Source organism: Dysosmobacter sp. HCP28S3_G4 (genome assembly GCF_052065175.1).
Classification (GTDB): domain Bacteria; phylum Bacillota; class Clostridia; order Oscillospirales; family Oscillospiraceae; genus Oscillibacter.
Genome location: NZ_JBQHUP010000009.1, coordinates 1 through 55,308, shown reverse-complemented (window position 1 = coordinate 55,308; position 55,308 = coordinate 1). Strand labels below are relative to the sequence as shown.

Below are 55,308 nucleotides of genomic sequence, written 5' to 3'. Positions count from 1 at the left end.
GCTGCCGCAGCAGCTTCAGGATCTGGGCCTGAATGGTGACGTCCAGGGCGCTGACCGGCTCGTCGGCAATGAGGAACCGGGGCCGCTGGATCAGGGCCACGGCGATGCTGACCCGCTGGCGCTGTCCGCCGGACAGCTCCGAGGGCTTCGCCGCCAGACACTCCTCCGGCAACTCCACCCGGTCCAGGATCTCCCGCACCCGGCGCTTCCGCTCCGCCGCGTCATATTTGCCGTAGATCCGCAGGGGCTCCTCCAGGATCCAGGATACAGGATAGGCGGGGTTCAGGGAGCTGTAGGGGTCCTGGAAGATCATCTGGGGCCGCTTCGTATAGTGGACGACCTCTCCCCGGTCCGGCTTCACCATGCCCAGGATGGTCTTCGCCAGAGTGGATTTTCCGGTGCCGGACTCGCCCACCAGGCCCAAAATCTCCCCGTGGCGGACGTCGAAGGTGACGTCGTGGAGGACCTGATGGAAGGTCTTCTTCTCAAACAGTCCCCCCTCCCGGTAGCCGCTGGTGACGTGCCGGACGGAGAGGACCAGTTCCTCATTGGCCATGGCCGGTGTCCTCCTTCCGGTCCCGGGTGGGGATGGCGGCGATGAGCCGCTTGGTGTAATCGTGGGTGGGATGGGTCCAGACCTGTTCCGTGGGCCCCTCCTCCACCAGACGGCCCCGCTGCATCACCGCCACCCGTCCGCACAGCTTCCGCACCACGTTCAGGTTGTGGGAGATGAACAGCATGGACATTCCGTACTCCCGGTTCAGCTTCTTCAGCAGCTCCAGGATCTGGGCCTGAATAGTGACGTCCAGGGCGGTGGTGGGCTCGTCCAGCAGCAGCAGGCCGGGACGGCTGACGATGGCTGCGGCGATCATGGCCCGCTGGAGCATGCCGCCGGACAGCTCGTAGGGGTACTTGCCGTACACCGTCTCCGGCTCCGGCAATTCCACGTCCCGCAGGGCCTCCAGGGCCGCGGCGCGGCGGGCGGACTTGTCCAGCTTCGTGTGGAGCAGCAGCGTCTCCTCCACCTGGGCGCCCACCTTCATCAGCGGGTCCATGCAGCTCATGGGCTCCTGGAACACCACGCCGATGCGCCTGCCCTGCACCGTCCGCAGCAGGGACCGGTCCGCGTGGAGCAGCTCCGTGCCGTCCAGCAGGATCTCCCCGGAGTAGCTGCACTGGCGCCGGGGCAGCAGGCCCGCCACGCTCATGGCGGTGACGGATTTTCCGGAGCCGGACTCTCCCACCAGACCCACGATCTCGCCATCATGGATGGTCAGGGACACACCCTGCACCGCCTCCCGGTCCCGGTTGTGGAACTTCACATGGAGGTCTCTGATCTCAAGCATACCGCTGCCCTCCGTTCCGCCGCTGCAATCCCTCGCCGATAAGGCCCACGCCGAAGATCATCAGCACAATCACTCCGCCGGTGCCTAAGGCGTACCATGGGGCGGAGTACAGCATGCTCTGGGCCTCGGAGAGCATATACCCCAGGGACGACATGCTGCCGATGCCCAGATAGCTCATGGACGCCTCCGCCAGCACGGCGTTGTTGAAGCCGATGGTGACGGCGGGCAGCAGTACATTCAATGTATTGGGCAGAATGTGGACGTACAGGATGCGGGTTTTGGAGGCCCCCATCAGCCGTGCGCTTTTCACGTAGTTCACGTCCCGGCAGGCGGCGTAGGCCGGCCGGGCCATCCGGGTGAAGCTGGGGATGAACACGATGCCCAGAGCCAGGATCACGTTGTAGGTCCCAGGCCCCAGGACACTGACGAACACCAGACCCAGCAGGATGCTGGGAAAGGCGGTCATGGCATCGTTGAACCGCATGAGGACGGCGTCCACCCGTCCGCCGAAGTAGCCGGTGAGGGAACCGGCGATGAGACCGCAGCCGCCGCCGATGGCCACGGTACACAGAGCGATGACCAGCGTGGTGCCCGCGCCCTTCATGACCCGGCTGAAGATGTCCCGGCCGAAGTTGTCCGTGCCCATCCAATGGGCCAGGGACGGGGGCAGCAGCTTCTCCGCCCCGGACATGGCGGAGGGATCGTAGGGCGTCCAGAAGGCGCTGAGGAGGATCATGGCGAACAGCACCGCCGTGATAATGCAGCCGGCGGTGAGATATCCGTTGCTCTTTTTCACTCTCCGTCACCTCCCAGCCGCAGACGCGGGTCAATGCGCTGGGCGATGAGATCTCCCACGGTGTTGGACAGCACCACCCACAGCGCCAGAATGACGATGATGGCCTCCACCACCGTCCAGTCCCGGTAGCCGATGCTGCCCAGCAGCAGGCGGCCCAGTCCCGGCACGCCGAAGACCTGCTCCACCACAATGGAACCGGCGATGACCTCCGCCATGGTCTGGGCCAGGAAGGCCACCACCGGCGCCATGGCGTTTTTCAGCACGTGGCGGCGGAGGACGCCCTTCCGGTCATTGCCCCGGGAGATGGCGGTGCGGACGTAGTCCCGGTTCATCTCCCCCAGCAGGGTGCTGCGGAGCATCCGGACAGTCATGGCCACCCGGGGGATGGCGATGGACACCGCTGGAAACAGCAGATACCAGAAAAACCCGCCGGGGTCCTCCGAAAAGGCGGGAAAGTTTCCCTGGGGCTGGAACCAGTGCAGCAGGATGCCGAACACCCAGGAGATGAGGATGCTGGAGAAGAAGGGCGGGAATGCCATGAACAGCTGGTTCAGCACCGTCCGCAGGGCAGCGAAGGCCCGGCTCCCCCGCCCCGTGCGGCCCTCATACCGGATGGACCGGACGCCCATGGGGATGGACACCGCCGCGATGATCAGAAAGCTCATGAGGGACAGGCACAGCGTCACCGGCAGCCGTGGGGCCAGCAGGGACGACACCGGCACCTGATAGTGGGCGGAGACGCCGAAGTCCCCGGTGACGGCGCCGGAGAGCCACTCGCCGTACCGCACCAGCAGAGGACGGTCCAGTCCCAGCTCCGCCCGGAGGGCCGCCACCCGCTCCGGCGTGGCCTCGGTGCCCAGCTGGGCGATGGCCGCGTCTCCGGACACCAGGGAGAAGGCGAAAAACGCCAGAAAGGAGACGATGAGCATGGTAACCAGCAGCGTCAAGAGTTTTTTCGCCGCGTACTTCATACTCGTCATCTCCTTGATTGGGTCTGCCCGGGGCGGATGCGCTCCGCCCCGGACGGATCAGTTGTTCTCATTACTTGAACCGGACAGTGGACAGATCCATGACATAGATGGGATAGAAGGCATAGCCCTCCAGATCAGACCGGATGGCCACCAGGTCCGCCAGATCCTGGATGTAGACGTTGGCGGCGTGCTCCGTCAGGTTCCGCTCCATGGCCTTGTAGATGTCCGTGCGGCTGGCGTCGTCCTTCTCGTTGAGGGCCTGCTGGAACAGGGCGTCGTAGTCCGCGTTGTTGTAGTTGATGAAGTTCTTGCTGTAGTCGGAGGTGAACCGCTCCAGCAGGGCACGGGCGGTCATGTTGGAGGCGTCCACGCCCACCACCGTGGTCTGGAAGTTCCGGCCCACGTACACGTCGCTGACCCAGGTGTTCCAGTCCACCAGATTGATGGTGGCGTTGACGCCGATGCCCTTCAGCTGCTCCACCAGCACCTCGGCGGTGTCGATGTGGGGCTGATAGTTGGAGGGAACGGTGATGGTCAGATCAAAGCCGTCGGGATAACCGGCCTGGGCCAGAAGCTCCTTGCCTTTTTCCACATCCCGGGTGTAGTAGTCGGTAAGGCTGTCATCAAAATACTTGCCGAAGGTGGGGTACATGCTGGAGCCGATGGCCTTGCCGTGGCCGTCGCCGATGAAGTCCAGGATCTCCTGCTTGTCCACGGCGTAGCACAGGGCCTGCCGCACCAGCTCATTGTCCAGGGGGGCCACGGCGTTGTTCAGATACAGAGCCTGCACCAGATTCATGGTGCCCTCCAGAATGGTGTATCTGTCACCCAGCTGGGCCACCTGGGTGGAGGTCAGGTGGGCGCAGAAGTCCACGGCGCCGCTCTGGAGCGCCTGGACCAGGGCGTCAGCGTTCTCGATGATCTTGAAGGTCACCTTGTCCAGATACGCGGGGGTGCCCCAGTACTCGTCAAATTTCTCCAGTACGATGGACTCCTGGGGCGTCCGGGACACGAACTTGAACGGTCCGGTGCCCACGGGGGCGTCGTCCTGTCCGTCATAGTCCCTGGGCAGGATGGCGGTGGTCAGATAGGAAAGGAACTCATTGTCCGCTTCCTTCAGTGTGATGACGACGGTGCTGTCGTCCGCGGCCTCTACCGCCTGGATATTGGAAAACGCCTCCACCAGGGGCTTCTCTCTCCCCGTGGTGTCGGCGCAGCGTTCAATGGAATATACCACATCGTCCGCAGTCACCGACGCTCCGTTGTGGAACTTCACGCCCTCACGCAGAGTGAAGGTGTAGGTGGTCCCATCCTCGGACTCCTCATACTTTTCAGCGACCGCGGGAATCAGATCTCCGTCTGAAGTGGGCTTCATCAGGCCCTCAAAGACATTAAATAAGACCTCTTTGGTTCCTGCCGCCACCGCCAGGTGAGGGTCAAGACTGTTGTCCAGGTCCTGCGCGATGGCCACCGTGATCTCATTGCTGACCGGTGCCGCCGTGCTGGCAGAGCCGCTGCTCTGGTTCGCTCCCTGAGACCCCGCCGCCTGGCTGCTGTCTCCGCATCCGCTGAGTACAGTGCTCAGGAGGGCCGTCAGAAGCAGGAGTGCTAAAATACGCTTCTTCATGGTTCTTTCTCCTTACATTTCGTAGCCGCCGCCCATAGGCGGTCGGCCCGACAGAATTCGGCTCTATTCACTTGTAAAGCAACTGTTCGGGTGTCACTTTCACCCGTGAACAAGCCGTTTGCGGCAAAATGCCGCCTTACGGGACGCCACTGTCCCGCAAGACGGCATTGTACACGAATCCTTTGAAAATTACAAGCCCCTGGCAGAAAAAACAGAACTTTCCGCTCCTCATTCCTCCCGCTCCTGCTGAGGCACGTCGGTGCGGTAGGCCGCGGTGTTCTCCGGCATCCCCCGTTCCCGCAGGCGGGTCCGGGTGAGGAAGGACACGAAGGCGTACAGGCAGGCGAACACCGGCACGCCGAAGAACATCCCCGGCAGGCCGAAGAAGCTGCCGCCCACCAGAATGGCGATGATGACCCACAGGCTGGAGAGGCCCGTCTTGTCCCCCAGGATCTTGGGGCCGATGACGTTGCCGTCCACCTGCTGAAGGATGATGATGAAGATCAGGAAGTACACCGCCCGGATGGGATTGGCCAGCAGGATCAGGAAGATGCTGGGAACGGCGCCCAGAAACGGTCCGAAGAAGGGAATGATATTGGTAACGCCCACGATCACCGACACCAGCGGCGTATAGGGGATCTGCAGGAACCGGCAGACAAAGAAGCAGATGACGCCGATGATGAGGGAGTCCAGCAGCTTGCCCCGGACGAAGCCGGAGAAGATCCGGTCTACCTTGTGGATGCCCCGGAACAGCCAGTAGGTCTTCTCCAGGGGGACGAAGCCGTAGACCAGCTTCCGGGCATGGGCTGCGCACCGCTCCTTGGTGGACAGCAGGTACACTGACACGATGACGCCCACCACCAGATCGCTGACGAAGCCCACCGCCTGGAAGATGCCGCCGGATACGGCGGTCATCAGCATCTGGGCCTGGGGCAGGACCTCCTTGGTGAGCCAGTTGGTCATCTCCTTGTAGTAGGTGTTCATCTGGGTGGCCACCCAGGCCTCCACCGCCGGATTCTGCTCCAGCAGATGGGCGATCCAGCCGCTGATGATGTTATAGTAGTTCTCCAGATTGCTGAACAGCTGGAAGATGCTCTTGTACAGCTCCGGCAGCAGGAAGGACAGCAGCAGCCACGCCGCCGCGCAGATCATGGCCCAGGTCAGCAGCAGGCTCACTGCCCGGGGGATCGGGGCGCACATCCGGCCCTCCGCCCTGGCCCGGTCCACGCTTCTGTGGAAGAATGCCTCCTCCCAGAAATTGACGGTAGGGGCCAGCAGATAGGCGATGAGGGCGCCGTAAAAAATTGGCTGCATCGCCCCGGACAGAATGCGGAAAAAGGACACTGCCGCCCGGCTCCCGAACAGGGTATCATAGAACAGCAGGATGGCCGCCACCGTGGCGAATACAGTGATCCCCGCCTGCCAGTCGAATAGTTTGTGTTTCAAGGCCGTGCCCCCTTATGCCGCAAAAGTGTTACGAATCCGTTAATTTCTTCGTTTTTCATTGTACACGCCGGCGGATGGAATTGCAATCCCGTATTTCCCGTGCTATACTACAGGCGAAGCCTATTTAACACTATTTTAACATTTTTTCGGAAATTTTTAGGGAGTTTTATCATGTCGAAAAAGCTTCTTTTTATCGTGAATCCCACCTCCGGGAAAAAACAGTCCCGCAGTCCCCTGTTTGACGCGGTCTCCATCTTCTCCGATGCCGGTTATCTGGTGAAGGTCCACCTCACCACCGCCCCGGGCGACGCCACCCGGACCGTCCTCAGCGAGGGAAAGCGGTATGACATCATCGTCTCCTCCGGCGGCGACGGTACTCTCAACGAGACCATTGCCGGATTGATGCAGCTGGACAAGCGCCCCCTGCTGGGCTATCTCCCCCGTGGCAGCACCAACGACTTCGCCGCCAGCCTCCATCTGTCCTCCAACCCCGTGAAGGCCGCCCAGGCCGTCATGGAACAGCGTCTCCAGATGCTGGACATCGGCCACTGGAATGAACGGTACTTCGTGTACGTGGCGTCCTTCGGTGCCTTCACCCGCAGCTCCTATGCCGCCCCCCAGGCCGCCAAGAACGCCTTGGGGCACTTCGCCTATATTCTGGAGGGCATGAAAGATCTGAACACCCTCCGGCCCTACAAAGTCCGTCTGACGGCGGACGGAGAGGTGCTGGACGGAGAGTATCTGTTCGGTGCCGTGTGCAATTCCACTTCCATCGGCGGACTGATGAAGCTGAACCCCGAGCGGGTGGTACTGGACGACGGCAAGTTCGAGATGCTGCTGATCCCCTCCCCCAAGACGGCTATGGATCTGCAGAACCTGATTCTGGCTCTGCTGAACCAGCAGTACGACTCCGAGGGTCTCATCTTCCGCCATGTCTCCTCCGTCACCGTAGAGCCGGGGGAGGACCTGCCCTGGTCTCTGGACGGCGAATACGCCCCCAGCGCCCAGCGGGTGGAGATCACCAACCAGCAGGCGGCGCTGAAGTTCCTGCTGTGACGGCGGCGGAGTTCGCCGCCCGTTGGGGCGGCCACGTGCCGGGTCCCATGGGGGTCCGCCGCCGGTTTGCGGTGCTCATCCCCCTGGTGGAAGCGCCGGACGGACTGCGTCTTCTGTTCGAGGTCCGGGCCGCCGGACTGCGGCAGGGCGGCGAGGTCTGTTTCCCCGGCGGACGGGCGGAACAGGACGAATCCGCCTTGGACTGCGCCCTGCGGGAGACCCGGGAGGAGCTGTCCATTCCCCGGGAGGAGATCCGCGTGCTGGGGATGACGGACTATCTGCTCCACCAGCGGGGCTTTCTCCTCCAGCCGGTGGTGGGACTGGTGTCCCCCGCCGGGATGGCCGCCCTGTCCCCCTCCCCCGCCGAGGTGGCAGAGGTCTTCACCGTGCCCGCGGACTTCTTCCGGGACACGGAACCGTCCCTGTACCGCTACGGCTTGACCCCCAACATCCCGCCGGATTTCCCCTACGATGCCATCGGCATCGGGCCGGACTATCACTGGGGTGCCGGTGAGGTGGAGGTGCCGGTGTGGCGCTATGAGGAGCATGTCATCTGGGGCATGACCGCCCGCATCCTGCGGGACATGCTGGGGCAGATGGAATGATCCCCCATATCGATCCTTCTATTCCGGAAGAAGGCCGCACATGAAAACAACACGCCCGCCGGTCCCCCGGCGGGCGTGTCTCTGTTCAGTTCCCAAATTCCAGACGCCGCAGGCCGTCCAGATCCGACGGCTCCATGGGGGCGTAGTCCGCCGCGCCGATTGCCGCCCGCGCCGTCTCCGGACTGTCGAAAGCATTCTCCAACGCCGATGCCAGGGCGGTCCGGAATCGCGCCGTTTGCAGTTCCGTCCGCTCCGGCGTCACCGCCGCCACCCAGGTGAACAGCGGCTCCGTCTCCCCGATGCTCTGTCCATCCGCCGCCATCTCCTCCGGCAGGGGAAACAGGTCGATCTCCTCCTCTGACGCGGCCCACAGCAGCGTCTCCCAATCATCGTAAATGGTGACGTCGGACAGATCCGCCACGCCGTCTCCCTCGTACCGGTCCTCCAGCCACAGCTCCAGGCACCGGTATCCCCCATCGGAGTCCTCCGCCAGCACGCCCCACCGTGCCCGGTCCAGCTCCGTCCAGGTGAGGTCCCGTCGCTCCGCCTGCTTGGCCAGCTGTGCGCCGTAGTCCGACGGTCCGGCGCAGATCTCCACCCGGAGGGACTCCCCCAGAACAGGCACGGCGTCCCGGCTGAGACGGACGAAGTCCGATGCCGGCAGGAACGCCAGATCCACGCCGCCGTCCTCCAGAGCCTGAATGGTGGCGGCGTGGGAGGTTCCGAAGGTGACGGACAGTTCCTCTACCTCCACCCCCTCCGGCGCCAGCAGCTCCGGCAGGGCCGCCATGGCCTTCCGGGCGGCGGCGGTGTCCAGATCCCTGGGCAGCTCCACCGCCAGGGTGTCCAGTTTCAGGATCGTCTCCTCCTGTGAGGAAGACACAGCCGGTTCCGGCGTCTTCCGCCGTCCGCAGGCGGACAGCAGGCACAGCGTCAGGACGAGGACTGCGGCGAGGGTGCGTTTGTTCATAGAACTCCTCTTTTCTCTCAAAAACGCCATTGGCGGTGGACAGGTCCGGTATCTTCTGCTAAAATAAGGGTGCGGTTTTCCATGCCGGGACAGCGCCGTCCTTTTCCGGAGGGCTGTCCGGCAGGCATTATTTTATCACCTGTCCCGGTCCGGCACAAGGCCGGGCGGAAAAGGAGCGAGAAGGTCATGTATACACTGTCTGAAAACTGTCCCATCAATGAGGTCTGCGTCCAGGGCGGCAAGGGTCTCACCAAGCTGAAGGAACTGGCCACGCCGGAGCAGATGTACAACCACGTCCGGCTGTTCAAGCACATCACGCTGAATCCCGGCTGCTCCATCGGCTATCACACCCATGAGCACGAGACGGAGTTCTACTACATCCTCAAGGGCGAGGCCCTGTTCAGCGACAACGGCAAGGAGGTCATCCTCCACGCCGGCGATGTCGCCGCCACCGGCTACGGTGAGGGCCACAGCCTGGAGAACCAGTCCCAGGAGTCCCTGGAGCTCATCGCCCTCATCGTCACGGAGTAAGCTGCCGCTGAGGAACCGCGCGCCATCCGCCGTTTGCAAAAACGGCGGATTTTTTCTATTCTTTCGAAAGATTTTTCGTTCCCCATTCGTATCCCTTATGAGAGCGACAGAGCGGGAGGCGCCGAACATGGCCCGGCCCCTCTCCTTCGGCCATGGCTCTCGAAGGAGCTGATGATTTTGTACGAAAATGAGCGAGCCCGGGAGTTGGTGAACCGGTATGCCGACACCATCCTCCGTCTGAGCTATACCTATCTGAAAAACACCCACGACGCCCAGGACATCTGTCAGGACGTGCTGGTGAAGCTGCTGACGGAGCCCCGGACCTTTGAAAGCCCCGACCATGAGCGGGCCTGGGTCCTTCGGGTCACCGCCAACGCCTGCAAGGACCTGCTGAAAAGTGCCTGGCGGAAGCGCACCTGCGGTCTGGACGAGTCTCTGGAGGTCCCCGCCCCGGAGGCGGAGGACGGAACCGTCCTGGCGGCGGTGAACGCCCTTCCGCCCCGGTACCGGGCGGTGATCTACCTCTATTACTATGAGGGCTACCAAGCGGCAGAGATTGGGCAGATCCTGGGCATCCCCACCGCCACCGTCCACACCCGGCTGGCCCGTGGCCGGGAGCGGCTGAAACTGGAATTGGGAGGAACGGAATATGGACAGCAGACAGTTTGAATACCGGCAGGACCTGGACGCCCTGCATTTTACGGAAGAACAGAAATCCCTGCTGGCGGAGCGGGTCTCCGCCGCGGTGAAACAGGCCGTCCCCCGGCGGCGCCATCCTGTCCGGCGGATCGTCGTTCTGGCCGCGGCGGCGGCCATGGCGCTGATGGTAGGTGCCGGAGCCGCCGGAGGGCTGGGCACTGTGTCGGAGATCTTCGCCCCCATCTTCGGCGGCTCCGTGGCCCAGACGGAGGTCATCAACAAGATCGGACGGCCCGTCGGCGCGTCCGATACGGACAACGGCGTCACTATCACCGCCGACGCCATCATCGGCGACAAGTACAACGCCTGCGTCGTCTTCACCATCCGCCGGGACGACGGCACGACCCTGCTGCCGGAGGGCGTTGACGCCCGGAATCTGCTGATGGGCGGCTTCGGCGGCGTGACGGTGAACACCCCGGGCGGAAGCCACGGCAGCGCCTGGTTCCTGACAGACCCCGCCGATCCCGCCGCCGTACAGCTGGTGGAGGCCCTCTCCTCTGACCGGCCGATGACCGGCAGCACAGCCGCCGCGGAGTTTGAGGACCTGTTCCGCTGGGATGACGTCAGCGGCGAGGCTGTCCCTGTGGCGGAGGGACACTGGAAATTCCGGTTCCGCATGGACTACGAAGATTCCTCCGTCACCCTGGGCGGCGGTGAAACCTTTGAACAGGGCAGCATGACCTTCACCATTGACGAGATCACCGTCTCCCCTGTGGCGGTGCAGGTATCCTATATCGTGGACAGTGAAGTTCAGTGGAGCAACGCCCCCAGTGGCCGGGAGGACCCGGCGGACGCCCGCCAGGTGGAGCGGTATCTGGAGAATGTGGAGATCCTGCTGACCAAAACCGACGGTACAGTCATCGACCTGTCCTCCTCCGGCGGCAGTATCAAACCGGAGAACGGCGTCACTGTCTGCACCAAGGGCAGCGTGATGGAGGAAATTATCCCCCTGGAGGAGCTGGACAGCATCTCCGTAGGCGGCGTGGTGTACGATATCCCGCAGACATAGGGGATACATGTATGACAGGAGGTCCGGCCAATGGCCGGGCCTCCTGTGTTTTATTCCGCGCTCACTGTTTCCGCCCCGGCAGGCGTGAAAGCCGGGCCATGCTGCCACGCCGGGAGATGGGCCTCCCGCAGCGGCGACAGTGCCGCGCCGATGAGCGCCATATGCACCATCGTGTTGAGATTTCCCACCAGCAGCGGAAATGTGGCGGACCACAGCACAAATCCCAGATTCGTCGCCGCCGCCATAGCCGCCTCCAGCCCCACGGACGCCGCCACCGCCAGAACCATGGCGCGGCCCATGGGGTCCTTCAGCCGCATACCCCGGCGGAGCAGCCAGACTACCAGCAGGGCTGTGGCGGCCATCAGCAGCAGGAAGGGCAGCCAGCCCAGCTTGTGGATCGCGGTGGTGAGCAGGAAGCTCCTTCCCCCCTCCGGCACGATCTGTTCATAGGGATAGCCGCTGTAGACGGGGCCCATGGTCCCCTCGCCCAGCCATCGGGCCCCGGCCAACGCCCGCCGGACCATCATGGCCTGATAGCCGCTGCCCATCGGGTCCAGCTCCGGGTGGAGCGCCATCAGCAGGCGGCTCCGGCCAAACCCCATCCAGACAAGTCCCGCCACGGCAAAGACCAGGAGCATCGCCGTGCCGCAGACCAGTGTCAAAGCCTGTTTTTTCGCCACCCCGTACCAGTCATGACAGACGGCCATGCACAGCAGGAGAAGGCCTACTGCCATCAGCCGCACGCCGCCCCAGACGGTGGGGGCCATCAGGGCCAGAGCCGTCAGCGGCACGCCGCCCAGCAGGGACGCCGCCAGTCCCGTCCAGCCCATCCCCCGCCAGGCACAGAGCCACAGGGCGTATGTCAGGGGATAGAACTCCACCAGATACCGGGTGTAATAGGACGCGCCATTCACATTAGGCGACAGCGCCAGCGAGCAGGCGGACAGCAGAAGGATGCCGATGTACACCGCCCTTCCGTGACGGCAGAGGGTAGTATAATCCCCAAAATACGCTGCCAGCAGGCAGACTGTCCCCAGGCACAGGGCCCCCGCCGTCCGGAGGGGATCGCTCCCGTCCCAGCGCCAGCCCGCCGTCAGCCACACCCGCAGGAAGCCTCCGGCGAGGGCCAGGGCCACGGTCAGGGCCAGCAGTCCCCACTGGGGTGCGGGCCGGTGCAGGCCGTCCAGGGCCGCGCCGGTCTCCGCCGGGTCCCCCATCTGCCGGACGGTCTCCGCCGCGGCGTCCTCCTCCGTCATCCCCGCCGCCCGGCAGTCCTCCAGCTGCTCCAGCAGATGCTCCCGCAGTTCCTCCCGCAGGGCGGGACGGGCCCGTCTCCAGCGGACATGGGCCAGGACCTGTTCCAGATAGTCCGTCAGCTTGTCAGGCAAGGCAGGTCCCTCCCCTCAGCACCCGGTCCACCGCGCCGGAGAAGGTCCGCCACTCCGTCTCCTTCTCCGCCAGGGCATCCCGTCCCGCATCCGTCAGGTGATAGTATTTCCGGGGCCGTCCGCCCTGGCTCTCCTCCACCCAGGAAGTCACCAGCCCCTTTTCCTCCAGCCCGTGGAGCAGGGGATACAGCGTCCCCGCCTTCAGGTCAAAGGTGTGGTCGGACCGGCGGCGCAGCTCCTCGATCATCTCGTAGCCGTACAGGTCCTCCCCTTCCAGCAGCTTCAGCAGCAGCATCCCCGTGCTGCCTGCCAGCAGGCTCTTGTCCACCATATTATATCGTCTCCCCATATATCGAATATCTATATATTAGTTAAAAGCACTTCAAAAGTCAATCCCCTTTTCTTTTTTTGCCGCCTGTGGTAAACTAATCGTAATTCTGTGAAAAGCTGAGGTCTTCTCCATGCAAATCGGTTCCGTCACCATCGACTCCAAGCTGGCCCTGGCCCCCATGGCCGGAGTCACCGACGCCGCCTTTCGGCAGATCTGCTCCGAGCTGGGGGCGGGTTATACCTATACCGAGCTGATCTCCTCCAAGGCCCTGGTGTATCAGGATAAGAAGACCCGGACGCTGCTGATGCCCTTCCCCGGCGAGCATCCCTTCGCCGTCCAGATCTTCGGCAGCGACCCGGTGTGCATGGCGGAGGCGTCTCAGATCGCCGTGGAGCTGTCCGGCGCCGACGTGCTGGACATCAACATGGGCTGTCCCATGGGGAAGATCGTCAACAACGGCGACGGCTCCGCCCTGATGAAGGCCCCGGAAAAGGCCGCTCGCATCGTGGAGGCGGTGGTAAAGGCCTGTCCCGTGCCGGTGACGGCCAAGTTCCGCCGGGGCTGGGACATGGGGCACTGCAACTGTGTGGAGTTCGCACAGATGTTGGAGCAGGCAGGGGTCTCCGCCGTGGCGGTCCACGGCCGCACCCGGGCCCAGATGTACGGCGGCGCCGCCGACTGGAACTGCATCCGGGCGGTGAAGGAGGCGGTCCATGTGCCGGTCATCGCCAACGGGGACATCTTCCGCCCGGAGGACGCCGCCCGCATTTTGCAGCACACCAAGGCCGACATGGCCATGATCGGACGGGGCTGCTTCGGCAATCCGTGGCTGTTCCAGCAGGCGAAGGCCGTGCTGGAGGGCCGTCCCGTGCCGCCGCTGCCGCCGCTGAAGGAGCGGTGCGATACCGCCGTCCGGCAGATCGAGCTGGCGGTCCAACAGCACGGCGAGCGGGTGGCGGTGCTGGAGGCCCGGAAGCAGTACTGCTGGTATCTCAAGGGCGTGCCCCACGCCGGATACTACAAGGAACAGATCGTGAAGATGAACACCCTGGAGGACGTCTACGCCGTCACCAGGGGCATCCAGCGGGACCTGACATAAGAAACGGGAGGTCGTTATGAAATCACCGCCCAGCGTATCCCCGGAACAGGAGCGGGCCTGGATCGACGCCGCCAGAGGCGGCAGCCAGGACGCCTTTGAAGCTCTGGTCCATCTGTATGAGAAAAAAGTTTTCGCCCTCACCAGCCGTCTGTGCGGCGATCCGGAGGACGCCCGTGAAGCGGCCCAGGAGGCGTTTCTGGCGGCGTGGCAGGGCCTGCCCTTCTTCCGGGGGGACGCCAGCTTCTCCACATGGCTGTACCGTCTCACCAGCAACGCCTGCATGGATCTGCTGCGCCGGGAACAGCGCCGGACCTCCGCCGCCGGTCCCTCCCTGGACGACGAGGAGGTCAACATCGACGTCCCCTCGCCCATGGAGAGCCCCCAGGAGGCGGCGGAGCGCCGGGAGCTGCGGGAGGCCATCGAGAAGGGGCTTCAGTCCCTGCCGCCGGACTACCGGGCGGTGCTGATCCTCCGGGAGCTGCACCAGCTGGCCTACGACGAGATCGCCCAAACGGTGGACGTCGATCTGGGCACGGTGAAGTCCCGCATCAGCCGGGGACGGAAGCTGCTCCGAAAATTTCTGCTGGAGACCGGGAACTTTTCACCGCCCCGGCCGTCTAAAGAGACAGGAAAGGAGGGCAGCCAATGAAATACTGTGCGGAATACGGCGCCCTTCTGGACGCCTTTGTGGACGGCGAGCTGTCCCCTGACGACAGCGCCCGCGTCCGGGAGCATTTGAAGACCTGCGGCGGCTGCCGGTCCTATGTGGACGCCGCCCTGGCCATCCGGGACGCCTTTCCCGACGAGAACGACACAGAGGTCCCGGAGGACTTCGCCGCCGTGGTCATGACGGCCATCAGCTCCGGCGCCGCCCCCCGGGAGACGGTGCCGCCACGGACTGAGCCTGAAACTGAACCTTCCCAGACGCCTGCCCGGCGCAGGGGCTGGAAAAAGATCCTGCTGCCGCTGGCAGCCTGCTTCGCCGTGGCCGTGCTGGTCCGGGGCATCCCCCTGGGCGGCGCTTCCAGCGGGTCCGCCGCCTCCCCCAGCGCCGCCATGGACACCGCGGCAGCGACGGCTGCGCCCCCCGCCGACGCGGAGGCCGAAAGTCCGGCAGTCTACGCCGGAGCGGCGCAGGAGTCCGCCCTGGACGCCCAGGAGGCCGCTCCCGCCGCCGGAGAACCGGAAGTGGGGGTGGAAGAGCGCGCCGCGGCCACGGAGAAGAACGTCTTCTACACCGCTTCCCAGTCTGCCGGCAGTGCGGAGACTTCGGACAGCGGCGCTCCAACGGAGGACACAGCAGACGGCGCCGCTCCCACCGCGGGCGCGGAGACCGTTGCCCCCGCCGCAGCCGGCGGCACCTTTGCAGCGGCCAGCGCGGAGAGCAGCAGCGGCCGGTCTGTCTCCGTGACGCTGAACGCAGAGCAGCGGAAGGCCCTCGGCAGCCTGCTGGAGCGCTTCGTTCTGACAGAGGCGGGCCCCCCCGCCGTCTACCGGCTGACAGAGACGCAGCTCCATGACTTTCTGGCGGAGCTGGAGCGGCTGGACATTGCCGCCACGGTGACGGAGCCGTCCGACGGCAAGGCGTCCGGCGGAGGCCTGCTCTACGTCTCCCCGGCGGATTAACGGGGAAATGTCCTTTCAGAGGGAATCGCGTTTTGCGCGATTCCCTCTTTACTTTCCCCGCCGCCTGTGTTAAACTGCTTCCCGACAGGTTTCCACACCCTGTCCAAGCGCCGCTGCGCGGCGTTCGTTCGGCAAAATGGACATTTGCCGTTCTCTAAACAAAAAATGGAGGCTGCGCGGGCCTTTTCCCGTGCTCTTTTGCTGTGCGTCACAGGGCCTCCGAATTTTCAGAAGGAGGTCTTTTTTCATGTCCAAATCCCGTTTCACCGTCCAGCAACTGGCGCTGGCCGGCGTCATCGCCGCACTGTACGCGGTGATGTCCTACTTCGCTTCCATCTTCGGCGTGGCCTACGGCCCCATCCAGTGCCGGTTCTCCGAGGCGCTGTGCGTCCTGCCCTTCTTCCTCCCCGCCGCCACGCCGGGACTGTTCATTGGATGTCTGGCGGCCAATCTGCTGAGCCCCTACGGCGCGCTGGACGTCATCTTCGGCTCCCTGGCCACGCTGCTGGCGGCGCTGTGGACCCAGCACACCCGCCGCAAGTGGCTGGCGCCCCTGCCGCCGGTGATCTGCAACATGGTGCTGGTGGGCGGCCTTATCGCCTTCTACGAGACGGGCTTCTCCGGCGCCTTCTGGGCCGCCTTCGTCTACAACGCCGTCACCGTGGGCATCGGCGAGGCCATCGCCTGCTATGTGCTGGGTGGACTGCTGCTGCGCTATCTGCCCCAGATCACCTCCCTGCGGAAGTATCTCACTCTGCGGGAGAGTATGTAAGAAATTCTGCCGCATGGAAAAGCCGCCGGAGGCCTTTTGGCCCCCTGCGGCTTTCCGCACCCTCAGTGCAGGTCGGACATGAGGTTGTCCAGCGTGTGGTCCACGGCGACACCCATTTTTTGGATCCGTTTTCCCACCTGGGTCTTCATGGGCCGCTGTCCTCTGGTCACTATCATGCCCACGGTCATGCCGGCCATCACGCCGGCGCCCATTCCGAACCAAAATCCGGTTCCTTTTTTCATCTTCAGTCACTCCTTTATCGGCCTGACGGTAGTATTGACGGAAACGCCGGAAAAAAACAAGGAGGAATTTGGTTTGCCAAACAGCGCTGTGCTCTATATAATAGAGTCATAAAATCAAAACAATATTGGAGATGCTTTTATGACGAGGATCTATCTCATCCGCCATGCCGAGGCGGAGGGCAATCTGTACCGCATCGCCCAGGGGCAGTACGACAGCCTGGTGACGGACCGGGGCATGCGGCAGATCGCAGCCCTGGAAAAACGGTTTGAGGGCGTCCGGATCGACGCTGTGTACAGCAGCGACCTCTACCGCACCTGCGTGACGGCGGGGGCGCTGTACATCCCCCGGCGGCTGCCCCTTCACCGGATGCCCGCCCTGCGGGAGATCTGCGTGGGCGAGTGGGAGCAAAAGACCTGGGGCGAGATCGCCCAGCGGTGGCCGCAGGAGATGGTGCTGTTCAACACCCGTCTGGACCTGTGGTCCGCCGAAGGCGCGGAAACGGCGGAGCAGGTCCGGGACCGGATGCTGTCCGCCCTGCGGGAGATCACGGCGGCCAACGACGGCAAGACCGTGGCGCTGTTCTCCCACGGCTGCGCCATCCGCATTCTGCTGGCCACCATCCAGGGCTACTCCATCGCCCAGGTGGGCGAGACGCCCCTTGGCACCAACACGGCGGTGTCCCTGGTGGAATCCGACGGTGACGGCTGGCGAGTGGTGTTCCGGGACGACGCCTCCCATCTGACCGGCGATCTGACCCGGAAGCGGGGCGGCCCCCGCCCTCTGGATCCGGGTCTCATTTTCACTGCTCTGTCCGACGCCGGACAAGCTGACCGTCTCCGGGCCTTTGCCGGGGAAAACGGTCTGGATCCGGAGCCGCTGATCCGGGACAATGCCAGCCGTCCGGTGTTTCTAGGAGAACTGGACGGTGCCGTGGTGGGCGCGCTCCAGCTGGACGAACCGCGGGAGGCGGAGAGGAAGCGTGGCTGGATCACCCTGTGCCATATCGCGGCGGGCCGCCGGAAGCACGGCTACGGCGTCCAACTGCTGGGCCAGGCGGTGGCCCACTACCGCCCGCTGGGCCGGGAGGCCCTGTGCGCCGCCGTGTCCGGAGACGACGGGGACGCCCTGCTCTTTTGCGGGGAGTACGGCTTCCATCCCACCGGCGAGGTGACGCCGGAGGGCCTTCGGGTTCTGGAGAAGGACATCGCCTTCCACCCTCTGAAAAGTTTCTCTTGACAAACTCTTTGAAAGCACTTAAAATACCTTACACATTGCAGATTACGGCATTTTCCCCGAAAATTGGAAACATAAAGGGAGTAGCCTGCGCGCCGGCCACGTCCGGTGCGTGATGCGTCTTCGTCATCACGGCGGCGAACAGCCGTCCGGAGCGCGTCGAACAGCGGCGAGACTTTATTGTACGCAGGAACGGCACCGTATAGTTGGTGGTCCCCTGCATACAATAAAGTCCCGCCGTACTTTTTTGAGAGGACAGGATACGTATGGACATTTTTTGGACAGTCCTTCTGTTTTTGCTGGGACTGGTGCTGATCGTCAAGGGCGGCGATTGGTTCCTGGACGGCGCCGTCTGGATCGCCGAGACCACCGGCGTGCCCCGGTTCATCATCGGCGCCACCGTGGTGTCCCTGGCCACCACCCTGCCGGAGTTGACGGTGTCCGCCACCGGCGTTATGAAGGGCGAGGTGGATCTGGCGGTGGGCAACGCCGTGGGCTCCGTCACCGCCAATCTGGGCCTGATCCTGGGCATCTCCATCGTCTGCATTCCCGCCGTGGTCAGCAAGAAGCAGTTCAATCTCAAGGCCGTCCTTATGGCGCTGGCGGCGGGACTGCTGCTGGTACTGTGCCGGGGCGGTGTACTGCCTGTGGCCCCCAGCCTGCTGCTGTTCGTCATCTTCGCCCTGTATCTGTGGAACAACATCCAGGACGCCCGCACCAGCATGGCCGATCACCAGGAACACCACGGAAAGCACCGGGTCTCCCGGCGGCAGATGGCCCTGAAGCTGTTCCTGTTCGCCATCGGCATCGCCGCCATCGTCAGCGGTTCCCAACTCCTCATCACCTACGGCAGCGAGCTGGCGCTGCTGCTGGGTGTGCCCTCCAGCATCATCGGCGTCACGCTGGTGGCGGTGGGCACCTCCCTGCCGGAGCTGGTGACCACCGTGACGGCCATCATCAAGAAAGAGGCGTCCATGTCCGTGGGCAACATCATCGGCGCCAACGTCATCGACCTGACGCTGATTCTGCCCGTCTGCTCCATGCTCTCCGGCGGCACCCTCTCCATCGCCGCCCAGACCACCGCCCTGGACCTGCCGGTGTGCCTGCTGCTGTGTCTGGTGTCCGTCCTGCCGCCGCTGCTGAAGGGACGATTTTACCGCTGGCAGGGTGTGCTGATGCTGGTCCTGTACGCCGCCTATATGGTAGTGCTGGTGGCTTGAAAACATATGATCCTTGAACGGCGTGGATGTCCAAAGGCATCCTCGCCGTTGCCTTTTTCCGGGGGCTGTGGTAAAATCCCGATAAAAGCCGCGGAATATCGGGCTGTTTTTGTGCAATCCAGAGATTTTTATTTGATATCGAACTATCACTTTACTTTGTTATTAAATTGAAGTATTCTATGCATAGGAACAACCGTGCAGTTTTGTCATCTCTATTGTCAAGCGAGGGGTTTCCAATGGAACTTGATCTGAATATTCTCAAGCCTCAGGAGCAGGCCGCCCTGCGGCTGCGGTTTTTGTACGAGGGCGCGGGCTACCGCAAATACCACATGGGCCGGTTCGAGGAATACGGCCTGTATCAGGAGAACCGGCGGTTTCTCTCCAGCGAGCAGGTCATCACCTTCACGGACCTGGACGGCCGTCTGCTGGCTTTGAAGCCGGACGTGACGCTGTCCATCGCCAAGAACGCCCAGCCGGGTCCGGCGGAGTGCCTGCGGTACTACTATTCCGAAAACGTCTACCGGCCCAATCTGGAGAGCCACACCTTCCAGGAGATCAGCCAGATGGGCGTGGAGTGCGTGGGCACCGTGGACCAGGACGCCGTGGAGCAGGTGGTGTCCCTGGCGGCGGACACCCTGGCGGCCATGGGCGCGGACCACGCCCTGGAGCTGAGCCACATGGGCTTCGTCACCGGTCTGCTGGATGCGGTGGGGGCCCCCGCCGCCATCCGGCCCCAGCTGCTGGTGTGCGTCCGGGACAAGAACGCCCACGATTTGCAGGAGATCGCCGGAAAGGCGGGGCTGTCCCGCCAGGGCATCGACGCCCTGCGGCGGCTGACAAGCCTGTCCGGCGAGTGGCGGACGGTGCTGGCTGCGGCGGAGCCTCTGGCCCTGAATGCTGCCATGGGAGATGCACTGACGGAGCTGCGGGCCGTCTGCGAGGCGCTGGAGGCCAAGGGCAAGGCGAACGCTCTGACCCTGGACCTGTCCCTGGTGAACGACATTGCCTACTACAATGGTCTGGTGATCCAGGGCTATCTGGCGGGGCTGCCCCGTCCCGTGCTGCGGGGCGGACGGTACGACCCCCTGCTGGAGCAGTTTACCCCCGGCGCCCGGGCCATCGGCTTCGGCGTGTATCTGGACGAGATGGAGCGCCTCAGCGCCCCGGCGGCTCCGGTGGAATCCGGCGCCCCGGCGGAGAAGGTGATGCTGAACGTGGCGCTGCCCAAGGGCCGTCTGGGCGACAAGGTGTACAATCTGCTGGCGGGCGTGGGCTACGGCTGTCCCGAGAACTACGCCGACACCCGGAAGCTGGTGGTGGAGAACCGGGAGGCGGGCATCCGCTACTTCCTGGTGAAGCCCAGCGACGTGGCCATCTACGTGGAACACGGCGCGGCGGACATCGGCATCGTGGGAAAGGACATTCTGGCGGAGTCCGGCGCCGACGTGTACGAGCTGCTGGACACGGGTCTGGGCAAGTGCCGGATGTGCGTGGCCGGACCCAAGGACTTTGAGGACGATCCCGGCCGCACTCTGCGGGTGGCCACCAAGTTCACCAACATTGCCAAGGGCTACTACGCCGCCCAGGGCCGGGACATCGACATCATCCATCTCAACGGCTCCATTGAGCTGGCTCCCATTCTGGGACTCAGCGACGTCATCGTGGACATTGTGGAGACCGGCACCACCCTGCGGGAGAACGATTTGAAGGTCGTGACGGAGTTCATGCCCATCTCCGCCCGGCTCATTGCCAACCGGGGCAGCTATCAGTTCAAGCGCCGGGAAATCGACACCCTCCTGGGCAAGCTGGCGGAGGTGATCGGAAAATGATCCGCATTCTGGATTTCAACGCCCTCCGTCCCCAGGATATTCTGAACCGGGACATTCGGACGGAGGAGGACGTCAGCGCCGCCGTGGACGCCATTCTGGCGGACGTGCGGCAGAATGGCGACGCCGCGCTGCGGCGGTACGCGGAGAAGTTCAACGGCGCGGCGCTGGACCGTCTGGAGGTCACGCCGGACGAGTGGGACGCGGCGGTGGATTCCGTGGACCCGGACTTTCTGGAGACGCTTCGGCAGGCTGCGGACAACATCCGGGCCTTCCATGAAAAGCAGGTCCACGACAACTTCGTCCTCACCCGGCCTGACGGCGTGCTGATGGGCCAGCGGTACACCCCCATCGAGAAGGTGGGCATCTGCATCCCCGGCAGCCCCGTCACCTTCCCCTCCTCTGTTCTGATGAACGCCATCCCCGCCAGCATCGCCGGGGTGACGGACATCATCATGGTGACGCCGCCGGACAAGGACGGCGCCATCAGCGCCGAAGCCCTGGCGGCGGCCCGTCTGGCGGGCGTGACCCGGGTGTTCAAAATGGGCGGAGCCCAGGCGGTGGCCGCCCTGGCCTACGGCACGGAGACCGTGCCCAGGGTGGACAAGATCGTGGGGCCCGGCGGCGTCTTCGTGGCCACGGCCAAACGGAAGGTCTTCGGCACCGTGGCCATCGACATGATCGCGGGTCCCAGCGAGATTTTAGTGGTGGCGGACGGCAAGTCCGACCCCCGGTGGGTGGCAGCGGACCTGCTGTCTCAGGCGGAACACGATGTGCTGTCCTCCGCCGTGCTGGTGACGGACAGCCGTCCCCTGGCCGAGACCGTTCAGGCGGAGCTGGAGGTCCAGTTGGCCCAGCTTCCCCGGGAGGATGTGGCCCGCCAGTCCATCGACACCAACGGCCGCATCATCGTCACCGATGATCTGGACAAGGCGGTGGAGGCTGTCAACATCATCGCGCCGGAGCATCTGGAGCTGTGCATGGACGAACCCTTCACCCTGCTGGGCAAGGTGAAGAACGCCGGCAGCATTTTCCTGGGCCGCCGGGCGTCGGAGGCCCTGGGGGACTACTTTGCCGGTCCCAACCACACCCTGCCCACCTCCGGCACCGCCCGGTTCTCCAGTCCCCTCAGCGTGGATGATTTCGTGAAGAAGTCCAGCTTTCTCTACTACAGTGAGGAGGCTTTGCAAAAAGCCGCGCCCCGGGTGGCGGATTTTGCGGAGCGGGAGGGCCTCCACGCCCACGCCCGCAGCGTCACCATCCGGACGGAAACACAAGGAAAGTGAGGTACGCGCCATGAGCCGTTTTTTATCCCCGGAGTCTGCCGCCCTGGATCCCTATACCCCCGGCGAGCAGCCCCAGAATATCCCCTATAACAAGCTGAACACCAACGAGAGCCCCTTTCCCCCCTCCCCCAAGGTCCTGAAGGCCCTGTCCCGGGCGGAGATGCTGAAACTGAACCTATACTCCGATCCCACCTGCGCCCGGCTGTGCGACGCCGTGGCGAAACGGTATGAGTTGCGGACGGAGCAGGTGGCGGTGGGCAACGGCTCCGACGAGCTGCTGAGCTTTGCCTTCCGGGCCTTCTGCGGCACCGGCAAGGGCTGCGCCTTCCCGGACATCACCTACGGCTTCTATCAGGTCTGGGCCCAGTACTACGGGCTGGACGCCACGGTCATCCCCCTGCGGGAGGACTTCACCATCGCCGTGGACGACTACATGGACTATCCCGGCACCATCTTCCTGGCCAATCCCAACGCCCTCACCGGCATCGCCCTGCCCCGGACGGAGATCCAGCGGCTGCTGGAGGCCAACCCGGACCGGGTCGTAGTGGTGGACGAGGCCTACGTGGACTTCGGCGGCGAGAGCTGCGTCCCCCTGCTGTTCCGGTATGACAATCTGCTGATCATCCAGACCATGTCCAAGAGCCGCTCCCTGGCCGGCGGGCGCATCGGCTTTGCCCTGGGCAGCCCGGACCTCATCGCCGACATCAACCGGGTGAAGTACAGCTTCAACCCCTACAACGTCAACCGGCTCAGCATCGTGGCCGGCGCGGCGGCCATGGAGGACGAGCCCTACTTTCAGCAGTGTACCGCCGCCATTCAGAAGAACCGGGCGTGGACGGTGCGGGAGCTGACGGCCCTAGGCTTCACTGTTCTGCCCTCGGAGGCCAACTTCATCTTTGCCAAATCGGACAAGATCCCCGGCGGCGAGCTGTACCGGAAGCTGAAGGAGAACGGCATTCTGGTGCGCCACTTCGACGCGCCGGAGCGCATCACGGACTACTGCCGCATCACCATCGGGTCCCTGGAGCAGATGGTAGATCTGGTGGATGAGATCACCCGTCTGCTGGAGGAGGTATGACCATGCGGAACGCGGAGATCCGGCGGGACACCGCCGAGACCCGGATCGTCCTGTCTCTGGACCTGGACGGCACCGGAAAGAGCGCCATCGACACCGGCTGCGGCTTTCTGAATCATATGCTGACCCTGCTGGCCCGCCACGGGGATTTCGATCTCACTGTCACCTGTCACGGCGACACGGAGGTGGACTACCACCACACCGTGGAGGACATCGGCATCGCCCTGGGCCAGGCCTTCACCGCCGCCCTGGGCGACAAGCGGGGCATCGTCCGGTACGGCCAGTTCCTGCTGCCCATGGACGAGACGCTGGTGCTGTGCGCCGTGGATCTGTCCGGTCGGGACTATCTTGGGTGGGCAGTGGAGCTGCCCGCCCAGAAGGTGGGCGACTTCGACACGGAGCTGGCCAAGGAGTTCTGGCTGGGCTTCGTCCGGAACTGCCCCTGCTCCCTCCACTTCCGGCAACTGGCGGGAGAGAACACCCACCACATTCTGGAGGCCGCCTTCAAGGGCGCGGGCCGTGCGCTGAAGATGGCCGTGGCCATGGACCCCAGGCATCTGAACGACATCCCCAGCACCAAGGGGACCCTGTAAAGGAGGAGCTGCTATGATCGCCATTGTGGATTACGGCGTGGGGAATCTGTTCTCCCTGTCCTCCAGTCTGAAGGCCCTGGGCCTGGAGGCGGAGATCACCCGGGCCCCTGCCCGGCTCCGGGCGGCGGACCGCATCATCCTCCCCGGCGTGGGCGCCTTCGGCGACGCCCGCCGGAAGCTGGACGACACGGGCCTTGTCCCCGTCATCCAGGAGGAGGCGCAGCGCAAGCCCCTGCTGGGCATCTGCCTGGGGATGCAGCTGCTGTTCGACCGCAGCTTCGAGTACGGCGAACACGCCGGCCTGGGCCTGATCCCCGGCGAGGTGGCGGACCTCCGCGACGATCTGACAGACAAGACCCTGAAGGTCCCCCACATGGGCTGGAACAGCCTGCAGATCGTCCGGGACGATCCCCTGTTTCAATATTTCAAGGACGGCGAGTACGTCTATTACGTCCACAGCTTCTACGCCCGGAACTGCGCCGACAGCATTCTGGGCACCTCTCAGTACGGCAATGTGGCCGTCACCGGTGCGGTGCGGAACGGGAACGTCTACGGCACCCAGTTCCACCCGGAGAAGTCCGGCGACGCGGGACTGCGGCTGCTGAAGGCGTTTTCGGAGCTGTGACGCATGAAAAGGAGAAGTCTGCTATGAGAAGAAAAGACCGGGAAGTGACGGACCCCCAGCGCATTGAGGAGATCATCTCCGCCTGCCACTGCTGCCGTCTGGGCTTCTGCGACGGCGGAAAGCCCTACATCGTCCCCCTGAACTTTGGCTTCTTCCATCGAGAGGACGGCGGCTACACCTTCTATTTCCACAGCGCCCGAGAGGGCCGGAAGCTGGACCTGATCCGCCAGACCGGCTGGGCCGGATTCGAGCTGGACACCGGCTATCAGATTCACGAGGGTGACACCGCCTGCGACTACTCCGCCGCCTTCCAGAGCGTCATCGGCGGCGGAAAAGTCTCCATCGTGGAGGACCCCGCCGAGAAGGAGACGGCCCTCCGGCTCCTGATGGCCCACATGGCCGGGGACCGGCCCTGGGCCTTCACCCCCCAGATGCTGGCCTCCGTGTGCGTCATCCGTCTGGACACGGAGGAGCTGTCCTGCAAGGTACACCTGTGACCATCATTCCGCCGTAAAGGAGCGAACATCATGCAGATTTTTCCCGCCATCGACCTGTCCGGCGGACAGGTGGTCCGCCTGTATCAGGGGGACTACGACCAGATGACCGTCTACGGCCAGAACCCCTGTGCCGCCGCCCGGACATTCCTGGAAGCCGGCGCCAAATACCTCCATCTGGTGGACCTGGACGGTGCCAGAGACGGCACCACCGCCAACTTTGACTCCATCGCCGCCATCGCCCGCCAGGGCGGACTGTACATCGAGGTGGGCGGCGGCATCCGCACCGAGGACCGCATCCGCCAGTATCTGGACCTAGGGGTGGGCCGGTGCATCCTGGGCACCATCGCCGTGAAGGACTTCGCCTTCACGGAGCGCATGGCCCAAAAGTACGGCGGCCGGATCGCCGTGGGTGTGGACGCCCGGGACGGGTACGTGGCCGTCAACGGCTGGAAGGAGCTGTCCCGGGAGCGGGGCGTGGACTTCTGCCGCCGACTGCGGGACGCCGGGGTCCGCACCGTCATCTACACCGACATCAGCCGGGACGGCGCCGAGCAGGGCACCAATCTGGAGGTCTACCGGGAGCTGGCGGACATCAGCGGTCTGGACATCACCGCCTCCGGCGGCGTCAGTTCCCTGGAGGAGCTGCGGGCCCTGCGGGATATGGGCACCAGGGCCGCCATTCTGGGCAAGGCCCTGTACACCGGACGGCTGGACCTGAAGACGGTGCTGGCGGAATTTCAAGACTAAAAAGCGAGGCGAGGACAATGCTGGCAAAGCGCATCATCCCCTGTCTGGACGTACGGAACGGACGGGTGGTCAAGGGCGTCAACTTCGAGGGTCTGCGGGACATGGCGGACCCGGTAGAGATGGCCCATTTCTACAACACCTCCGGCGCCGACGAGCTGGTGTTCTACGACATCACCGCCTCCGCCGAGGGCCGCACCCTGTTCACCGACGTCCTCCGCCGGGTGGCCAGTGAGATCTTCATTCCCCTGACGGTGGGCGGCGGTATCAACACTGTGGACGATTTCGACCGGGTGCTGAAGTGCGGTGCCGACAAGGTCAGCGTCAACTCTGGTGCCATCCGGGACCCCTCCCTCATCGGCGTGGCGGCCCGGAAGTACGGCGACCAGTGCGTAGTCCTCAGCATGGACGTGAAGCGGGTGGACGGTCAGTTCCGCCTGTTCGCCAAGGGCGGCCGGGAGGACACCGGCATCGACGCCATGGACTGGGCGGTGAAGGGCGTGGCCAGCGGCGCGGGGGAGATCGTGCTGAACTCCATCGACACCGACGGCGTAAAGCAGGGCTTTGACCTGGAGATGCTGGACACCCTGGCATCCAAGGTCAGCGTCCCCATCATCGCCAGCGGCGGCGCGGGCAAGAAGGAGGACTTTGCGGAGCTGTTCCGCCATCCCGGCATCGACGCGGGACTGGCAGCCTCCATTTTCCACACGAAGCAGGTGGATATCCAGGATCTGAAGCGGTATCTCCGGGCCCAGGGCGTGGAGATGCGGGTATGACATATAAAAACCGGGGCGGGCTGTGTGTCCCGGAGATGAAAAAGGAGAGCAAGACCCATGGAACTGAAATTTGACGAAAAGGGACTGATCCCCGCCATCGTCCAGGACCACTACACCAAGGAGGTCCTGACCCTGGCCTATATGAACCGGGAGAGCCTGGCCACCACCATCGATGAGCGGCGGACCTGCTTCTGGAGCCGCAGCCGTCAGGAGCTGTGGCGCAAGGGCGACACCTCCGGCAACGTGCAGCACGTGGTGTCCATCACCGCGGACTGCGACGGCGACGCCCTGGTGGTGGAGGTGGTGAAGGACGGTCCCGCCTGTCACACCGGCGCGGAGAGCTGCTTCTTCAACGAGCTGTATCTGTCCGACGAGCTGAAAAAGTTCAGTTATGAGGGGCTGTACCGGCTGATCCAGGGCCGGAAGACCACCCCCAAGGAGGGCAGCTACACCACCTACCTCTTTGACAAGGGCCTGGACAAGATCCTGAAAAAGGTGGGCGAGGAGTGTACCGAGGTCATCATCGCCGGACGCAAGGAGGACAAGGAGGAGACCATCTTCGAGATCGCCGACCTGACCTATCACGTCATGGTGCTGATGGTGCAGATGGGCATCTCCGTGGAGGACATCACCCGGGAGCTGGAGAAGCGCCACGTGGTGGACCACAAGGTGAAGCAGGAGCGGATGCAATGACCCCCGCCTGCTGCTCCGTCCACACCCACTCCGTCCTCTGCGACGGCAAAAGCACCCTGGCGGAGATGGCGGAGGCGGCCTTTGCCGCCGGTGTGCGGTATTTCGGTGTCTCCAGCCACAGCCCCACGCCCATTCCCTACGACGCGGGCAACGTCCTGTCGGAGGACCTGACGGCGTACCGTCAGGCGGTGCTGAGCCTTCGGGGGACCTATGCCGGGCGGATGGAGGTGCTGCTGGGCATCGAGTGGGACAGTCAGTCCTTGGACGCTCCGCCGCCGTGGCTGGATTACTGGATTGGCTCCGTCCACAACCTCCGGGACCCCCGCACCGGGGGGTACCATGCCATGGACTGGGACGTGGAAAATCTGCTGGCCTGCCGGGATGAGATGTTCGGCAGGGACCTGTGGGCCATGATTCGGGGGTACTACGCAGAAGTCGGCGCTATCGCCGCCCGGCGGCCCACGATTCTGGGTCATGTGGACCTGATCACCAAATTCAACGAGGGCGGTGCCCTGTTTGACGAGGACGATCCCCGTTACCGGTCCGCCGCGCTGGATGCCCTCCACCGGGCGGACCCCGATGCCACGGTGCTGGAGATCAACACCGGCGCCATGGCCCGGGGCTACCGGACGGTGCCCTATCCCGCCCTGTTTCTGCTGAAGGAATGGCGGGAGATGGGCGGGCGCGTCATCCTCACTGCTGACGCCCATACGGCGGACGGCATCGTCTATGGATACGATGCCGCCGGGACGTTGGCTCGGGAGGCGGGCTTCCGGGAGAGTGTCGTACTGACCCGACAGGGCTTTGTACCCTGTCCGCTTTGAACGAACATGCCGCCGGAGAGTGTCTCTCCGGCGGCAGTTTTCATGGGATTTCCAGGAAAATCAGGCTTTTTTGACAAGTCCGGCGGGGAAAACCGGCCCCCTTTTGTCCTGTCTGCCGCTTGTGGAACATTGTCCGGACTGATAAAATATCATCGGATTATGTGTAAGACCGCAGGATCTGCTGATACTATGTAAAGGGGTATGTTCATGTTTCAGACCGTGATTTTTGACCTGGACGGGACGCTGCTCAACACCATCGACGATCTGACCGCCGCCGGTAACTATGTCTGCCAGCGCAACGGCTGGCCCACCCACACGGTGGAGGAGTTCAAGCTGATGGTAGGCCACGGCATCCCCAATCTGGTGTCCCAGTTCTCTCCGGCGGAATTCCGCAGCCCGCTGCTGCTGATGTCCACGCTGTCCCAGTTCTCCGAGTATTACGGCAAGCACAATATGGACAGGACCGTCCCCTATGACGGCATTCCGGAGCTGCTGGCATCTCTGAAGGAACAGGGCGTCCGGATGGCCGTCTACTCCAACAAGGCCGACGAGTTCAGCCAGGTCATCGTGCGGCACTACTTCCCCGGCGTCTTCGATCTGGTGCTGGGCAAGGTTTCCGGTGTGCCGGTGAAGCCCGATCCCACCGGTGTGAAGCGCATTCTGGAAAAGCTGGGTGCCGACGCCGCCTCCACCCTGTACGTGGGCGACAGCGACGTGGATATGCAGACCGCCCACAACGCCGGTCTGACTGCCTGCGGCGTCACCTGGGGCTTCCGGTCCCGGGAGGAGCTGGCGGGCGAGCATCCCCGCTTCCTGGCGGACACCCCGGCGGAGCTGCTGGGCCATGCCCTGGGCGAGTAATCCCGATTATTGAAAAAACGGACGTATGCCGCAATGGCATGCGTCCGTTTTTTATATCCGTATTCACCGCAGCCAGCGGCGGCGGAGCCGGTTCCTCCAGAGGGCGCTGAGCCGGTGGAGCATGGCGTCCGTCAGCAGGAACACCAACTCCATCAGTACCACCGTGGCGGCCATCAGGGCAACGGAGGTGGTCCGGAACTCCTGCGCCAGCGCTTCCATCTGAAAGAGGAAGATCAGCAGGGCGTAGAGCGCCGCCATGGAGGCCGTGCAAAGCCCCAGCTTCGCCCCGTACTGCAAGGCCCGGGGCCGGATGCGGTCCAGGGTGGGCTGGACCGCGGGATACCAGCCCCAGAACAGCCAGACCCCCGCCAACTCCCGGTCCGCCGCCAGCAGCAGCCCCAGGATGGCGACAGCGGCGTAGGCGGTGAGGGCCAGTTTCATTCCGAACTCCTCCCGCACCGGCAGCAGCGCCGTCATGGCCAGGATGGGACAGCAGTACAGCGCCACCGGGATCACGCTCCCCAGCAGCAGAAACACCGCCGCCAGGGCGCACAGCATCCCGCACAGGGCCAGTTTTCTCGTCTTCTCCCGCAACTCAGCCCACGTCCTTGTACTTCATCTTGTAGTAGCTCCACCGGCGCATTTTGGCGATGAGGGCCTGCTGGTCCTCCGACAGCTCCGTCTGCTTGCACAGTGTGCCGTCGCCCTGCTGGCAGACCGTCTTGTGGAGGATGGGCAGCTCCCGGCGGGCCTCCGTCAGGTAAGAGAACCAGGGGCTGGACGCGCCCCGGCCCGTCAGTTCCAGCACCGTGGCGCCCAGATAGCAGGCGCTGATGGAACCGTCCTCCGGCAGGTCCAGAGCGGACACGGCGTTCTCCCAGTCCAGCTGCTCCGCCGCCGCGTCGTTGGCCCAGATCACATAGGGCGTCTCGTAGGTGGCGATGAACCGGGAGATGTCGCCGCCATCGGGCTGCATATCCATGCCCAGTTCGTTGTAGGCCAGACGGCCGTCCCCCAGATAGGGCAGGTGATCGCCGAAGTACACCAGGATCACCGGCTCCTCACGCCGGGCAAAGTAGTCCCGCAGGTCGCCCAGCATTTGGTCGGCGTCCCGGACGCCCTCGATATACACCTTCAGCAGCGTCTCCGCCTCCTCAGACAGTTCGGCGGAGGTCTCCACCGGCGGGAACCCGTAGTCCGCGCCGTACTTGTCGGCGGTATAGGACATGTGGTTCTGGATGGTGGTCGTGTAGTTGAAGTAAGGCGCGCCGTTGGCCGCAGCGGCCTCGAATTTCTCCTGAATGAGGCCGGTCAGATACTCGTCGGAGACCCAGGTGCCGGTGCCCTTGTACTCCACATTCTCCATCTGGTCGGCAAACAAAATCTCCTGGGCGCCGAACCAGCGGTAGACGTTCTCCCGGTTGTAGAACCAGGCGTAGCCCGGGTGCAGGAAGGACGTCTGATAGCCGTCACTCCCGAAGACCCGGAACAGGCTGTCCAGATTCCGGTTTACCGCCCGGAAGGGGGAGATGGTGCCGGGGGACAGGGTGGCTCCCTGAATGCCCGTCAGCACGTCAAATTCCGTGGCGGCAGTGCCGCCGGCGAAGCCGGGCACCACCACATGGCCGGAGAGACAATTGGGGTCCGCCTGGATATCGTGGAGATTTTTCAGCGGGTCATTTTCCTCGCTGTAGGTAAAGGCATCGAAATCCGTAATGTCCGAGAAGGCCTCGTTCATCACCATGATGACATTGACGTCCTTCCCCAGACCCGCGACATCCCCGGTCTCCCAGCTCTCCGCCTCGGCACGGGAGTAGCCCTCCGGCTTGTCCACGCCGTACTTGGTGAAGTGGTGGCAGAAGCAGTAGGGGAAGCCCAGCTCGTTGAACATCACCGGGATGTACTCCCGGTTGCTGACGGAGAAGGAGTTGTACAGATCGTCGGAGGCGTAGACGGTGAGGATCAGCCCCGCCAGAATGGCGATGGGGGCAATAAAGCCCAGGAGCCGCGCCCAGACCGTCCGCAGCTTCTCCACCGGGAAGGGCTTGCAGCCAATGAACCGGGACAGCGCCAGCGTGGCCGCCGCCGTCAGGATGATCACCGCGATGACGCCCCAGGGCCACTGGATGCTGTAGTCCTTGGTGGCGGAGAAGACCTCCTTCAGCAGGGCGAAGTCCCGGGGGAACACCGGCTCATCCCGGACCACCAGCTTGATGCGGTTGGCCATGGACAGCACAGCGCAGCCGGTCCCCACCAGACATGCGGAGGCGAACACGTTGCGGAACAGGAAGGTGAAGGCCAGCATCAGCGCCCCGATGGGCACACAGTTCAGGATGATCAGCAGCGGCTGGTGCAGGAAGATCCATCCCACCCGCATAAAGCTGTTGGGCTGGATCCACAGGCACAGCAGGGTATAGAAACCAGTAAGCAGCACCACCGCCGTCAGGGACAGGGCAAGCCCCATCTGATACTTCGGCGTATGTTTTTCTCGTCTCTGTCGTTTCAAACAATTCGGTCCTTTCTATGATCTCAGACGCTGGTCAGGCCTCCGGCGTCTTTTTGCAGGCTGCCAGCACATCGGCGGATGTCAGCCGCATCAGGTCCTCCCGGCCCACGGTCTCCATGGCCGCCAGGCGGTTGGCCTGGGCTGTCAGGATCTTTTCAAACAGATTCCGGACGCCCCGTGCGTTGCCGAAGGAGACGGCGTCGGCGCTGGCCTCCTCCAGCGCGTCCTTCACCGTCTCCCGGGCGTCCTCCGCCAGGGTGTAGCAGCCCTTTTCGCACTGTCTCTCGAAGATTTGGAGCAGCTCCTCCGGGGTGTAGTCGTCGAAGTGGAGGAAGCGGTTGAACCGGGACTCCAGACCGGGATTGGAGTGGATGAAGTCGTCCATCAGGCCGTCGTATCCGGCCACGATGACCACCAGATCGTCCCGGTGGTCCTCCATGGCCTTCAGAATGGTGTCGATGGCCTCCTGGCCGAAGTCGTTCTCCGACCGGCCATTGAGGGCGTAGGCCTCGTCGATGAACAGCACGCCCCCCAAGGCGGAGTCGATGACTTTCCGGGTCTTGATGGCCGTCTGCCCTACGTAGCCCGCCACCAGACCGGACCGGTCCACCTCCACCAGCTGTCCCTTGGACAGGATGCCCAGAGAGTGGTAGATCCGGGCCATCAGCCGGGCCACGGTGGTCTTGCCGGTGCCGGGATTGCCGGAGAACACCATATGGAGGCTCAGGTCCGTGGTAGGCAGGCCGTTCTCCTTCCGGAGACGGTACACCGTCACCAGATTGATAAGATTTCTGACCTCCTGCTTCACGGCGCCCAGGCCGATGTAGCCGTCCAGTTCCGCCTGGAGATCCTCAATCTTCTCCGGTGGGATCTCCGCCGCGGCTTCTCTGGCGGCATCGTCCGTCGGGACGGCGGACTGTTTCTCCGGCTTCTCCGGAGCCGGGGCTTTGTCCGGTGCCTTGGGGGCCATCGTCTCCGGTGACGGCGCGGCGGGCGTTCCCCAGAAGTCGCCGCCCATGTGGCTGAGATTGTTCTCCGTCATGGTGCGGATCACGTCCAGCTGCTGGGCGATGAGCTGGTCTTTTCTGTCGTCGTTTCTGCGCTTCATGTCTCCGCCTCCCACAGTTTTATTTCATCAGGCCGGTCTGTTCCAACGCCCGGAACAGCAGTCCCGCCAGATAGCCCGTCAGGGTCCCGGACAGCAGCGACACCGCCAGCAGCACCGGCAGATAGGCCAGCGGCGCGGCGTTGCCCAGCGTCACCATGGCCGCCGCCACCTGGCCGCAGTTGTGGGCGGCGGCGCCGCCCATGGACACGCCGTAAATGGATAGTCTCCGCAGCCGGGACAGACCGATCATCACCAGCATGGCGGATAGGCCCCCCATCAGGGAGAACAGCAGCGCGTTGAGATTTCCGGCGAACGCCGCCCCCAGGGTACACCGGGCAATGAGGATCAGCATCGCCTGGGTGGGGCCCAGGGCGTACAGGGCGAAGATGGTCACGATGTTGGCCAGCCCCAGCTTGATGCCCGGCAGGGGGATCAGCAGGCCCAGGGGGATAAAGTTCTCCATGTAGCTGAGGCCCAGGGCCAGGGCCGTCAGCACGGCGCAGAGGGTCAGCTGCCGTGTGGTCAGTTTCATACGCGCCGCCCTCCTATCCGATGACCGCGTCCACGGCGGCGTCTTCCGCACCGCCGGTAAGCTGGATGGAGATGCGGGCGGGCAGGCAGACGATGCTCCGTCCGGCGTGATGGATCTCCCCGGTGTGGACGCAGTCCTGATTGGGGCAGTCCGACGACGCCACCCGGACGCCCTCCGCCGAGAACTCCACCGTCAGGGAATACCCGCTGCCGCTGTAGGTCCGGGTCTCCGGGGCGGACAGGGCCGTCAGATCCACCCGATCCAGCTCCCTGCCGTCGGCGGACACCACCGCCTGGAGCCTGTTCCCCGCGGAGAGGGTCCGGCTCCAGTACGCCCCGCCGGTAACGGCGGCCAGCAGCAATATCACCGCCGCCACGGCGGCGTCCCACCGGGTGGGGTGCAGTTTAACGGATGATCTCATAGATATACCCGGCGTCCTCGTTTCGTTCAAATTTCTTCTCGAGGCCATCAGTGACCAGCAGACGGCCGTCCGCCGTCACCAGCACCATGTCGAATTCGTACCCCGACCGGCGCCAGAAGTCGATGGCCCGCTCCTCCCCCATGACGAACAGCGCCGTGGAGAAGGCGTCGGCCATGGTGCCGCCGGTCAGACCGTCGCCGCCGTCCGGGCCCACCGCCGGAGCCACGATGGTGACGGACAGCAGCCCGCTGTCCGCCGGATATCCGGTGGCGGGATCGATGATATGGTGATAAGTTTGGCCATCCTGCTCAAAATAGCGCTGATAGCCGCCGGAGGTGATGGCATAGGCGTCCCGCAGGCTGAGTACACCGGTGCAGGAATCCGTATCCTGCGGATCCTGGACCGCCACTCGCCAGGGAGCGCCGTCGGGCTTTTCGCCATGGGCGTAGACGTTGCCTCCCAAATACGCCAGGGCGGATTCCACCCCCTGCTCCCGGAAGATGGCCTCGACCCGCTCCGAGGCGTAGCCCTTGGCGATACCGCCCAGGTCGATGGACTGCCCTTCCCCGATAGTCACCTGAGCCGTGTCTCCCCGGTCCTCCACGGCGATGGTCCCACTGTCCACCAGGGGCAGCAGGCTATCCAGCGTCCCCCGGTCGGGGACGTGCTTTTCGTCGGTGGTGAAACCCCAGGCGTCCATCACCGGGGCAATTGTGATGTCAAAAGCGCCGCCGGTGTCCTCCGAGAAGGTCCGGGCGCTTTGGATCAGACGCCCTGTCTCCCCGCTGACCGTCACTGGCGCTCCGGCGCCGCTGTTGACGCGAGAGACCTCACTGTCTCCGTCTGTCCGGTCCAGCAGGGCCTCCAGACGCCGGACCTCCCGGTCCGCCGCGTCTGCCGCCGCCTGGCCGTTTTTGCCGTAGGCGGTGAACCGCATCACCGTGTCCATGGCGAAGGTCTCCGTCACGGCGGGCTCCTCCGCTCCGCAGCCGCTCAGTGCGCCGCACAGCAGCGCCGCAGCCAGCGCCAGTGCGGCCCGTTTCATTTTGCGTGTCATATGTCATCCTCTCACGGACATTTTTGTCTTCCGTCCCAGGCTGCATTCCTTGTCCTGCGGACAGTCCGGCACATTCAAACAGGCTTAGTATACCACACTTTTTTTCGGTTCTCAACCGGCAAGCCGCAGTTTTTGGGGTCATCCTCTTGCAAAACATGAAAAAGTCTGCTACAATAACACAATATGTCCCCTGTGTATTTCGCTCAGGGGGACACGCCTGTGAATTCACCTTGGAGGTTACGATAAATGGCTCAGAAACCCAATAAAAAAGGAAACGCCCGTGCGCAGAAGGCTGATTCTGTCAACAGCGCCGTCAAGTTTTTGCTGGCCGGCTGCCTGGCAGAGGCGTATCTTCTGGTGCTTCGCAAATACTTCATCAACGGAAAGCTGGAGCAGGTCGTTCAGTGGGACGGCTATCTCCAGATTATTGTCTACGCGGGGCTGATCATCGCCGCGGCGGGACTTGCCCTGAGACTGGTGTTCCGGAAAGAGAAGTCCTGGAAGCAGAGCGCCGGCTGGACTCTGCTGGGCGCCGGCGCATTTCTGGCCGTGGCCAGCTGGCTGGTGCGGAACTACGTCTACACGGCCATCACCCCGCTGTGCATCATCGTCCCTGTGGTAATGCTGCTGGGGATTCTTTGGAGCCTGTACGACCGGGAGTGCGTCTACTCCCTGTCCGTTCTGGGCGTCACGGTGCTGGTGCTGTGGCTCTGCCGCAAGGGCCTGGGCACTGTGGTCTGGAATACCAAGGTCCTGATCGCGGCGGTGCTCTATCTGGCCGTCATGGCTGTGGCGGGCGTTCTGTTCTGGAAGGCCGGAAAGGCCGACGGCATGCTGGGCAATGTCCGGATGCTGCCCAAGGGCGCGGACGCCATGCCCGTGTACGCCTCCTGCGTGCTGTCCCTGGCCGCGGTGGCCGTGGGGCTGGTCAGCACCACCGCCGCTTACTACGCCATCTGGGCCGTCTGCTTGGTGATCTTTGCGCTGGCGGTGTATTACACCGTCCGTCAGCTTTAAGCGGCTCCTCGTTGTTTCCATCCCGTATGCTCCACTCCCTGCCGTCTTCACGGCAGGGAGTTTTTCTGTTCCAGAGCCGTGCAGATCCTTTGTCCCGGAAAACGCAGAGCTCCCCCGCCGCCCTTTTGGGCGGCGGGGGAGCTGTCATTCAGCAGACAGTCAATCGCCGAAGAAGATGCCGATGTCCCGGGCCGTCTGGATCAGAGGATGGTCCGTGGGCAGGAACTTGGTCTGGCTGGCGGCATCCGCCAGGGGGACCGCCACGATCTCGCCCTTCTGGATGCCCACCATGTAGCCGTACTGCTTATCCCGGATCAGCTTGGCCGCGGCAGTGCCGAACTGGGTGGCCAGCACCCGGTCATAGGGGCAGGGAGGGCCGCCTCTCTGATAGTGGCCGGGAATGGTGACCCGGGCCTCCTGACCCAGGGCCTTCTCCAGCTCGCTGGCCAGCCGGTAGGAGATTGTGGAGTGCTTGCTGTTCTCCTTGGCCCGGCGGCGCTCCTCCTCGGAAAGCTGCTTGTCAGTGACGGACACGGCGCCCTCCGCCACGGCGATGATGGAGAAGTTCCGGCCTCTCTTGCGGCGGCTCTCCAGTCCCGCCACGATTTTGTTGAAGTCGTAGGGGATCTCCGGAATGAGGACGACGTCGGCACCGCTGCCGATGCCTGCGTGGAGGGTCAGCCAGCCGGCGTCCCGGCCCATCAGCTCCACCAGGAAGATCCGGCCGTGAGAGCTTGCAGTGGAGTGAATATAGTCAATGACGTTGGACGCGATGTCCACGGCGCTCTGGAAGCCGAAGGTGGTGTCGGTGCCGAAGATGTCGTTGTCGATGGTCTTGGGCAGGGTCACCACGTTCATACCGGCGTCCATCAACAGCTTGGCGCTCTTCTGGGTGCCGTTGCCGCCCATGACCACCAGACAGTCCAGGTTCAGCCGGTTGTAGGTGTCCAGCATGGCGGGCATCAGGTCGTTGCCCTCCTCGTCCACGATGGCCTTGCCGGGGATGTACCGCTGGCGGGAGGTGCCCAGAATGGTGCCGCCCTCCGTCAGGATGCCGGAGAAGTCCTTGGGCTCCATGAACTTGTAGTCGCCGTCGATGAGCCCCCGGTAACCGTCGTACATGCCGAAGATCTCCACATTGTCCACATACTGCAACAGCGCCTTGCCGACACCTCGGATGGCAGCGTTCAGGCCCTGGCAGTCGCCGCCGCTGGTGACGATGCCCACACGGGTAGTTCGCTTCATTGCAATTCTCCTTTCAGATGATTCTGAAAACCTTTGCCTCATCATATCAGGACATCTTCAGTCCGTCAAGCTGGATTTTCGCAGATTTTCTCTGCTTTTCGTCCGAAATCTGCATCAAAAGTTTGGGAAAATGTGCTGTATTGGCAGATTCAGCTCACTTTACGAAATCGTTTACGTGAATTTTTATCCGAATTTCAAAAACTCGCTGCCAGGGGGTCGCCCACTCCGACAGAACGAGGCCGTCCAGGCCGGTGCGCTCCCCGTCCGGAGAAGTGAGGAACTGTCCCTGGGACAGATTCTTCAGCACATCCGCCGTCTCCCGTTCCATCAGGGACGTCAGCTTCTCCAGCACCGCGGCGGTGTCCGTGCCGGAGGCGGCGAAGTTGTCTGGGTTGCCGCCCAGCTCCTCCCGCACATAGACGGTGAGCTGGTCCTTAGCCCGGTTCTTGTAGCAGATGTCCTTGAGGAGGGAGTCCGCCAGCGTCCGGATGAAGGCCTGGTTCTGAGCCGTGGAGCAGGTGCCCTGCTGGCGCAGGCACAGCCACCGGGCCAGTCCGTTGGACAGGACGATGCCCGTGGCGTTGGCCAGATCGTAGAATCCAGCGTAGCCCAGCAGCATAGACAGCTCCGTCTTCTTCACCAGCTGCTGCTGAAAATCCGTGCCGTACTGGTTCCGTGCGGCGTCCATCAGCACCGTGGGGACGCCCTTCTTTCCGTTCTCCTCCAGAGCGGCGATGAGGTCCCGGATAGCCGTCTTTCGGAACTTGTCCGTGTCCTCCGCTGGGCGGGTCAGCACCAGCACCTGCACGTCCTCCCCGCCGTCCACGCACTCCGCCCCCAGATAGTCCAGATGGGCGTCCACAATGTCCCGCAGGGGCTGGTGGTCATAGTCGCTGGAGGTGATGTTGCCGTCGCTGCCGAAGTAGCGCACCCGGACTTTGGGCGTGGGACCGGTGTACTCTGTGTCCCCGTAGAGACGGCACACCGCCAGCATTCCGTCCTCGTCAGCACCGGACAGCACAGCCCCCCGGCCCTCCACCGCCTGCTTCAGCCAGGCGATCTCACTGGTCTGGATGCTGTCCGATGGGGCGGAGTCATCCACGCCGATGAGGAAATGGACGTTGTCCATCCCTGCCGACGCGGACAGGGCGTGGTCAATGAGCCGCAGCTTCCGCTCCCGGCAGCGGTGGTATTGTGCCGCCTGCTCCGCCGTCAGGCCGAAGTCCCCTGCGTTCAGGGGCGCGCCGTCCGGGCCACTGCCGTAATTGGCGGCGATGTTCTCCACCGTCAGGTCTTGGCCAGTCAGGACGGAGCGGGACGCCATGCCGTAGGCACGGAGGGTTTCGTAGCCCTCCAGATCCCAGCCGTTATAGCCAACGGTAGGGGCCAGACGCATAACAGTATCCATCAGGTACACCTGATTCTCCCCGTTCGCCAGGGCGGACAGCAGGCCGTCGATGAGCTGGAACTCCGACAGCACCGTGCCGTCGGACAATGTCACGGCCTCCCCGGAGAAGCTGCGGGAATTCACCAGTCCGCCGGACAGCAGCTGGTCCAGGGACAGGATATACCGGCTGCACCCGGCCTTATTCTGGGCCAGCACCCACTCGTACAGCGCCGCCCGGTCACCGTACTGGGTCCCGTTGGGGTTGGGGTCCTGTCCGTCCAGACAGGTGTGGTACAGGGATTCCTCCGGCATGACCACCTCATAGCCCAGCGACTCCGCCAGATAGACCACCCGGTCCGTGTTCACGGGCCGGTCGTCCAGGGGCACATAGGCGATGGTTCCGGTGCTCTCCCGCTCCGTCACCGGTGCCGGTGTCCGCTCCGGGGCCGCGCCGCAGCCCGCCAGCAGCAGCAGGCACAGCAGTTCGCTCAGCAACGGGATGCACAGCTTCTTCATCATTCTGATCCTCCTGTAGAAAAGTCCCGAAAGGCGGAAAACGGCATTCCAAACCGCGTTTGGAATGCCGTCCCGTCGTTTTCATGCAATGTGCGCCCTTACAGGCCCAGGCCGCCCAGATTCAGACCGCTGGTCAGGCCCTCCATGCCCTTGTCCATGGCCTCGCCGGCCTGACGCAGAGCCTCGTTGACGGCAGAGACCACCAGATCCTGGAGCATCTCCACGTCGTCCGGGTCCACGGCCTCCGGCTTGATGGACAGGGACAGCACTTCTTTCTTGCCGTTGACCGTGGCGGTGACCACACCGCCGCCCACGGTGGCGCTGAACTCCTGAGCCTCCACAGCGGCCTGGGTCTCGTTCATGGCCTGCTGCATCTCCGCGATCTTCTGCTGCATCTCCGCCTGACGCTGTGCGCCGGTGGGACGCTTGCTGCCGTTGGAAAAACCACGGCGTGCGCTGTAACTCATAGCTGTTTCTCCTTTGCTTATTTGATGTTATTTGATCTCAATGTTGTCGAACTGACTCCCAAATGCAATGAGGTTCTTTCGCAGGTCCGCCGGGGAGACCTTAGGTGGCTCTCCCACCACCAGACGCACCGTCACTGGTCCGCCGGTGAGGGATTCGCCGCTGTCCCGCAGTGCGTTCAGCACCCGGTCGTTGTCCAGACGGCCCTTCACCACGTCGTCCGGTGCGAACACCGTCACCACGCCGTTGTCCACCGTGCCCCGGCATGCGCCCAGGAAGGCCCGGTACATGGGCGGCAGAGCGCCCTTGCTGCTCTCCGCCAGCTCCCGCCAGATGGCGGCACCTCCGGCTGAGGGTTCTGTCACTGGTGCGGCGGACGGCTGGGGGATGGAGGGTCCGGCAGACCGCGGGGCCGGAGCAGGCTCCGTCCGCTCCCAGGGACCAGGAGCCGGCCGGGCCGGTTCCTCCCAGGGGGCGGCGGGCTCCGCCGCCATGGGCGGCTCCTCCGGCAGAGGAGGCTCCTCGGGAAGGGGCGGTTCCTCCGGCAACGGCGGCTCTTCCGGCAGGGGCGGTTCCTCCCAGGGGACCCGCTCCTCCGGCAGAGGAGGTTCCTCCCAAGGAGGGACGTCCGCCGCCTTGGGGGTTGGTTTTTTCGCCCTGGCCGCGGGCTTCGGCGCGGCAGGCTGTTGGACCACCGGGGCAGGCTCCGGCGCCTGCTGGGTCCGGATGGCCGCGGGCAGCACCGCCATCCGCTCCTCCATCCGGGTCATCCGGGCGGCCAGGGCGGTGACGTCGCCGCAGAGGCTTTCATCGCACAGCCGCAGGAGGCACAGCTCCGCGTCGGTGCGGCGGTTGGCGCTGTAATAGAGATTGGCCGTGGTCTGCTGCAAGGTCATGGACAGGTAAATCAGGCGGCTGGCGGACAGGGCCTTGCCCAGCCGGTCCAGAGTGGCGGAATCGTATCCGCCGGACAGCAGCGCCGCGCCGCCCTGGGGGGCGGTCTTCCGCAGCAGCAGATCCCGGGTCAGGGTGGACAGCTCGCCCAGCACCGCACCCACGTCTTTTCCGCCGGCGTAGAGCTGGTCCAGCAGCAGCAGCGCCGCCTGGGCGTCCCGCTGCGCGATATCTTCCATCAGCTGGGCGGTCTGGAGATTGCCCGCCAGGCCCAGCACGTCCAGTACCGCCGCAGCGTCCACGGTGCCGCCCGCGGCGGCACACTGGTCCAGCAGGCTCAGGCCGTCCCGCAGGGCGCCGTCCGCCAGACGGCTCAGCAGCTCCGCGCCGTCGGCGGTCAGAGGGATGCCCTCCTGCCCCGCCACATAGCTGAGGCGCGCCGCCACATCCTGGGGCGTGATGCGCTTGAAGGAGAACCGCTGGCACCGGGACAGGATCGTCGCCGGGACCTTGTGCAGCTCCGTGGTGGCCAGAATGAACATCAGATGCTCCGGTGGCTCCTCCAGGATCTTCAGCAGGGCGTTGAAGGCGGAGATGGACAGCATGTGCACCTCGTCGATGATGTACACCCGCTTCTTCACGTTGGCCGGGGCGTAGATGGCCTCGTCCCGCAATGCCCGGACCTGGTCCACGCCGTTGTTGGAGGCGGCGTCCAGCTCCAGCACGTCCAGAAAGCTGCCGTTCTCAATGCCCAGACAGGAGGCGCACCGGCAGCAGGGATTGCCGTCCACAGGGTCCTCGCAGTTGACGGCCTTGGCCAGAATTTTGGCGCAGGTGGTCTTGCCGGTGCCCCGGGTGCCGGTGAACAGATACGCGTGGGAGGTGCGGCCCTCGGCCACCTGCTTCTGCAATGTCTCGGTGATATGGGACTGACCGATGACGTCGGCGAACGTCTTGGGCCGCCATTTGCGGTACAGGGCCTGATACAACAGGGCCGCCTCCTTTCGTGAGGATCCAATTCGGGACGCAAAAACTCCTCCGCATCAAGCTGCGGAACCGGCGCCCTCGCGGCACATGGAACATCCCGCTTAATGCTGCTCGGTTCCCCGCCTGACATGATTCACGGGCATCCATTGCGCGAGACCGGCTCCGCAGCTTGATACGGAGGAATTCGATAGCTCTTATATTCTACTATAAAGATTCCAAATTATCAACTAAAAAATACAGGGATTTTAAAATCGTCTCCGCAAAACGGAAACAGAGGGTGAAAACGCCCTTGACAGCGTCCGCCGGAGGGGGCAAAATACATATAGAATAACTTGGTTTTCAGAGAGGAGCGGCGATCATGCGGGAATTTTTCCGGACCCTGGTCCACCATCTGGAGGACGGCCAGCCGGCCGTTCTGGTGACGGTGCTGTCCGCCAGCGGCTCCACGCCCCGGGGCGCGGGGGCCATGATGGCCGTGTTCCCCGGCGGGACGGCCGCCGGCACCATCGGCGGCGGCAACGTGGAATACGAGGCCCAGAAGCTGTCGGCCCGGCTGCTGGAGAGCAGCGAAAACGCCGTCCGGTCCTTCCGGTTCGTCCAGGGGGACGCCGCCAGTCTGGGCATGGTCTGCGGCGGAGACGTGACGGTCCACTTCCAGTACCTCCCCGCCGGGGACGATGCCGCCATCGCCGCCTTCCGGCGGCTGATAGAGCTGTCCGGCGGTTCCTCCGGTGCCTGGCTGGTCCGGCAGATCCGGGACGGACAGGTGACGGGGATGCGGGCGCTGTCGTCGGAGGACCCCATCACCCCGGAGCTGTCCCCTCTGATGAAGGACCGGCTGGTACAGACGGCGGAGGGGTGGTTCTCCATCCCCGTGGTGCGGCCCGGCAGGGTCTATATCTTCGGCGGCGGCCATGTGTCCCAGGCGCTGGTGCCGGTGCTGGCCCAGGTGGGCTTCCGTCCCGTGGTGTACGACGACCGTCCGGAATTCGCCTCCCCCGCCCTGTTTCCTCAGGCGGCGGAGACCTTCTGCGGCCCCTTTTCGGAGCTGGAGCAGCATCTGTCCATTACCGCCGACGACTATGTGGTGGTGATGACCCGGGGCCATCAGGCGGATTACGAGGTGCTGGCCCGGACGCTCCGCAGCGGCGCCCGGTATCTGGGCTGCATCGGCTCGAAAAAGAAGCTGTCCATCTGCCGGGACCGCCTGCTGGAGGCGGGCTTCACGACGGAGGAGTACAGTGTCCTCCACGCTCCCATCGGTCTGGCCATCGGCGCGGAGACCCCGGCGGAGATCGCCGTCTCCGTGGCGGCGGAGCTGATCGCCGTCCGGGCGGGGGTGCTGAAGTGAAGTCAGCCCTTCTTTTTGTTGGGGATCCGGCTGTTTTTCCCCTTGTCTGTTGCAACTTTCGGGGAAAACTGATATAATGCCGCCAAACGATACCGAATATCTCATTGAACAGGAGGAATCCACCCATGGGCCGCATCAGCAAGGAAAACTACTACCTGGACATCGCGGAGACCGTTCTGGAGCGGTCCACCTGCCTGCGCCGTCTGTACGGCGCCATCATCGTCAATAACGACGAGATCATCTCCACCGGCTACAACGGCGCCCCTAGAGGCCGGGCCAACTGCGCCGATCTGGGCTACTGCTCCCGGGAGGCCATGAAGATCCCCCGGGGCGAGCGGTACGAGCTGTGCCGCAGCGTCCACGCCGAGGCCAACGCCATCATCTCCGCCTCCCGCCGGGACATGGTGGGTGGTACACTGTATCTGGTGGGCCGGGACGCCCGGACCAAGGCTCTGCTGCCGGACGCCACCTCCTGCTCCATGTGCCGCCGTCAGGTCATCAACGCCGGACTGGAAAAGGTTGTCATCCGCCGCTCCCCTACGGAGTTCGAAGTGGTGAACGTGGAGGACTGGGTTCGGGACGACGACTCCCTCCCCACCTTCTCCGATGAACTGAAGCCGTGAGAACGGAACAAATGGCGTGCAGCCCTACTGTACGCCATTTTTCATAAAGATGCGCTTCTTTTTGTGGAAGATATTATGCACAATAGGTCTTGCATAAAATTGTGCAGTTTGCTATAATACTATCATCAACCAAACAGAGCGCTTTCAGCCGGGCTTTCGGACAATGTTGTCCGAGGGGTCGGCTTTTATTGATTTTTTTGCCGATTCTCCGGTGTTCTCTCTCCTTTCTCACCGGTGATGCCTTATAAGCGGAAAGGTCTGCCCCCTTCTCCGTACCAGCAAAAAAGTGTCCGGATCTGCCCTCCGGACACTTTTTTGCGGCCATTTTTCTCGAAGCACATATGAAAAGATCCCCGTCCAGCGGACGGGGATCTTCTTTTGATGATCAGTCGGTCACGTAGGGCAGCAGAGCGATCTGACGGGCACGCTTGATGGCCTCGGTCAACTGACGCTGATGCATGGCGCAGGTGCCGGTGGTTCTGCGGGGCAGAATCTTGGAACGCTCGGACACGAAACGGCGCAGCTTGGCGGCGTCCTTGTAGTCGATCTGCTCGCACTTTTCCGCGCAGAACTGGCAGACCTTGCGGCGCTTACCACGGTTCATGGGGCGAGCGGGCCGGTTTTCACGATCCATAGGCATGGATGAGTTCCTCCTTCAAAGAATTTTTCAGAACGGCAGTTCGCCGTCCTCCTCGCCGATCTCGGCGAAGTCGGAGTGCCCGTCCGAGGGAGCCATCATAGGCGCCCGACCGGCGGGGGCACTGTAGGCGGGAGCATAACCGCCGTCGGAGGCGGCGTCCCGTTTGGAATCACCAAAGTAGACGTTGTCGGCAACGACCTCGGCACTGCGGCGCTTGCCGCCCTCCCGATCCGTCCAGTCGCGGATCTGCAGACGGCCCTCCACCACGGCCATGCGGCCCTTGGTGAAGTACTTACTGACAAACTCCGCGGTGGAACGCCAGGCAACGATGTCGATGAAATCCGTCTCCTTGTCGCCGTTCTGGGACTTGAAATCCCGGTCCACGGCCAGGGAGAAAGACGTCACCGCCGTGCCGCTCTGGGTGCGGCGCAACTCAGGGTCCCGGGTCAGACGACCCATCAGGATGATCCTATTCAGCATGGTGTGCTCCTTACTCGCCCTTGCAGACGATCAGGGAACGCATGATGCCGTCGGTGATCCGCAGGATACGGTCCAGCTCTCTGGGGAAAGCGGGCTCGCTGGTGAACGTCATCAGGACGTAGTAGCCCTCTTCTTTGAAGTTGATGGGATAGGCCAGCTTGCGGGTGCCCCACTCCTCGACCTCAACGGCAGAGCCGTTCTGCTCGGCCAGGGTCTTGAACTTCGCCACCAGAGCGGCGATGCCCTCCTCACCCTGTGCAGGGTCGATAATGTAGACGACCTCATAATTGGCGGAAACTTTAGCCATTTTTTGCACCTCCTTTTGGACGAATGGCCCTCATTCGAGATGAGAGCAAGGATGCCTGTTTTGTACAAGCCTTATTATTATACCGGAAACCAGACGAATGTCAAGGCGAATTTTTGAAAATCCACCGGTTTTTTCGTCCGGATGGTTCGGAAAACCGTTCTCCGTCCGGACGCGGCCTTTACGCCGCGCCGCCGGGCTGCTCCAGCTCCCTCATGGACCGCCTGAACTGCACGGCAAACATGGTGGCCGTGGTGCAGACCGCCAGAGTGTCCGCCACCGGCTCCGCCAGGAACACGGCGAAGACCTTGTCGGCAAAGAAGTTGGGCAGGATATAGATCAGCGGAACCAGCAGGATGATCTTCCGCAGCAGCGCCAGAAACAGCGACGCCTTGGCGTTGCCCAGGGCAATGAAGGTCTGCTGGCAGGCGATCTGGATGCCGAAAATGCCGGTGGCGGCCATGTAGATCCGCACCGCCCGGACGGCGTAGTCCACCAGGGCCGCGTCGTTGTTGAACAACCGGATGAACACCTGGGGGAACAGCTGCACCAGCGTCCACATGGTCATGGAGTACACCAGGCAGGACGTCAGCAGCGTCTTGAAGGCCGTCCGGACCCGTTCGGCGTTCCGGGCGCCGTAGTTGTAGCTGACGATGGGCTGGGCGCCCTGGGTCAGGCCCTGCAGGGGCATCAGGGCGAACTGCATCAGACTGGTGAGGATGGTCATGGTGCCCACCGCCAGATCGTCGCCGTATTTCAGCAGCGAGGAGTTGAAGCACACGGCGATGATGCTCTCGGTGCTCTGCATGATGAAGGGCGCGAGTCCCAGCGCCAGGCAGGGCAGCACCACCCTGGCGCTGGGACGCAGATTCTCCCTCCGGAGCTTCCACTTGGTTCGGGGACCCGTCAGGAACCGCAGCACCCACGCGGCGCTGACTGCCTGGGAGATCACCGTGGCTGTAGCTGCGCCCCGGACACCCATGTGCAGTCCGAAGATGAAGATGGGGTCCAGGATGGTGTTCAGGATGGCGCCGATGAGCACTGTCCGCATGCTGATGGTGGTAAAGCCCTGTGCGGTGATGTAGGCGTTCATGCCCAGGGTCACCTGGACGAAAATGGTGCCCAGAGCGTAGATCCGCAGATAGTCCAGGGCGTAGCCGATGGTGTTGGCGCTGGCGCCGAAGGTCAGCAGCAGCGGCCGGGCAAATACCTGGATCAGCACCGTCAGCACGATGGACACCGTCACCAGCAGGGTGAAGCAGTTGCCCATGATGCGCTGGGACATCTCAGTGTTCCCCTGTCCCTCCTTGATGGAGGCCCTGGGGGCGCCGCCCATGGCCAGCAGCGCTGCGAAGGCGGAGATGATCAGGATCACCGGCAGGCACACACCCAGTCCGGTGAGAGCCATCCGTCCCACGGTGTCCGCCGGCGACATGTGGCCGATGTAGATGCGGTCCACCAGATTGTACAGCATATTAACAATTTGTGACGTAATAGTGGGCAATGCCAGGGAAAACAACAGTTTCCGCACATTCCCCTTGCCCAGATCAACGGCTTTTCCAGCCATGCCATCGCCTCCATAACAGTTCTAAATTGAACATGAGATATCATAGCACTATTCCGGTGAAAGGTCAATCCATGTTTCCATTGACAAACGACAGAAAAGGTATATAATAAAAATAGTATTTGAAATCACATTTGGAGGAGCCGAATATGACTTACAATATCGTATGTGACAGCAGCTGTGATCTCAAGTCCACCGAGCTTCAGCCCGGATATCTCCATCTGGAGGTGGTCCCCATGCAGATCACCGTGGGCGACCGGGAGTACCTGGACAACGAGTCTCTGAACGTTCCCCTGCTGTTGGAGGATATGGCGACGGAGAAGTCCTCCGCCGGGACCGCCTGTCCCTCCCCTGCAGCCTTCGCCCGGGCCTTTGAGAAGGCGGACTGCTCCGTGTGCTTCACCATCTCCAGCAATCTGTCCGGCACCTACAACGCCGCCGTGCTGGCCCGGGATATGGTGCTGGAGGAGCATCCGGAGAAGAAGATCTGTGTCATCGACTCCCGCAGCACCGCCGGCGCCATGGTGCTGCTGACCCGGAAGGCCCAGAGCCTTCTGGAGGTGGAGGACCCGGACTTTGACAAGGTCTGTGAGGAGCTGCGGATGTATCAGGCGTCCCTGCGGACGGTGTTCACCCTGGAATGCTTCGACAATCTCATCAAAAACGGCCGGATGCGTCCGCTGGTAGGCAATCTGCTCCACACCCTGGGCATCCACGTCATTGCCGACGCCACGCCGCAGGGCACCATCCATGTGTCCGGCAAGGCCCGGGGCGAGGCCAAAACCTATCAGGCCATCGTGGATCTGATGCGGCAGAGCAAAGATTGCGACGGTGCCGAGGTGGTGTTGTCCCACTGCGAGAATCTGCCCGGTGCGCTGAAGCTGAAGGAGCTGATCCTCCGGGAGCTGCCGGTGAAGGACGTAACACTGGTGTCCTGTCGGGGCCTGACTACCTTCTACGCCATGGAAAAAGGCCTGATCGTAGGCTTCTGATCAGATATTGCATACGATGATGGACCGCCCGCCGCGGAATGACTTCCGCGGCGGGCGGTTTTGCGCTGTCCGGGGATCTGATTTGGTCACAAACTCCTATCCCATCCACACACCGATGAGCAGGAAGCCCACCGACAGCGCCAGAAACAGCAGGATCAGCTTCCACGCGTACCGGAACCATCGGTCATAGCCCACGTGGCCCAGGGCCAGGGCGCCCATCACCACCGCCGCGGTGGGGGTGATGAGGTTCACCAGTCCGGAGGCCGCCTGAAAGGCCGTCACCACCAGGTCGCCGCCCACTCCGGCGAACTTTCCCAGGGGCGCCAGAATGGGGACGGACAGCGTAGCCAGCCCCGAGGAGGAGGGGATCAGGATGGTCAGGGGCAGGTACAGCAGGAACACCAACAGCGTGAAGCCCGCCGCGCCGGTGCCGGACAGGGCCGTCTCACCCCAGTGGAGGATGGTGTCTGTCACGTGGGCGCCGTTCATCACCACGGTGATGCCCCGGCTGATGCCGATGATAAACGCCACACCCAGCAAGTCCGCGCAGCCCGCCACGTAGCAGTCCGCCAGCTCCGCCTCCCCCATGCGGTCGATGAGGCCGATGACGATGCCGCCCACCAGGAACAGGGCCGACAGCTCCGGGAACCACCAGCCCAGCACCGGCAGGGACAGGCCCATCTCGTCGAAGGGGATGACGCCGTAGACCATGGTCAGGAAGGTCAGGCCGAACACCACCAGGATCCACTTCCGCCTGGTGGTGAGGGGCAGCTGCTCCTGTGCGCTGACGTGGAGCTTTCCCGCCCCCACGCCCACCACGGAGGCGGTGGGGTCCCGCTTGACCCTGGCGGCGTAGGCCATCACAAACCAGATGGCAGCCCCTTCAAAGGCCAGCCACATCAGCATCCGCAGCAGGATCCCCTCTCCCAGGGACACCCCAGCAAAGCCCGACGCGATGCCGGTGGCAAAGGGGTTGACGGTGGAGGCAATGACGCCAGCTCCCGCCCCCAGCAGGATGACGGAGATGCCCACCACGGCGTCGTAGCCCGCCGCCAGGAACACGGGGATCAGCAGCGGATAGAAAGCCATGGTCTCCTCCCACATGCCATAGGTGGTGCCGCCCAGTCCGAAGAACACCATGAGGATGGGGATGAGCCACTTCTCCCGTCCTCCCAGGGAGCGGATGACGCCGGAGACGCCGGCGTCGATGGCGCCGGTCTTCATCACCACGCCCAGGAAGCCACCCACCATCAGGATGAACAGGCACACGTCCACTGCATCGTAAAACCCCTCAAAGGAGGCTTTTAGCACGTCTCCCACTGTGGCGGGGTCCGCCGCCACCGCGTGATAAGTGCCGGACACCGGCACGCCGTCCACATAGTCATAGCTGCCCGCCGGGATGAACCAGGTGGCGATGGCCACCAGCACGATCAGCAGCAGCAGGATAGTGTACGCCGTGGGCATGTGAAATTTCGATCTGGCCACGGGCCTCCCTCCTTTTACTTGCCGATGGTGGCCACCAGAACGGCCTTGATGGAGTGCATCCGGTTCTCCGCCTCGTCGAACACCACGCTGTGCTTGCCCCGGAACACCTCGTCGCTGACCTCCCGGATATCCACGCCCTTGTCCTGCCACTCCTTGGCCAGCTTCGTCTCAAAGTCGTGGAAGGAGGGCAGACAGTGCATATACAGCACATTGGGGTTGCCGGTGGCCTTCAGGGTCTCCTCCGTCACCCGGTAGGGGGACAGCAGCTTGGCCCGCTCGGGGATCAGGGCCTCCTCGCCCATGGACGCCCAGATATCGCCGTAGATGACGTCCGCGTCCTTGATGTCGCCCATATTGTCGGTGATCTCAATGAGGCCGCCGTTCTCCCGGGCGGTGGCGAAGGTGGTTTTGATGATCTCCGGGTCCATCTCTTTGGCCAGTTTCTCCGGGCCGATGCCCACGAAGTGCATGCCCATCTTGGCGGCGCCGATCATCCAGGCGTAGCACATATTGTTCCGCACATCGCCGGGGAACACCACCTTTACCTGGTTCAGGGGCTTGTGACAGTGCTCTTCAATGGTCATCATATCTGCCAGGATCTGGGTGGGATGATCCGCGTCCGTCAGACCGTTCCAAACGGGGACACCGGAGTATTTCGACAGATCCTCCACTACGGACTGCTCGAAGCCACGGTACTCGATGCCGTCAAAGAACCGGCCCAGCACCTTGGCGGAGTCTTCCAGGGACTCCTTTTTGCCCATCTGGGAGGAGCCTGCGTCCAGATAGGTGACGTGGGCGCCCTCCTGGGTGGCCGCCACCTCGAAGGAACAGCGGGTGCGGGTGGAGGTCTTCTCAAACAGCAGCACGATGTGCTTGCCCTTCAGGGTGGGATCGCAGATGCCCGCCCGGCGCTTGGCCTTCAGGTCGTGGCCCAGGTCCAGCAGATAGCGGATTTCCGCGGGGGTGAAGTCCTGTAAGGTCAGAAAGCTTCTGCCTTTTAAATTGACTGCCATGGTCATTTCTCCTTTTGTTCTTCTGGCGGCGAATGCCGCTGGTGTCGGTGGTTGTTTTTCCCTTGTCAGGGGGAATTTTGTCCCGTGAGACGGGGTGCGGCGAAGGTCGCGGGCTTCAAAACCCCCTTTCTCTTTTTCCTGGGAAAAAGAGAAAGCGCCTTTTGATGGTGTCAAGAGAAAAAGGCTCGGCGGCGGCATTTCAGGCTCCGCCTGAAATGCCTTTTCCCGCCTTTTACGGGGGTTGTTTGGGTGCTGACTTGTCGGATTGCGTCTACTCAACTGCGTATGGCAGGTTCAGAAGCTGGGGGTGCTTCCGGATGCCCTTTGCTCCTCTTTTGCTGCCGCACATTGGCAGTTGCGGAAAGATTGTCGGAAAGGGTGGTTCCGGATGCCCCTGCTTTTCTTTTGCCGCTGCGGCAGTATCGAGAGAACGGTGCCAGGCCCCCTCAAACTGCCAGGGTGCGGCAGTGAAAAGAGAAAGGCGGTGCATCCGGAAGGGGCCCGGACTTCCGTTGGTATCAAGAGCGGATACAGGAGGCAAAGCCCTCGACGACCACCGGGCCCAAACCCCGTAATCAGGGCGGGAAAAGGCGTTTCAAACGAAGTTTGAAATGCCGTCGCCCCACGCCTTTTCTTCTACACCATCAAAAGGCGCATCTTCTTTTCGGCGCAACCAACAGGGGTCCCCCGCCGCAACCCGGCGTAGCGGTTGCGGTGGGGAAGAGGAGGGGCAACGGAGCGGTATGAGGGATGCCCTCCCCCGCAGGGCGTCCCGAATATGGCGCAGTTTGACCCGACGACGAATGGGGGTTTTGAAGCTGCCGGGCCTCCCCGGCACCCCCGTTTCCACGGGACAAACGCCGCTCTTTTAAGGGTCCTCTCTCCACAGCGGCATGGACATGCACCGCGGCCCGCCGCGCCCGCGGCTCAATTCCGCGCTGGGGATGACGTGGAGCTTGATCCCCGCCTCCTCCAGAGAGCGGTTGGTGACGTAGTTCCGGGAGTACACCACCACCTCGCCGGGGGCAATGGCCAGGGTGTTGGAGCCGTCGCTCCACTGTTCCCGGGCGGCGTCGATCTCGCTGCCCTGTCCGCAGGGGATCAGCGTCACCTTGTCCAGATGCAGGTGCTCCTTCAGAATGTCCTCCAGACGGCCGTCCTCCTGGCGGATCTTCATTTTCCGGTTCTCATCCAGCTCCATGACGAACACCGTGATCTGCTGGAGAATGTTGGGATGGACGGTGAATTTGTCCCGGTCCACCATGGTGAACACCGTGTCCAGGTGCATGAAGGAGCGGGTCTTGGGAATATTGAAGGCCAGCACCTTCCGGAAGGTCTCGCTCTGAGACAGCACCGTCTCCGCCAGCTGGTCGATGGAATCCTCTTGGGTGCGCTGGGAGATGCCCACCGCCAGCACCTCCGGCGACAGGACCAGGATGTCGCCGCCCTCCAGCGAGGACGTCTCGCCCCGGTCATACCAGCGGGGGGCGTTTTTGTACTCCGGATGATACTGGAAAATGAACTTGCCGAACAGCGTCTCCCGGTTCCGGGTGGCGGTGTGCATCCGGTGGATGGACACGCCGGTGCCGATGGTGGCGAAGGGGTCACGGGTAAAATACAGGTTGGGCAGCGGGTCCACCGCGAAGGGATAGACATCCCCGGCGGCGGAGACGTAGTCCCCCAGCTTCGCCGTCTCCTGCCGCAGCTCCGACCGCCGGACGCCGGCCATGCAGGTGTCGATCAGCTCCCGGTCCCCCAGGGAGGAGAGGTACTCCTTCAGGCCGTCTCGCAGGCGCTCCTCCCGGAGATCCGCCTCGTCTAGAAACTCCCGGATGAACTCCTGACGGACCTCGCTGTTCACCAGGCTCTCCGCCGCCAGATCCGCCAGGTACACCACCTCCACGCCGCTGCGCCGCAGACAGTCGGCAAAGGCGTCATGCTCCCGCTGGGCCTCCTTCAGGTAGGGGATATCGTCGAACAGCAGCCGCTCCAGGTACTCCGGCATCAGATTCTCCAGCTCCCGGCCGGGACGGTGGAGCATGACCTTTTTCAGCCGTCCGATCTCCGAGGTATTGTGAATTCCAGTCTCCAAAATCTGCTCACTCCTTTGTCAGGATCAAAATGGGTTCCTGGATAGGGTTTCTGAATTTCGGGATTTCATACATGGACGGGGGCGGTTTTTTCGGCGGACGAATCACAGCAGAAGAAAACACATCCCCCGGCGGTCCTCGCCGGGGGATGTGTCTGCTTCTGTCATATTGGGAACGCGGCCGGGGCCGTTTACTTTTTGTGCTTGCCCAGATAGGCTTCCTTCACCTTGTCGTTGGCCAGCAGCTCCGCGCCGGTGCCGGACATGGTGATGTTGCCCGTCTCCAGCACGTAGGCCAGATCCGCGATCTTCAGAGCCATGTTGGCGTTCTGCTCGATGAGCAGCACCGTGACGCCCTGGCGGTTGATCTCCCGGATGATGGAGAAAATGTCCTGCACCACCAGGGGCGCAAGGCCCAGGGAGGGTTCGTCCAGCATCATCAGCTTGGGACGGGACATGAGGGCACGGCCCACCGCCAGCATCTGCTGCTCGCCGCCGGACAGCGTGCCCGCCAGCTGCCAGCTCCGTTCCTCCAGCCGGGGGAACAGCTGGTACACCCAGCGGATGTCCTTCTCGATGCCGTCCTTGTCCTTCCGGAGGTAGGCGCCGATCTTCAGGTTCTCCACCACCGTCAGGTCCGGGAACACCCGCCGTCCCTCGGGGGACATGGCGATTCCGGCGCCGATGATCTTGTCGATGGACTTGCCCAGCAGCTCCTCCCCGTTCCACAGGATGGAGCCGGACTGAGCCTTTACCAGACCGCTGATGGTCCGGAGCATGGTGGACTTGCCGGCGCCGTTGGCGCCGATGAGGGTGACGATCTTGCCGTCGGGCACCTCCAGAGAGATGCCCCGGAGGGCCTGGATGCCGCCGTAAGCCACGTGCAGATTTTCGATTTTAAGCATCTTCCGCCACCCCCAGGTACGCGTCGATGACGCGCTGATCGTTCTGGATCTCCGCAGGCGTGCCCTGGGCGATGAGCTTGCCGAAGTCCAGGACGTAAATGCGGTCGGAGATATCCATGACCAGGTCCATGTGGTGCTCGATGAGGAACACCGTCAGGTTGAATTTATCCCGGATCTCGCCGATAAAGGCCGTCAATTCGTTGGTCTCTTGGGGATTCATGCCCGCCGCCGGCTCATCCAGCAGCAGCAGCTTCGGCTCCGTGGCCAAAGCCCGGGCGATCTCCAGACGGCGCTGCTTGCCGTAGGGCAGGCTGGTGGCCAGCTCGTCCTTCACGTCCAGCAGGCCCACCTCGCCCAGCAGCCGCTCCACGTCGGCCCGCTGCTCCGCCTCCTCCTTCCGGTTGGTGCGGAAGGTGGCGGACAGGAAGCCGTGGGTCACGCGGCAGTGCTTGGCGATCAGCACGTTGTCGAACACGGTCTGGGATTTCCACAGGCGGATGTTCTGGAAGGTCCGGGCCATGCCCAGCTTGGTGATGACGTCCGGCGTGGGCGCCAGCACCTGGTTGTACTCCCCAGCGTGCTGTCCCTTGTACAGCTTCTTCATCTTGCCCTGGGGATGGTTTTCCACGATTTTCTTTCCCTGGAACCACACCGCGCCGTTGGTGGGCTGGTACACGCCAGTGACCACGTTGAACGCCGTGGTCTTGCCCGCGCCGTTGGGGCCGATGAGGGCCACGATCTCCCCCTGGTTGATCTCCAGGTTCAGGTTATCCACGGCCACCACGCCGCCGAACTGCATGGTGGCGTTTTCAATGCGGAGGATGTTCTCACTCATTTTGCAGCCTCCTTCCCGCGCTTTTTGGAGCGTCGGTCCAGCAGATCCGGCAGCTCCTTGTCACCCATGATGCCCTTGCGGAAGAACAGCACGATGACCATGATGATCATGGACAGCACCACCATGCGGAAGCCGTTCTTGAACACGGCAGGCGCCTCGATGAAAAGGAACTTGCCGGAATCCAAGCCCCGCAGCAACCACTCGGCGGAGAAGATGTACAGGAAGCTGGCCAGGATGGAGCCGGTGATGGAGCCGATGCCGCCGATGACCACGATCAGCAGGATCTCATAGGTCAGGGTGCTCTTGAAGGGCGCCGCCGCGATGGTGCCCATGTACATGGCCATCATGCCGCCGCCGATGCCGGCGAAGAAGGAGCTGATGATGAAGGCCATCCGCTTGTGGTGGGCCAGATTGATGCCCATGGCCTCCGCCGCCACCTCATCGTCCCGGATGGCCTTGAAAGCCCGGCCGTAGGTGGAGTTGATCAGCAGCAGGATCATGGCGATCATCAGGCCCACCATCACCACATAGGGCGTGGCATGGGAGAAGGTGGGATAGCTCTTCAGCAGATTGGAGCCGTTGGTGATGGGACCCAGGGCGTTCCACTGGAAGAAGGCCCGCAGGATCTCCGCAAAGCCCAGGGTGGCGATGGCCAGATAGTCGCTCTTCAGCCGCAGCACCGGCAGGCCGATGAGATAGGCCATCAGCGCCGCCAGCAGTCCGCCGATGAGCAGGGCCGTCAGCATACCCACCACGGTGCCCACCGTCTCCCCCATGAAGCTGGAGAAGATCTCCGGGATGGAGAACTGGATGGCGCCGCCGTCGAAATACTGGTACACGCCGGCCCGCTTGGCCACGGGAATGGTCAGCACACCGTAGGAGTAGGCGCCCAGCAGCATGAAGCCCGCCTGTCCCAGGGAGAACAGGCCGGTGAAGCCGTTCAGCAGGTTCATGGACACGGCCACCAGGGAGTAGACCGTGGCCTTCTTGATGACGGTGACCACGATGTGGTAGCTGGGCAGCGTCAGATCCACGGCGATACAGGCCGCCAGCAGGATCACCAGGACCGCCGCCGTGAAAATGGTCTTTTTCCTTGTCATTGTCATCTTGCTTCCCTCCTTACACCTTGTCGGTGACCTTTTCACCGAACAGGCCGGTGGGCTTGACGCACAGGACCACGATCAGCAGCGCGAAGGTGAAGGCATCGGAGAAGGTGGTGTAGCCCAGGCCCTTGATGATCTCCTCGCACAGGCCGATGATGAACGCGCCCACCACCGCGCCGGGAATGGAGCCGATGCCGCCGAACACGGCCGCCACGAAGGCCTTCAGGCCCGGCATGCCGCCGGAGGTGATGGCCACGGAGGGATAGTTGGTGAAGTACAGCATGGCGCCTACCGCCGCCAGGAAGGAGCCGATGACGAAGGTCATGGAGATGACGGCGTTGATCTTGATGCCCATGAGCTGGGCGGTCTCGAAGTCCTTGGCCGCCGCCCGCATGGCCATGCCGATCTTGGTGTGGTTGATGAGGTACACCAGGGCCACCACCAGCAGAATGGTCAGGGCGGGGGTCACCAGGGTCACCCGCTTGGTGGACGCGCCCAGCAGGGACACGTTCTCGGAGATCCAGGGGATGGGGTTGGTGACGGGCTGGGGCACGCCGCCGGTGATGTAGAAGGACAGGTTCTGGATCAGGTAGCTGACGCCGATGGCGGAGATCATGACAGACATCCGGGGCGCGCTGCGCAGGGGCTTGTAGGCCACCCGCTCAATGGTGAAGCCCAGGACCACCGTGACGATCAGCACCAGGGGGAGGGCAATATAGAAGGGCAGGGACGCGGTGGAGTAGACCATGACCAGGCCGGCCACCATGAACACATCGCCGTGGGCAAAGTTGATCAGACGGAGGATGCCGTAGACCAGCGTGTAGCCGATGGCGATCAGGGCGTACTGACCGCCCACGGAGATGCCATTGATGAGATAAGGCAGCAATTCTCGCATGGGAAAACCTCCTACAATAATAATTACGGTTTAAGGCGCGGCAGCCAGCCGCGTCTTTTTCCATCTCAAAGCCGAAGCTGTTAGAATGAGAGAGTAAATGGCCTGACAGTTAAGACCTTGGGCTGA

The 55,308-nt window shown here is 63.4% G+C and carries 57 protein-coding genes and 1 other RNA gene (1 of these 58 only partly in view); 26 read left to right on the top strand and 32 right to left on the bottom strand.

The features are described 5' to 3' along the window. The 6 genes from ACTNBU_RS03900 to ACTNBU_RS03875 form a co-directional block, all read right to left on the bottom strand. Positions 1-556, bottom strand: partial view of an ABC transporter ATP-binding protein gene (locus ACTNBU_RS03900; protein ID WP_441030978.1) — the 5' portion only. The gene continues 182 nt to the left of window position 1, outside the view; 556 of the gene's 738 nt are visible here — the first part of the coding sequence; its start codon is at positions 554-556; the stop codon falls past the left edge of the window. Beyond that, complete coding sequence (locus ACTNBU_RS03895) at positions 546-1,346, bottom strand: ATP-binding cassette domain-containing protein (protein WP_441030975.1); 801 nt, start codon at positions 1,344-1,346, stop codon at positions 546-548. Before ACTNBU_RS03895 ends, ACTNBU_RS03900 begins: the two co-directional genes overlap by 11 nt. Further along, positions 1,339-2,142, bottom strand: a complete 804-nt coding sequence (locus tag ACTNBU_RS03890; RefSeq protein WP_441030972.1) for an ABC transporter permease — start codon at positions 2,140-2,142, stop codon at positions 1,339-1,341. The genes ACTNBU_RS03895 and ACTNBU_RS03890 overlap by 8 nt, the downstream gene beginning before the upstream one ends. Continuing rightward, positions 2,139-3,113, bottom strand: coding sequence for an ABC transporter permease (locus tag ACTNBU_RS03885; RefSeq protein WP_441030969.1), 975 nt, complete (start codon positions 3,111-3,113; stop codon positions 2,139-2,141). The genes ACTNBU_RS03890 and ACTNBU_RS03885 overlap by 4 nt, the downstream gene beginning before the upstream one ends. Positions 3,114-3,183: 70 nt before the next feature. Beyond that, complete coding sequence (locus ACTNBU_RS03880) at positions 3,184-4,740, bottom strand: ABC transporter substrate-binding protein (protein WP_441030967.1); 1,557 nt, start codon at positions 4,738-4,740, stop codon at positions 3,184-3,186. Between the two features lie 228 nt (positions 4,741-4,968). Next, positions 4,969-6,186, bottom strand: coding sequence for an AI-2E family transporter (locus ACTNBU_RS03875; RefSeq protein ID WP_441030964.1), 1,218 nt, complete (start codon positions 6,184-6,186; stop codon positions 4,969-4,971). A gap of 171 nt (positions 6,187-6,357) precedes the next feature. Between ACTNBU_RS03875 and ACTNBU_RS03870 the strand changes: the two genes are divergently transcribed. Then, positions 6,358-7,242: a diacylglycerol/lipid kinase family protein gene (locus ACTNBU_RS03870; RefSeq protein WP_441030961.1), complete on the top strand. Its 885-nt coding sequence runs from the start codon at positions 6,358-6,360 to the stop codon at positions 7,240-7,242. Next, complete coding sequence (locus ACTNBU_RS03865) at positions 7,239-7,847, top strand: NUDIX hydrolase (RefSeq protein WP_441030958.1); 609 nt, start codon at positions 7,239-7,241, stop codon at positions 7,845-7,847. The genes ACTNBU_RS03870 and ACTNBU_RS03865 overlap by 4 nt, the downstream gene beginning before the upstream one ends. Before the next feature lie 85 nt (positions 7,848-7,932). On the opposite strand, the gene ACTNBU_RS03860 is transcribed toward ACTNBU_RS03865, so the two are convergent. Further along, positions 7,933-8,817 carry a hypothetical protein gene (locus tag ACTNBU_RS03860; protein WP_441030955.1) on the bottom strand — a complete coding sequence of 295 codons (885 nt, stop codon included), beginning with the start codon at positions 8,815-8,817 and terminating at the stop codon, positions 7,933-7,935. A 186-nt stretch (positions 8,818-9,003) separates the two neighbouring features. On the opposite strand from ACTNBU_RS03860, the gene ACTNBU_RS03855 reads away from it, so the two are divergent. The 3 genes from ACTNBU_RS03855 (at position 9,004) to ACTNBU_RS03845 (ending at position 11,056) form a co-directional block, all read left to right on the top strand. Beyond that, positions 9,004-9,348, top strand: coding sequence for a cupin domain-containing protein (locus tag ACTNBU_RS03855; protein ID WP_441030952.1), 345 nt, complete (start codon positions 9,004-9,006; stop codon positions 9,346-9,348). A gap of 171 nt (positions 9,349-9,519) precedes the next feature. Then, positions 9,520-10,017 (top strand): RNA polymerase sigma factor, encoded by a 498-nt coding sequence (locus ACTNBU_RS03850; protein WP_441030949.1) that lies wholly within the window; start codon positions 9,520-9,522, stop codon positions 10,015-10,017. Further along, positions 9,998-11,056, top strand: coding sequence for a DUF4179 domain-containing protein (locus tag ACTNBU_RS03845; protein WP_441030946.1), 1,059 nt, complete (start codon positions 9,998-10,000; stop codon positions 11,054-11,056). Before ACTNBU_RS03850 ends, ACTNBU_RS03845 begins: the two co-directional genes overlap by 20 nt. Before the next feature lie 50 nt (positions 11,057-11,106). Here ACTNBU_RS03845 and ACTNBU_RS03840 read toward each other — a convergent pair whose 3' ends face one another. Together ACTNBU_RS03840 and ACTNBU_RS03835 are read right to left on the bottom strand one after the other, a co-directional pair. Beyond that, on the bottom strand, positions 11,107-12,444 hold the full coding sequence (locus ACTNBU_RS03840; RefSeq protein WP_441030943.1) for a permease prefix domain 1-containing protein: 1,338 nt from the start codon (positions 12,442-12,444) through the stop codon (positions 11,107-11,109). Next, a complete protein-coding gene (locus tag ACTNBU_RS03835) occupies positions 12,437-12,775 on the bottom strand; it encodes a PadR family transcriptional regulator (RefSeq protein WP_441030940.1) in 339 nt (112 codons plus the stop codon). The genes ACTNBU_RS03840 and ACTNBU_RS03835 overlap by 8 nt, the downstream gene beginning before the upstream one ends. A 130-nt stretch (positions 12,776-12,905) precedes the next feature. On the opposite strand from ACTNBU_RS03835, the gene dusB reads away from it, so the two are divergent. The 4 genes from dusB (at position 12,906) to ACTNBU_RS03815 (ending at position 16,272) form a co-directional block, all read left to right on the top strand. Beyond that, on the top strand, positions 12,906-13,874 hold the full coding sequence (gene dusB / locus ACTNBU_RS03830; protein WP_441030937.1) for a tRNA dihydrouridine synthase DusB: 969 nt from the start codon (positions 12,906-12,908) through the stop codon (positions 13,872-13,874). Between the two features lie 16 nt (positions 13,875-13,890). Further along, positions 13,891-14,523, top strand: a complete 633-nt coding sequence (locus ACTNBU_RS03825) for an RNA polymerase sigma factor (protein WP_441030934.1) — start codon at positions 13,891-13,893, stop codon at positions 14,521-14,523. Further along, positions 14,520-15,500, top strand: a complete 981-nt coding sequence (locus ACTNBU_RS03820; protein WP_441030931.1) for an anti-sigma factor family protein — start codon at positions 14,520-14,522, stop codon at positions 15,498-15,500. Before ACTNBU_RS03825 ends, ACTNBU_RS03820 begins: the two co-directional genes overlap by 4 nt. 247 nt (positions 15,501-15,747) lie before the next feature. Beyond that, on the top strand, positions 15,748-16,272 hold the full coding sequence (locus ACTNBU_RS03815; RefSeq protein WP_441030929.1) for a QueT transporter family protein: 525 nt from the start codon (positions 15,748-15,750) through the stop codon (positions 16,270-16,272). Positions 16,273-16,334: 62 nt separating this feature from the next. Here the strand turns inward: ACTNBU_RS03815 and ACTNBU_RS03810 are convergent, their stop codons facing one another. Further along, on the bottom strand, positions 16,335-16,514 hold the full coding sequence (locus ACTNBU_RS03810; RefSeq protein WP_441030926.1) for a hypothetical protein: 180 nt from the start codon (positions 16,512-16,514) through the stop codon (positions 16,335-16,337). A 139-nt stretch (positions 16,515-16,653) separates the two neighbouring features. Here ACTNBU_RS03810 and ACTNBU_RS03805 point away from each other — a divergent pair, with 139 nt between their 5' ends. From ACTNBU_RS03805 to ACTNBU_RS03745, 13 genes are all read left to right on the top strand, one after another. Further along, positions 16,654-17,751 (top strand): GNAT family N-acetyltransferase, encoded by a 1,098-nt coding sequence (locus ACTNBU_RS03805; RefSeq protein WP_441030923.1) that lies wholly within the window; start codon positions 16,654-16,656, stop codon positions 17,749-17,751. 263 nt (positions 17,752-18,014) lie between these two features. Then, the gene (locus tag ACTNBU_RS03800; protein ID WP_441030920.1) at positions 18,015-18,968 is read left to right on the top strand and encodes a calcium/sodium antiporter; all 954 of its coding nucleotides are present in this window, start codon (positions 18,015-18,017) and stop codon (positions 18,966-18,968) included. Between the two features lie 236 nt (positions 18,969-19,204). Continuing rightward, positions 19,205-20,797, top strand: a complete 1,593-nt coding sequence (gene hisG / locus ACTNBU_RS03795) for an ATP phosphoribosyltransferase (RefSeq protein WP_441030917.1) — start codon at positions 19,205-19,207, stop codon at positions 20,795-20,797. Then, positions 20,794-22,080, top strand: coding sequence for a histidinol dehydrogenase (gene hisD / locus ACTNBU_RS03790; RefSeq protein ID WP_441030914.1), 1,287 nt, complete (start codon positions 20,794-20,796; stop codon positions 22,078-22,080). Before hisG ends, hisD begins: the two co-directional genes overlap by 4 nt. Positions 22,081-22,090: 10 nt before the next feature. Then, positions 22,091-23,158, top strand: a complete 1,068-nt coding sequence (hisC, locus tag ACTNBU_RS03785) for a histidinol-phosphate transaminase (protein ID WP_441030911.1) — start codon at positions 22,091-22,093, stop codon at positions 23,156-23,158. 2 nt (positions 23,159-23,160) lie between these two features. Beyond that, positions 23,161-23,748: an imidazoleglycerol-phosphate dehydratase HisB gene (gene hisB, locus ACTNBU_RS03780; RefSeq protein WP_441030908.1), complete on the top strand. Its 588-nt coding sequence runs from the start codon at positions 23,161-23,163 to the stop codon at positions 23,746-23,748. Between the two features lie 13 nt (positions 23,749-23,761). Beyond that, complete coding sequence (gene hisH / locus ACTNBU_RS03775; RefSeq protein WP_441030905.1) at positions 23,762-24,373, top strand: imidazole glycerol phosphate synthase subunit HisH; 612 nt, start codon at positions 23,762-23,764, stop codon at positions 24,371-24,373. A 23-nt stretch (positions 24,374-24,396) separates the two neighbouring features. Continuing rightward, entirely contained in the window at positions 24,397-24,870 is a 474-nt protein-coding gene (locus ACTNBU_RS03770; protein ID WP_441030902.1) for a pyridoxamine 5'-phosphate oxidase family protein, read from the top strand. Between the two features lie 30 nt (positions 24,871-24,900). Then, positions 24,901-25,617, top strand: coding sequence for a 1-(5-phosphoribosyl)-5-[(5-phosphoribosylamino)methylideneamino]imidazole-4-carboxamide isomerase (hisA, locus tag ACTNBU_RS03765; protein WP_441030899.1), 717 nt, complete (start codon positions 24,901-24,903; stop codon positions 25,615-25,617). Positions 25,618-25,634: 17 nt separating this feature from the next. Next, entirely contained in the window at positions 25,635-26,390 is a 756-nt protein-coding gene (hisF, locus tag ACTNBU_RS03760; RefSeq protein ID WP_441030897.1) for an imidazole glycerol phosphate synthase subunit HisF, read from the top strand. Positions 26,391-26,447: 57 nt separating this feature from the next. Beyond that, positions 26,448-27,083 (top strand): bifunctional phosphoribosyl-AMP cyclohydrolase/phosphoribosyl-ATP diphosphatase HisIE, encoded by a 636-nt coding sequence (hisIE, locus tag ACTNBU_RS03755; protein WP_441030894.1) that lies wholly within the window; start codon positions 26,448-26,450, stop codon positions 27,081-27,083. Further along, positions 27,080-27,907, top strand: coding sequence for a histidinol-phosphatase HisJ family protein (locus ACTNBU_RS03750; RefSeq protein WP_441030891.1), 828 nt, complete (start codon positions 27,080-27,082; stop codon positions 27,905-27,907). The genes hisIE and ACTNBU_RS03750 overlap by 4 nt, the downstream gene beginning before the upstream one ends. Before the next feature lie 207 nt (positions 27,908-28,114). Further along, positions 28,115-28,768 carry an HAD family hydrolase gene (locus tag ACTNBU_RS03745; protein WP_441030888.1) on the top strand — a complete coding sequence of 218 codons (654 nt, stop codon included), beginning with the start codon at positions 28,115-28,117 and terminating at the stop codon, positions 28,766-28,768. A gap of 63 nt (positions 28,769-28,831) precedes the next feature. Here ACTNBU_RS03745 and ACTNBU_RS03740 read toward each other — a convergent pair whose 3' ends face one another. Genes ACTNBU_RS03740 through ACTNBU_RS03715 form a run of 6 tightly spaced genes read right to left on the bottom strand, consistent with a single transcriptional unit; the run spans position 28,832 to position 34,392 of the window. Continuing rightward, the gene (locus ACTNBU_RS03740; RefSeq protein WP_441030885.1) at positions 28,832-29,362 is read right to left on the bottom strand and encodes a hypothetical protein; all 531 of its coding nucleotides are present in this window, start codon (positions 29,360-29,362) and stop codon (positions 28,832-28,834) included. Position 29,363: 1 nt separating this feature from the next. Beyond that, positions 29,364-31,274: a sulfatase-like hydrolase/transferase gene (locus tag ACTNBU_RS03735; protein ID WP_441030882.1), complete on the bottom strand. Its 1,911-nt coding sequence runs from the start codon at positions 31,272-31,274 to the stop codon at positions 29,364-29,366. A gap of 34 nt (positions 31,275-31,308) precedes the next feature. Further along, positions 31,309-32,382 (bottom strand): AAA family ATPase, encoded by a 1,074-nt coding sequence (locus tag ACTNBU_RS03730; protein WP_441030879.1) that lies wholly within the window; start codon positions 32,380-32,382, stop codon positions 31,309-31,311. A 19-nt stretch (positions 32,383-32,401) separates the two neighbouring features. Beyond that, complete coding sequence (locus tag ACTNBU_RS03725; protein ID WP_441030878.1) at positions 32,402-32,914, bottom strand: Gx transporter family protein; 513 nt, start codon at positions 32,912-32,914, stop codon at positions 32,402-32,404. A 13-nt stretch (positions 32,915-32,927) separates the two neighbouring features. Next, positions 32,928-33,335 carry a NusG domain II-containing protein gene (locus ACTNBU_RS03720; protein WP_441030875.1) on the bottom strand — a complete coding sequence of 136 codons (408 nt, stop codon included), beginning with the start codon at positions 33,333-33,335 and terminating at the stop codon, positions 32,928-32,930. Further along, positions 33,319-34,392 (bottom strand): FAD:protein FMN transferase, encoded by a 1,074-nt coding sequence (locus ACTNBU_RS03715; protein WP_441030872.1) that lies wholly within the window; start codon positions 34,390-34,392, stop codon positions 33,319-33,321. Before ACTNBU_RS03715 ends, ACTNBU_RS03720 begins: the two co-directional genes overlap by 17 nt. Before the next feature lie 246 nt (positions 34,393-34,638). On the opposite strand from ACTNBU_RS03715, the gene ACTNBU_RS03710 reads away from it, so the two are divergent. Continuing rightward, complete coding sequence (locus ACTNBU_RS03710; RefSeq protein WP_441030869.1) at positions 34,639-35,409, top strand: hypothetical protein; 771 nt, start codon at positions 34,639-34,641, stop codon at positions 35,407-35,409. A 159-nt stretch (positions 35,410-35,568) separates the two neighbouring features. On the opposite strand, the gene ACTNBU_RS03705 is transcribed toward ACTNBU_RS03710, so the two are convergent. The 5 genes from ACTNBU_RS03705 to ffs all read right to left on the bottom strand — a co-directional run bounded on the left by ACTNBU_RS03705 (position 35,569) and on the right by ffs (position 41,066). Continuing rightward, on the bottom strand, positions 35,569-36,654 hold the full coding sequence (locus ACTNBU_RS03705; RefSeq protein ID WP_441030866.1) for a 6-phosphofructokinase: 1,086 nt from the start codon (positions 36,652-36,654) through the stop codon (positions 35,569-35,571). 154 nt (positions 36,655-36,808) lie between these two features. Continuing rightward, positions 36,809-38,560, bottom strand: coding sequence for a DUF4127 family protein (locus tag ACTNBU_RS03700; protein WP_441030863.1), 1,752 nt, complete (start codon positions 38,558-38,560; stop codon positions 36,809-36,811). 95 nt (positions 38,561-38,655) lie between these two features. After that, on the bottom strand, positions 38,656-39,024 hold the full coding sequence (locus ACTNBU_RS03695; RefSeq protein WP_441030860.1) for a YbaB/EbfC family nucleoid-associated protein: 369 nt from the start codon (positions 39,022-39,024) through the stop codon (positions 38,656-38,658). 27 nt (positions 39,025-39,051) lie between these two features. Continuing rightward, the gene (dnaX, locus tag ACTNBU_RS03690; RefSeq protein WP_441030857.1) at positions 39,052-40,905 is read right to left on the bottom strand and encodes a DNA polymerase III subunit gamma/tau; all 1,854 of its coding nucleotides are present in this window, start codon (positions 40,903-40,905) and stop codon (positions 39,052-39,054) included. 61 nt (positions 40,906-40,966) lie between these two features. Then, positions 40,967-41,066, bottom strand: an RNA gene (ffs, locus tag ACTNBU_RS03685) — signal recognition particle sRNA small type. 195 nt (positions 41,067-41,261) lie between these two features. Here ffs and ACTNBU_RS03680 point away from each other — a divergent pair. Together ACTNBU_RS03680 and ACTNBU_RS03675 are read left to right on the top strand one after the other, a co-directional pair. Further along, positions 41,262-42,254 (top strand): XdhC family protein, encoded by a 993-nt coding sequence (locus tag ACTNBU_RS03680; protein WP_441030854.1) that lies wholly within the window; start codon positions 41,262-41,264, stop codon positions 42,252-42,254. Between the two features lie 125 nt (positions 42,255-42,379). Then, positions 42,380-42,877, top strand: coding sequence for a deoxycytidylate deaminase (locus ACTNBU_RS03675; RefSeq protein WP_441030851.1), 498 nt, complete (start codon positions 42,380-42,382; stop codon positions 42,875-42,877). Between the two features lie 385 nt (positions 42,878-43,262). Here the strand turns inward: ACTNBU_RS03675 and rpsR are convergent, their stop codons facing one another. The 4 genes from rpsR to ACTNBU_RS03655 form a co-directional block, all read right to left on the bottom strand. Next, positions 43,263-43,517: a 30S ribosomal protein S18 gene (gene rpsR / locus ACTNBU_RS03670; RefSeq protein ID WP_325286218.1), complete on the bottom strand. Its 255-nt coding sequence runs from the start codon at positions 43,515-43,517 to the stop codon at positions 43,263-43,265. Positions 43,518-43,544: 27 nt separating this feature from the next. After that, complete coding sequence (locus ACTNBU_RS03665) at positions 43,545-43,997, bottom strand: single-stranded DNA-binding protein (RefSeq protein ID WP_441030847.1); 453 nt, start codon at positions 43,995-43,997, stop codon at positions 43,545-43,547. 10 nt (positions 43,998-44,007) lie between these two features. Then, entirely contained in the window at positions 44,008-44,304 is a 297-nt protein-coding gene (rpsF, locus tag ACTNBU_RS03660) for a 30S ribosomal protein S6 (protein ID WP_441030845.1), read from the bottom strand. A 178-nt stretch (positions 44,305-44,482) separates the two neighbouring features. Next, a complete protein-coding gene (locus ACTNBU_RS03655) occupies positions 44,483-45,868 on the bottom strand; it encodes an MATE family efflux transporter (RefSeq protein ID WP_441030843.1) in 1,386 nt (461 codons plus the stop codon). A 146-nt stretch (positions 45,869-46,014) separates the two neighbouring features. Here ACTNBU_RS03655 and ACTNBU_RS03650 point away from each other — a divergent pair, with 146 nt between their 5' ends. Beyond that, the gene (locus ACTNBU_RS03650) at positions 46,015-46,857 is read left to right on the top strand and encodes a DegV family protein (protein ID WP_441030840.1); all 843 of its coding nucleotides are present in this window, start codon (positions 46,015-46,017) and stop codon (positions 46,855-46,857) included. Positions 46,858-46,953: 96 nt separating this feature from the next. Here ACTNBU_RS03650 and ACTNBU_RS03645 read toward each other — a convergent pair whose 3' ends face one another. The 7 genes from ACTNBU_RS03645 to ACTNBU_RS03615 form a co-directional block, all read right to left on the bottom strand. Continuing rightward, on the bottom strand, positions 46,954-48,342 hold the full coding sequence (locus ACTNBU_RS03645; RefSeq protein ID WP_441030837.1) for a YfcC family protein: 1,389 nt from the start codon (positions 48,340-48,342) through the stop codon (positions 46,954-46,956). Between the two features lie 14 nt (positions 48,343-48,356). Then, positions 48,357-49,355 carry an ornithine carbamoyltransferase gene (gene argF / locus ACTNBU_RS03640; RefSeq protein ID WP_441030835.1) on the bottom strand — a complete coding sequence of 333 codons (999 nt, stop codon included), beginning with the start codon at positions 49,353-49,355 and terminating at the stop codon, positions 48,357-48,359. Positions 49,356-50,223: 868 nt separating this feature from the next. After that, on the bottom strand, positions 50,224-51,447 hold the full coding sequence (gene arcA / locus ACTNBU_RS03635) for an arginine deiminase (protein WP_441030834.1): 1,224 nt from the start codon (positions 51,445-51,447) through the stop codon (positions 50,224-50,226). Positions 51,448-51,635: 188 nt separating this feature from the next. Then, the gene (locus ACTNBU_RS03630; RefSeq protein WP_441030830.1) at positions 51,636-52,349 is read right to left on the bottom strand and encodes an ABC transporter ATP-binding protein; all 714 of its coding nucleotides are present in this window, start codon (positions 52,347-52,349) and stop codon (positions 51,636-51,638) included. Further along, entirely contained in the window at positions 52,342-53,184 is an 843-nt protein-coding gene (locus ACTNBU_RS03625) for an ABC transporter ATP-binding protein (RefSeq protein WP_441030827.1), read from the bottom strand. The genes ACTNBU_RS03630 and ACTNBU_RS03625 overlap by 8 nt, the downstream gene beginning before the upstream one ends. After that, on the bottom strand, positions 53,181-54,290 hold the full coding sequence (locus tag ACTNBU_RS03620) for a branched-chain amino acid ABC transporter permease (protein ID WP_441030825.1): 1,110 nt from the start codon (positions 54,288-54,290) through the stop codon (positions 53,181-53,183). The genes ACTNBU_RS03625 and ACTNBU_RS03620 overlap by 4 nt, the downstream gene beginning before the upstream one ends. A 13-nt stretch (positions 54,291-54,303) precedes the next feature. Next, a complete protein-coding gene (locus ACTNBU_RS03615) occupies positions 54,304-55,182 on the bottom strand; it encodes a branched-chain amino acid ABC transporter permease (protein ID WP_441030822.1) in 879 nt (292 codons plus the stop codon). Positions 55,183-55,308 lie beyond the last annotated feature (126 nt).

Excerpts from the sequence above, each read along its gene's own strand:
- ACTNBU_RS03895 (WP_441030975.1), bottom strand. The coding sequence starts at position 1,346 with ATGCTTGAGATCAGAGACCTCCATGTGAAGTTCCACAACCGGGACCGG.
- ACTNBU_RS03885 (WP_441030969.1), bottom strand. The coding sequence starts at position 3,113 with ATGAAGTACGCGGCGAAAAAACTCTTGACGCTGCTGGTTACCATGCTC.
- ACTNBU_RS03880 (WP_441030967.1), bottom strand. The coding sequence starts at position 4,740 with ATGAAGAAGCGTATTTTAGCACTCCTGCTTCTGACGGCCCTCCTGAGC.
- ACTNBU_RS03870 (WP_441030961.1), top strand. The coding sequence starts at position 6,358 with ATGTCGAAAAAGCTTCTTTTTATCGTGAATCCCACCTCCGGGAAAAAA.
- ACTNBU_RS03860 (WP_441030955.1), bottom strand. The coding sequence starts at position 8,817 with ATGAACAAACGCACCCTCGCCGCAGTCCTCGTCCTGACGCTGTGCCTG.
- ACTNBU_RS03855 (WP_441030952.1), top strand. The coding sequence starts at position 9,004 with ATGTATACACTGTCTGAAAACTGTCCCATCAATGAGGTCTGCGTCCAG.
- ACTNBU_RS03850 (WP_441030949.1), top strand. The coding sequence starts at position 9,520 with ATGATTTTGTACGAAAATGAGCGAGCCCGGGAGTTGGTGAACCGGTAT.
- ACTNBU_RS03845 (WP_441030946.1), top strand. The coding sequence starts at position 9,998 with ATGGACAGCAGACAGTTTGAATACCGGCAGGACCTGGACGCCCTGCAT.
- ACTNBU_RS03835 (WP_441030940.1), bottom strand. The coding sequence starts at position 12,775 with ATGGTGGACAAGAGCCTGCTGGCAGGCAGCACGGGGATGCTGCTGCTG.
- dusB (WP_441030937.1), top strand. The coding sequence starts at position 12,906 with ATGCAAATCGGTTCCGTCACCATCGACTCCAAGCTGGCCCTGGCCCCC.
- ACTNBU_RS03825 (WP_441030934.1), top strand. The coding sequence starts at position 13,891 with ATGAAATCACCGCCCAGCGTATCCCCGGAACAGGAGCGGGCCTGGATC.
- ACTNBU_RS03820 (WP_441030931.1), top strand. The coding sequence starts at position 14,520 with ATGAAATACTGTGCGGAATACGGCGCCCTTCTGGACGCCTTTGTGGAC.
- ACTNBU_RS03815 (WP_441030929.1), top strand. The coding sequence starts at position 15,748 with ATGTCCAAATCCCGTTTCACCGTCCAGCAACTGGCGCTGGCCGGCGTC.
- ACTNBU_RS03810 (WP_441030926.1), bottom strand. The coding sequence starts at position 16,514 with ATGAAAAAAGGAACCGGATTTTGGTTCGGAATGGGCGCCGGCGTGATG.
- ACTNBU_RS03805 (WP_441030923.1), top strand. The coding sequence starts at position 16,654 with ATGACGAGGATCTATCTCATCCGCCATGCCGAGGCGGAGGGCAATCTG.
- ACTNBU_RS03800 (WP_441030920.1), top strand. The coding sequence starts at position 18,015 with ATGGACATTTTTTGGACAGTCCTTCTGTTTTTGCTGGGACTGGTGCTG.
- hisG (WP_441030917.1), top strand. The coding sequence starts at position 19,205 with ATGGAACTTGATCTGAATATTCTCAAGCCTCAGGAGCAGGCCGCCCTG.
- hisD (WP_441030914.1), top strand. The coding sequence starts at position 20,794 with ATGATCCGCATTCTGGATTTCAACGCCCTCCGTCCCCAGGATATTCTG.
- hisC (WP_441030911.1), top strand. The coding sequence starts at position 22,091 with ATGAGCCGTTTTTTATCCCCGGAGTCTGCCGCCCTGGATCCCTATACC.
- hisB (WP_441030908.1), top strand. The coding sequence starts at position 23,161 with ATGCGGAACGCGGAGATCCGGCGGGACACCGCCGAGACCCGGATCGTC.
- hisH (WP_441030905.1), top strand. The coding sequence starts at position 23,762 with ATGATCGCCATTGTGGATTACGGCGTGGGGAATCTGTTCTCCCTGTCC.
- ACTNBU_RS03770 (WP_441030902.1), top strand. The coding sequence starts at position 24,397 with ATGAGAAGAAAAGACCGGGAAGTGACGGACCCCCAGCGCATTGAGGAG.
- hisA (WP_441030899.1), top strand. The coding sequence starts at position 24,901 with ATGCAGATTTTTCCCGCCATCGACCTGTCCGGCGGACAGGTGGTCCGC.
- hisF (WP_441030897.1), top strand. The coding sequence starts at position 25,635 with ATGCTGGCAAAGCGCATCATCCCCTGTCTGGACGTACGGAACGGACGG.
- hisIE (WP_441030894.1), top strand. The coding sequence starts at position 26,448 with ATGGAACTGAAATTTGACGAAAAGGGACTGATCCCCGCCATCGTCCAG.
- ACTNBU_RS03750 (WP_441030891.1), top strand. The coding sequence starts at position 27,080 with ATGACCCCCGCCTGCTGCTCCGTCCACACCCACTCCGTCCTCTGCGAC.
- ACTNBU_RS03745 (WP_441030888.1), top strand. The coding sequence starts at position 28,115 with ATGTTTCAGACCGTGATTTTTGACCTGGACGGGACGCTGCTCAACACC.
- ACTNBU_RS03730 (WP_441030879.1), bottom strand. The coding sequence starts at position 32,382 with ATGAAGCGCAGAAACGACGACAGAAAAGACCAGCTCATCGCCCAGCAG.
- ACTNBU_RS03725 (WP_441030878.1), bottom strand. The coding sequence starts at position 32,914 with ATGAAACTGACCACACGGCAGCTGACCCTCTGCGCCGTGCTGACGGCC.
- ACTNBU_RS03720 (WP_441030875.1), bottom strand. The coding sequence starts at position 33,335 with ATGAGATCATCCGTTAAACTGCACCCCACCCGGTGGGACGCCGCCGTG.
- ACTNBU_RS03715 (WP_441030872.1), bottom strand. The coding sequence starts at position 34,392 with ATGACACGCAAAATGAAACGGGCCGCACTGGCGCTGGCTGCGGCGCTG.
- ACTNBU_RS03710 (WP_441030869.1), top strand. The coding sequence starts at position 34,639 with ATGGCTCAGAAACCCAATAAAAAAGGAAACGCCCGTGCGCAGAAGGCT.
- ACTNBU_RS03705 (WP_441030866.1), bottom strand. The coding sequence starts at position 36,654 with ATGAAGCGAACTACCCGTGTGGGCATCGTCACCAGCGGCGGCGACTGC.
- ACTNBU_RS03700 (WP_441030863.1), bottom strand. The coding sequence starts at position 38,560 with ATGATGAAGAAGCTGTGCATCCCGTTGCTGAGCGAACTGCTGTGCCTG.
- ACTNBU_RS03695 (WP_441030860.1), bottom strand. The coding sequence starts at position 39,024 with ATGAGTTACAGCGCACGCCGTGGTTTTTCCAACGGCAGCAAGCGTCCC.
- ACTNBU_RS03680 (WP_441030854.1), top strand. The coding sequence starts at position 41,262 with ATGCGGGAATTTTTCCGGACCCTGGTCCACCATCTGGAGGACGGCCAG.
- ACTNBU_RS03675 (WP_441030851.1), top strand. The coding sequence starts at position 42,380 with ATGGGCCGCATCAGCAAGGAAAACTACTACCTGGACATCGCGGAGACC.
- rpsR (WP_325286218.1), bottom strand. The coding sequence starts at position 43,517 with ATGCCTATGGATCGTGAAAACCGGCCCGCTCGCCCCATGAACCGTGGT.
- ACTNBU_RS03665 (WP_441030847.1), bottom strand. The coding sequence starts at position 43,997 with ATGCTGAATAGGATCATCCTGATGGGTCGTCTGACCCGGGACCCTGAG.
- rpsF (WP_441030845.1), bottom strand. The coding sequence starts at position 44,304 with ATGGCTAAAGTTTCCGCCAATTATGAGGTCGTCTACATTATCGACCCT.
- ACTNBU_RS03655 (WP_441030843.1), bottom strand. The coding sequence starts at position 45,868 with ATGGCTGGAAAAGCCGTTGATCTGGGCAAGGGGAATGTGCGGAAACTG.
- ACTNBU_RS03650 (WP_441030840.1), top strand. The coding sequence starts at position 46,015 with ATGACTTACAATATCGTATGTGACAGCAGCTGTGATCTCAAGTCCACC.
- argF (WP_441030835.1), bottom strand. The coding sequence starts at position 49,355 with ATGGCAGTCAATTTAAAAGGCAGAAGCTTTCTGACCTTACAGGACTTC.
- ACTNBU_RS03630 (WP_441030830.1), bottom strand. The coding sequence starts at position 52,349 with ATGCTTAAAATCGAAAATCTGCACGTGGCTTACGGCGGCATCCAGGCC.
- ACTNBU_RS03625 (WP_441030827.1), bottom strand. The coding sequence starts at position 53,184 with ATGAGTGAGAACATCCTCCGCATTGAAAACGCCACCATGCAGTTCGGC.
- ACTNBU_RS03620 (WP_441030825.1), bottom strand. The coding sequence starts at position 54,290 with ATGACAATGACAAGGAAAAAGACCATTTTCACGGCGGCGGTCCTGGTG.
- ACTNBU_RS03615 (WP_441030822.1), bottom strand. The coding sequence starts at position 55,182 with ATGCGAGAATTGCTGCCTTATCTCATCAATGGCATCTCCGTGGGCGGT.